Source organism: Arthrobacter sp. 01N442, from assembly GCF_056399345.1.
Window position 1 is genome coordinate 621,626 of sequence record NZ_JBFTRD010000004.1, and the last position, 57,160, is coordinate 678,785.

A 57,160-nucleotide genomic window follows, 5' to 3' on the forward strand; every position below is an offset into this window, starting at 1 on the left:
CGACCACATTTCGGGGATGGCGAATGACCGCTGGAACTGGACAATGGTGAAGCCCAGCCCGGAGGACGAGGCGAACATTTCGGAGATGACCATCAGGATCAGCCCCAGGGACAGCGACTGGCGGACGCCGGCGAGGATCTGCGGGCTGGCCGAGGGCAGCACGAGGTAACGGACCCGGGCCCAGCCGTCGATCCCGTAGGTGTGGGCCGAGTCCGAGAGGACCCCGTCCACGGCACGGACGCCTTCGATGGTGTTCAGCAGCACCGGCCAGACGCAGCCGGAGATGATGACAGCAATCTTCATGGAGTCGGTGGTGCCCATCAGCAGGATCAGCACCGGGACCAGGACGGGCGGAGGGATGGCGCGGAAGAACTCCAGCGTGGGTTCCAGCAGGGCGCGAAGCCACTTGATCGAGCCGATCAGCACCCCGCCCACGACGCCGATCAGGATCGCCACGACGACGCCGATCAGCAGCCGGGCGACGCTGGGCAGCACGTCCGAGAAGAAGCGCGGGCCGAACCAGACCTCGCCGAACTTGGCGAACAGGGCGGCCGGGGTGGGGACGAAGAAGTTGACCGAGCCGAGGGTCGACGCCCACCAGGTAAGGACCAGTAGTGCCGGCAGCGACAGCACGTAGCCCAAAGTTTTCAGCGCTTTCATACGACCACCTCGGAGCGGACAGAGGAATGCCAGGACAGAGTCTTCTTTTCGATCAACCGCATCAACGCGTTGATCAGCACACCGATCAGGCCGGTCGCGAGCACCAGTGCGTACATCCCGGAGATGGCGCCGCCGGATTGGGCGAGGGCGATCTCGCGGCCCAGCCCCGGCGAACCGATCACGAGTTCCGCCGTGATGGCCAAAACCAGTGCCACCGTGGCTGCGAGCCGGACGCCGGTCATGAGGTACGGCAAGGCCGTGGGGAAGACGACATAGCGGATCCGCGCCAGCATGCCCAGCCCGTAGGTTTTAGCGGTGTTGTTTGCGACCATATCGACGTCGGCCACCCCGTAGAGGACCTGGATCAGGACCTGCCAGAAGGAGGCGTACACGATCAGCAACAACGAGGATTCGATCTTTACGCCGAAGAGCAGCACGGCCAGCGGGATCAGCGCCACGGAAGGAATGGGGCGCAGGAACTCGATGGTCGAGTTGGTGGCCTTTCGCAGGAGGCTGCTGGATCCAATGATGAAGCCCAGCAGCACGGCGAGGGCAACGGCAATGAGGAGCCCGAAGAACCAGGCCTTCATGGTCTCGCCGACCGAGGCCCAGAAGGCCGCAAGACCGAAGTCGCGGACCAGGGCGGCGATGACCTCGCTGGCCGGCGGAAGGTATCGGGCGTTGACGATGCCCAGTCGGGGAATGAGTTCCCAGGTGGCCAGGAACCCCAGAATGCCTGCGGCCCCGAGCAGCTGTTTGGCCGGCAGCTTGCGGACCTGCCGGTTCCGCCCCGCGGTGGGGGCGGAACCGGCGGAGAGTGGAGCGGCTGAACTCACGGGAGGAGGTCGTCTGCGTTCGGGGCCTTGGAGAGCGTGCCGTACTTGGCGGCGGCGTCACCGAGAGTCTTGAAGGCGTCCTTGTTGAACTCCACCCGGTAGCGCGGCAGGATCATCTTGGCCCGGGTGGCCTCGTCGATCTTGGTGTAGGTGCCCACGATGTCGCGGACTTCCTGCGGGTGCGCCTGGGCATATTCAAGGGACTTGTTCATGGCCCGGGTGAACTTCTGGGTGAGGTCCGCCTTGCCCGTGATGGTGTCCGCCTTGGTGAAGTAGCCGGCGATGTCCAGCTCGGGGCTCATGTCCGCGAAGTTCGAGGAGATGATCTTGCCGCCGTCGGCGACGGCCTTGGACAGGAAGGGCTCCAGGATCCAGGCGGCGTCAACCTGCTTGTTGGCCAGCGCGGCCGGGGCATCGGGGAACGCCACCTCAACGAATTTCACGCTTGACGGGTCGCCACCGTCCTTTTCGATGACGGACTTGATGGTGGTGTCGCCGATGTTGGAGAGGTTGTTCACCGACACGGTCTTGCCCGCCAGGTCCTTCGGGGACTTGATGCTGGAACCGGCCGGGACGACGACGCCGCCGATGTCCTTGCCCTTCTCGCCGGTGGTGGAGGCGCCGTTGGCGACGAACTTGAGGTCCAGGCCCTTGTCCTTCGCGACCATCACCGAGATCAGGTTGGAGAAGGCAAAATCGAAGCTTCCGCTGACGACGCCGGGGACGATCGCGGCGCCGCCGGTGGCCGTCTGGATGTCCAGCTGGATTCCTTCGTCCTTGAAGAAACCCTGCTTGTCGCCCAGGTAGATGGGGGCACAGTCGACGATCGGGATCACGCCGACGCTAACCTTCGTGAGGTCCCCTCCGCCCGTGGTACCGCCGGAGGCGCTGCCGCCGGTGGAACTCGGCGACCCGCTGCCGCAGGCCGAGAGTGCAAGGACCGAGACGGCCGCCAGCACGCTGATAATACGACGTTTCATGTTCACTCCTATGTGCGCATTGGCGTGGGAGTGACAAGCCCCCAAGCCCCAAGTGTTCGCTCTTCGAACAAGCGTTCAAAATCAAGTCTGACCCAAGGCTACTGTGAGGTCAACCACAATAGGGGCATTGTTACAGCTCCGAGACGAGTGCGGAAGGACCGTCGGCTTCCCCCTGCGACACAGCAAAGCGGGGCCCCTTCGGCCCGTCCAGACGAACCGGACGGGCCGCGAGGGCCCCGCGATAGTGAACCACGTTACAGCGGCGGTGCGGCTACGAGCGGTTGAGTGCCTCCGCGTCGTCGCCGTCCGCAGCCGGCTTGGCAGCGGGCGCGGTGGCCGGAGCGGCGGCGGGAGCCGCGGCCGGGCCGTTGACGGCGGCCCGCGCCTCGGCGAACTTCTCGTTGAGCCGGGAGTGGCGCTGGCCGTAGGCGAAGTAGATCACGATGCCGATAACCAGCCAGAGGGCGAAGAAGATCCAGGTCTCCACGGCGAGGTTGGTCATCAGGTAGAGGCAGAGCACGGCGGACACCACCGGGACCACCTTGCCGAACGGCACCCGGAAGGAGGGCTTGAGGTCCGGGCGCTTCTTGCGCAGGACCAGGATGCCGAGGCTGACCATCACGAAGGCGGACAGCGTGCCGATGTTAATCATTTCCTCCAGCAGGTCCACCTTGGTCAGGCCGGCCACCACCGCCACGGCGGCGCCGCAGATGATCTGCAGCCGGGCCGGAGTGGCGCGGATGGTGCTGGTCTTGGACAGGGAGCGCGGCAGCAAGCCGTCGCGGCTCATGGCCAGGACCACGCGGGAGAGGCCCATCAGCAGCACCATGATCACGGTGGTCAGGCCCACCAGCGAGCCAAAGGCGATCACCTTGGCGGCGTCGTTGTTGCCCACGGCCTCGAAGGCGGTGGTGAGCGTGGGGCTCTCCGCCTCCGCGAGCTTGGTGTAGGAGACCATGCCGGTCAGCGCGAGCGAGACCAGGATGTAGAGCACGGTGACGATCGCCAGGCCGCCGAAGATGCCACGCGGCAGGGTCTTCTGCGGATTCTTGACCTCCTCGGCGGAGGTGGCGACGACGTCGAAGCCGATGAAGGCGAAGAAGACCAGCGCTGCCCCGGCGAAGATGCCGAGGGTGCCGTACTGGGCGGGGGCCGCGCCGGTGAGGAAGCCGAAGAAGGACTGCTTGAGCACGTCGGTGGCGCCGGTGCCGCCGGTGGGCTGTGATGTCGGGACGAACGGGGTGTAATTCTCGAACTTCACGTAGGTGAAGCCCACGATGATGACGAAGAGGACGACGGCGATCTTGATCAGCGTGAAGACGTTGCCGACGCGGGCGGACAGCTTTGTCCCCAGCACCAGCAGCACGGTGAAGACGGCCACGATCAGGAAGGCGCCCCAGTAAAGGTCAACCCCGCCGAGGGAGATTGCCGGCGGGACGTCCAGCCCCATCAGCGCGAAGACCTTGCTGAGGTAGATGCCCCAGTACTTGGCGATCACGGCGCCGGCGGTGAACAGTTCCAGGATCAGGTTCCAGCCGATGATCCAGGCGAGCACCTCGCCCATGGTGGCGTAGGTGAAGACGTAGGCGGAGCCGGCCACGGGAATGGCGGTGGCGAACTCGGCGTAGCACATGATCGCCAGCGCGCAGGTGACGGCGGCGATGGCGAAGGAGATGGTGACGGCGGGGCCGGCGAAGTTGGCGGCGGCCTTGGCGCCGACCGAGAAGATCCCGGCGCCGACGGCAACGGCGACGCCCATGATCATCAGGTCCCAGGTGCTGAGCGAGCGCTTGAGCTTGCGGCCGGGCTCATCGGCGTCGGCCATCGACTGCTCGACGGACTTGGTCCGGAAAAGGTTCATTGGAAGGTCCAGGGTCTCTGTAGCAGGGGAAAACGGACCTATTAATAGTAGTGTCCATCCACTGGACGGCCGCTTTAATCCCAAATGGTGAGACGACGGGGGCTTCTTAGACCGGCCAATCCATCAGCGTCGAGCGGATCAGGAAGCGCTTTCCCTCGGGCGCCTCGACCGAGAAGCCGCTCCCCCGGCCGGTCACGACGTCGACCGTCAGGTGGGTGTGGCTCCAGTAGTTGAACTGTTCTTTGGACATCCAGAACTCCAGCGGCTGCGGCTGCGTGCCGTCCGAGATGTCGAACCGGCCCAGCAGCACGTCCGAGTCACCGGTAAGGAACTCCCCCGCCGGGTAGCACATGGGCGAGGAACCGTCGCAGCAGCCGCCGGACTGGTGGAACATGAGCGGACCGTGCTGGAGCCAGAGCTTGCGCAGGAGCTCAACGGCTTCGGTGGTGAGCGCCACCCTGGAAAAGTCCTCGCCGGCCAGCGTTACGGCGGCGTCGAGCCTGGTCTGGGTCATGGGGGCTTCTCCTCTAGCTGGGGATGACGGTTATGGACGAAACGCAAAAGGCGGGGCGGACCAGGTCCGCCCCGCCACGCCGGCTTAGAAGAAGCCGAGCTTGTTCTCGTTGTAGCTGACCAGCAGGTTCTTGGTCTGCTGGTAGTGGTCCAGCATCATGGCGTGGTTCTCACGGCCGATGCCCGAGGACTTGTAGCCACCGAACGCGGCACCGGCCGGGTAGGCGTGGTAGTTGTTGACCCACACCCGGCCCGCCTGGATCTCGCGGCCGGCACGGTAGGCGACGTTGCCGTTGCGGGACCAGACGCCGGCGCCGAGGCCGTACAGGGTGTCGTTGGCGATGCCCATGGCGTCGTTGTAGTCGCTGAACCGGGTCACGGACACCACCGGGCCGAAGATCTCCTCCTGGAAGATGCGCATCTTGTTGTGGCCTTCGAAGATGGTGGGCTGGACGTAGTAGCCGCCCGCGAGGTCGCCGGAGAGTTCGGCCCGGGCGCCGCCGGTGAGCGCCTTGGCCCCCTCCTGCTTTCCAATGTCGATGTAGGAGAGGATCTTCTCCAGCTGGTCGTTGGAGGCCTGGGCGCCGAGCTGGGTGTCGGTGTCCAGCGGGTTGCCCTGGATGATCTTCTGGGTGCGGGCCAGCGCGTCGGCCATGAAGGAGTCGTAGATGCCTTCCTGGACCAGGGCGCGGGACGGGCAGGTGCAGACTTCGCCCTGGTTGAAGGCGAAGAGCGTGAAGCCCTCGAGTGCCTTGTCGTAGAACGCGTCGTTCTTGTCCGCGACGTCGTTGAAGAAGATGTTGGGGCTCTTGCCGCCCAGTTCCAGGGTGACCGGGATCAGGTTCTGGGAAGCGTACTGGCTGATCAGCCGGCCCGTGGTGGTTTCGCCGGTAAAGGCGATCTTGCGGATCCGCGGGCTGGAGGCGAGCGGTTTGCCGGCCTCTACGCCGAAGCCGTTGACGACGTTGATGACGCCCGCCGGCAGCAGGTCGCTGATGAGTTCCATCAGCACCATGATCGAGGACGGCGTCTGTTCGGCCGGCTTGAGGACGACGGCGTTGCCCGCGGCGAGCGCGGGGGCGAGCTTCCAGACGGCCATCAGGATGGGGAAGTTCCATGGGATGATCTGGCCGACGACGCCGAGCGGCTCGTGGTAGTGGTAGGCGGTGGTGTCGTCGTCGAGCTGGGAGAGCCGGCCTTCCTGGGCGCGGACGGCGGAGGCGAAGTAGCGGAAGTGGTCGGCGGCGAGCGGGATGTCGGCGTTGAGGGTCTCACGGATCGGCTTGCCGTTGTCCCAGGACTCAGCCACGGCGAGCATCTCGGTGTTCTCATCGATCCGGTCGGCGATCTTGTTCAGGATGGCCGCACGCTCGGCCACCGAGGTCTTGCCCCAGGAGGGGGCGACCTTATGGGCGGCGTCCAGGGCCAGCTCAATGTCCTCTGCGGTGCCGCGGGCCACCTCGCAGAAGGCCTTGCCCGTCACCGGCGTGATGTTTTCGAAGTACTGGCCCTTGACCGGGGCGACCCATTCGCCGCCGATCCAGTTCTCGTAGCGGTCCTTGAAGGTGACCTTCGAGCCCTCGGTTCCGGGCTGTGCGTAGACAGTCATTGCTAGCTCCTTTGCTGTGCAAGATGGGTGGCGGGAGCGGCCAGGATCTCTGCGGCCGCCGCTGGCACCAGCCTAGGAGCGGGCAGGTTGCAAGCAGGTTGCAACCTTGTGAGCCGGATCACTCCTTCGTCGGTGCGGGTCACCGCGTCAGGCGCTGAGCTCCGCTTCCAGCCGTTCCAGGTCAGCGACGACGGCGGCCCGCTTGGGCGAGCGCGGCGGCAGCAGCTTCAGCGCGGCGGCGCGGACCTCGACGTCGTCGCGCGCTTCCGGCAGCTCCGCATACTTCAGCAGCGATTCGGCGCTCCCGTCGGTCAGCACGGCTTCGCGCAGCAGGGACGCAACCCGGCCGCGGAGCTCTGTGATCCCCGGTGCCTCGGACCGCGGAAGGACCGCACCGCGGTAGATTTCCAGCGCGATCCGGTGGGCTCCGCGCTGCAGGCAGCTGAGCACCTGGCCGGAATCCGGCATCAGGTCCATCGGCAGGCGGTAGGGCCGGGACTCCGGAACGGCGGCCGGGTTGAGCTGCTGCAGGACCTTGCGCAGGCGCACCATTTCGGCGCGCAGCGTCATGGTGGCGCCGTCATGCGGGTAGAGCAGGGCGGCGAGCTCCTCCGCGGTGAGGCCCGCCGGGTGCGTGCTGAGCAGGGCAAGAATCTCGCTGTGCCGGGCGGAGAGGGTGACGGTGCGGCCGTCGATGCTGAGCACCGCCTGGTCCCGGCCGAGCAGCTGCAGGCTGTTGCGGTAGAGGCTGCCCGAGGCCCAGGCGCGCGTTCCCGCGGCACTGGGTCCGGCCTTCGGAGCGCTGCTGCCGCCGTTGGTGGACACGGCAGCCGACCGGCGTCGAGCAGGTGCGGCCTGCCGGGCGGCGGCAAGCTGGAGCCGTTCCACCCGCAGGTGCGCCTGGGCGGCGGCGACTGTCGCCTCGACGAGGGACAGGGTGTGAGGCGCGACGGCGGATTCGGTGCCGGTGATGTCGACTACGCCCAGCAGCGCACCGGAATCCGGATCGTGGAACGGCACGGCCGTGCAGCTCCAGGGGTGGACCGAGCGCTTGTAGTGTTCTGCGCCGGCGATCTGGATGCCGCGGCCCAGGGCCAGCGCCGTGCCGGGGGCGCTGGTGCCCACGGTGGCCTCGGACCAGTCCGCGCCCGGGACGAACATCATTCCCTCGGCGCGGCGCTGCATGGCGGGGTCCCCTTCGACCCAGAGCAGCCGGCCCACTTCGTCTCCGACGGCCACCAGCATGCCGCTGTCGTGGCTGGGCAGGACGAGGAGTTTGTGGATCACAGGCATGATTGCGGCCAGCGGGTGCTGCCGGCGGTATTCCTCGAGTTCCTCCCGGTCCATGGCCAGCGGAGCTTCGGGGTTGTCCGGGTTGGCGTGCAGTTGCGCGGACCGCTGCCAGGACTCCCGGATCAGGCTGCGGAGCCCGGGCAGCTGCTCGCCCTTCAGGCCGAGGGAGTCCAGCTGTTCATGGCCTGCGAAGGCGTACTGCTGGCGCAACTCCGGGCTCAGGCCCCGGCCGGAGCCGTGCGGGGCCGTCTGCTCGACCGGATTCCTCATTGAACTCCCACCTGGCGGACACCTTCTTCGGCGCGCGACGGCATGCCGGAGGCAGCGTCGTTTCATCGAGTGTACGGGGCGTACGGGAGCCCCGCCAGAGGGGTAACGCGCGGCTTAGCCGCGGGAAATCTCGATCATCTCTTCCCGCGGGACCACCTTGATCCGTTCGCGCACCACACCGCCGTCGGCGTGGTCAGCGGACCACGCCGCGCCCAGGGCGAGTTCGTGGGCGTCCAGCTTGTTCCAGCCTTCCCAGGTGGTGTACTCGATGCCGCGTTCCTCGAGCAGGTCGATGATGGCCTGCGGATCGGGGTTCTGCGCCGGCGGGAGGGTGAGCCGGTCTTCGAGCAGGAACCCGATGGTCTCGAGCGCATCTCCCTTGGTGTGGCCGATCAGGCCCACGGGCCCGCGCTTGATCCAGCCCGTGGCATAGATCCCGGGCACGGGGCTGCCGTCCGCGCCCAGAACGCGTCCGCCCTCATTGGGGATGACGCCGCGGCGCTCGTCGTATTCCAGCTCATCCAGGGCCGAGCCGTGGTAGCCGATCGCCCGGTAGACGGCCTGGACCGGGTAGTCGACGAACTCCCCGGTGCCTTTGACGTTGCCGGTGCCGTCCAGCTGCATCCGCTCAAACTTGATCCCGGCGACCTTGCCGGGGTGCGCGGCGTCGCCTGTTTCTTCACCGAGAATCTCGACGGGGTTGTGCAGGAAGTGCAGGTGCAGGCGTCGGGAGGACGGCTCCTCGGCTCCGGCGTGCTCCTCGACGAGCCAGTTGCCGAGGGTGTTCACCATGGTCTTGATCTGGTTGTTCGTGCGGATGGCCTCGTCGGAGGCTTCGTCGAATTCGAAGTCCTCCGGGTAGAGGACGATGTCCACATCGTTGGCGTGGGACAGTTCGCGCAGTTCCAGCGGGGTGAACTTCACCTGGGCCGGGCCGCGGCGGCCGAAGACGTGCACATCGGTCACCGGCGAGTTCTTCAGCGCCTGGTACACGTTGTCCGGGATCTCGGTGACCAGCAGGTCATCGGCGTGCTTCACCAGCATCCGGGCCACGTCCAGGGCCACGTTGCCGTTGCCGATCACGGCAATCTCCTTGGCCTCCAGCGGCCAGTCGCGGGGCACGTCCGGGTGCCCGTCGTACCAGGAGACGAAGTCGGCGCCGCCGAACGATCCCTCAAGCTCGATGCCGGGGATGTCCAGGTCCGCGTCCTTGATGGCACCGGTCGCAAAGATGACGGCGTCGTAGAACGCCCGGAAGTCGTGCAGGGTGAGGTCCCGGCCGTAGCTGACGTTGCCGAGGAAGCGGATGTCGCCGCGGTCCAGCACCTTGTGCAGGGCGTTGACGATCCCCTTGATGCGCGGGTGGTCAGGGGCCACGCCGTAGCGGATCAGGCCATAGGGCGCCGGGTAGGCCTCGAACAGGTCGATGCTGACCTCGAAGTCGCCGTCCTTGACCTCGTTGGACTTGGTCAGGATGTCCGCGGCGTAGACGCCGGCCGGTCCGGCGCCGACAATCGCAACGCGGAGGGGACGTTTGGACGGACTTTTAGGCGAGGTTTCGGCCGAGTTGGACACCGGGAGCCCTTCTGAGTCTTGGCGAATGCGCCGGCAGATACGGCGCACAGTTCCCCAATTCTAAATGTCCGCGCCACGGCGTGGGTCCAAGTGAGGAAGATCGCAGGTTCCGGGGCCGTCCTGCAGCGCCAGGCGGCAGGAATAGGGCCACCGGGGGTGGTGTTATTGATCTTGTGCCTATCTCCGACGGATCCCGTCCCCCCGCAACCCTGACTTCCCCGGGCGGCGCTGCCCCCGCTGCCGGAGCCGCCGGCCACGGGCCCGGCGGTGTCGCGGCCAGCGGTCCCGCCGCCAACGCCCCCGCACTCAAGGCAGTGGACAAGGACACGACGGCGGGGATCCTGTTCGGCATCGGCGCCTACGGTTTGTGGGGGCTGCTTCCGTTGTACTTCTTCGTGCTGCACCCGGCCAGCGCCGTCGAAATCGTCGCCAACCGGGTGGTGTGGTCGCTGCTGTTCTGCATCCTGCTGATCACCGTCACCCGCTCCTGGCGGGTGATCGGCGCCGCGTTCCGGAACCGCACCGTCATGGGCCCGCTGGCCCTCGCGGCCGGCCTGATCGCAATCAACTGGCTGACCTACACCTACGGCGTGACCACCGGCCAGGCCGTGGAAACATCGCTGGGCTACTTCATCAACCCGCTCGTCTCGGTGCTGCTGGGCGTTTTCGTCCTGAAGGAGAAGCTCCGGCCGCTGCAGTGGACCGCCGTCGGCGTCGGGTTCATTGCGGTGGGCGTGCTGACGTATTCCTACGGCAAACTGCCCTGGATCGCCCTGACCCTGGCCTTCAGTTTTGGCCTCTACGGCTTCGTCAAGAAACGGGTGGGTCCGCGGGCCGACGCCCTCACCAGCCTCTCCGTCGAGACGATCGTGCTGGCACCCATCGCCGGGGCGGCCATGGTCGTACTGGCCGTGACCGGGGCCGCCACGCTGACCAACAACGGCGCCGGGCACTTCTGGCTGCTCGCCGCGTCCGGCGTCATTACGGCCGTCCCGCTGCTTTTCTTCGGCGCTTCCGCCCGGCGGCTGCCGATGACCACGATCGGGCTGCTCCAGTACTTCGCCCCGGTGCTGCAGTTCATCGTCGCGCTGGTGGTCTTCAGGGAGGCCATGACCCCGGAGCGCTGGGTGGGCTTCGGCGTCGTCTGGCTCGCGCTGGCGCTGCTGACCGTGGACATGCTGCGCACGGCCCGGAGGAACTCCGTGACCCGCAGGCTGGCCCGCGCCGCCGCCTGACCGGCCCCGGAGAACTCCCCTCTTTCGGCTGCGGGTGGGCCTAGTCCTCCGGGCTGGTGTCGATGCGGACGTAGTCGCGCGGCACCACGACCATGGGGACCGGCAGGGCGCGGAGCACCTTGTTGGCCGTGCTGCCGATGAAGAGCTTGTTCTTCTCGGCCAGGCGGGAGGAGCCCACGATCATGATCTCGGCGTCGTCCCATTCGAGGTCATCGATAGCCTCCTCGATGGTCCGTCCGTGCGCGACCTCCACGCTCACGTGGTGGCCTTCGGGCAGGCGAGCGGCCGCGGCTTTGAGGACCGTGTTCGCGTGGACATGCGCGGCGTTGACGTTTTCGCCGCCGTCGCCCTCGGCGTCCAGCTCGACCAGGGAGACAAGCCGCAGCGGCACCCCGCGGCGGGCGGCCGACTCGATCGCGACGTCGATTGCGGCTTCGGCGCCGGTGCGCTGGCCGACGGCGAGGGTCAGCCGGGTGATCGGATCCGTGTGCCGGTACCCGCGGGGGGCCAGGGCAACCGGGACCGGGGAGGCATGCAGGAGTGCGTTGGCCACGCTGCCGACGCTGTACCGCTTGAACAGGCCGCTGTTGGCGGCACCCACCACGATCAGGCCGGCGCGGTACTCCTTGGCTGCGTCGATCAGGCCGGCGGCGAACGAGTCCGCCTGGCGCACGTGGAACCTGGCCTCCAGGCCCTCCGGAACGAGGGCAAGGCCCTGCCGCTCGGCCGTGAGCACAGACTGCTCTGCGGCGCTGACGCGGTTGCCCTGCGGGTTCAGCGCGACATAGGGGGTGTTCCGGTCCACTACATGGACCAGGTCCAGGTGGGCGCCCTGGGCGCGGGCCATGGCGGAGGCGAGGGCGACGGCGTCGGCGCCGCGGTCGTTGGGTGTGTAGCCAACTACGTATCGCATGTAAGAACCCCTTATGGGTCTGGGGCAGAATCCAGCTTGGCTCCGGGGGTTCCGGGCGACGTCGGCCGGTCTGCGTTCCTGCAGTGGTAGGAAAGACTCTAGCCCAGCGCCGCGCCGAAATGTGGGTGACTTTTGGCCCTGCGCCGCCGAAGTTTCCGAGGCCTACGCTGAACGCGTCGAGGGGAGCTCACCATGAGTCTGATCAGGAACCACGGGTTCGCGGCACGAAATAGCGGACTGGGGCTGTTGATTTTCCTGCTCGCGCTGACCGGTTGCACCCCGTCCCCGCCCCAGCCGTCCGGAACCAGCGCCGCGCCGGCGACCTCGACGGCATCCGGGACGCCGACCTCCACCGCTTCCGCCACCTCGGTTGCCCCGTCCAGCAGTTCGACGCCGTCGACTTCGGCCACCGCCACGCTGCCGCCGGATTCCGATGAGACCAAGGCACCGCAGGACGGCGACCGCGTGATCTCCTCGACCGTCACCCATGACTGGGCATGGCCTGGAGCGAAGACGCCGTTCAAGACCACGCACAGCAACCCCGTACCGTTGGCTCCGCCGCCGGCGGAACCCCTGCCCACGCTGTACGCGATCGGTGCCGGCCAGCACCCCTCCGACACCCCGCCCTATGACCAGCTGAGCTTCCGCTTCAACGGCGCCTTCCCCAGCTACGACATTTCGTTCGTCCCCGAACTGCTCGCCGACGGCAGCGGCCTGCCCGTGCCGATGCCCGGCTCGGGCGCCATCCTGAAAGTAGTGTTCCACGGCGCCCAGGCACATACCGCGGACGGGAAGGCCAGCACCATCAAGAGCAGCCCTGCACCCTCGATCGGCTACCGGGCGCTTACCCGCTACGCCCCGGCCGGCGATTTTGAGGGGGTCCTCAGTTACGGGATCGGCGTCGGCCGGCCGGGCACGGCGGCGCCGCAGACCAAGGTGCGGGTCTATGAGGTCGAGAAGATCGAGCAGGGCCGCCACCTTTACGTTGTCGCGATCCAGCTTGACGCCAGCTCCTGGCGGTAGGCGCCGGAGCAACAGCACCCGAACGTGAACGAGCCGCGGACTTCCCAGTCCGCGGCTCGTCCACGTTGCTTCTGTGCGTTGCTTCTGTGCGTTCCTTCGGGGTCTCCCCCTGCTGGGCCGTGCCTAGGCGTTGGCGCGGACCGCCGCGGCCAGGACCTCGAGTCCGTCGAGCAGCAGCTCGTCGCTGATCACCAGCGGGGGGAGCAGACGGATCACGTTGCCGTAGGTGCCGCAGGTGAGGATGATGACGCCTTCCTTGAGGCAGGCGGCGGCAACGGCCTTGGTCAGCTCCGGGTTCGGCTCCTTGGAACCGGCCTGGACCAGTTCGATCGCCAGCATCGCGCCGCGGCCGCGGACGTCGCCGACCACCGTGAGCTCGGACGCGAGCTCGCGCAGCTTGCCCAGGGCGAGTTCCTCGATGTGGCGGGCCCGGGCGTTGAGGTCGTACTGCTCCATGGAGCCGATGGAGGCCAACGCCGCGGCGCAGGCCACCGGGTTGCCGCCGTAGGTGCCGCCGAGGCCGCCCGGGTGGACGGCGTCGAGCAGCTCGGCGCGGCCGGTGATGGCGGAGAGCGGCATGCCGCCGGCAATGCCCTTGGCCATGGTGATGATGTCCGGAACAACACCTTCGTGGTTCACGGCGAACCATTCGCCGGTCCGGCAGAAGCCGGACTGGACCTCGTCGGCGATGAAGACGATGCCCTTGTCCTTCGCCCAGGCCGCGAGTGCCGGCAGGAAGCCCTCGGCCGGGACAATGAAGCCGCCCTCGCCCTGGATGGGCTCGATGATGATCGCGGCAACCTGCTCGCCGCCGATCTGCTTCTCGATCATGGTGATGGCGCGCTTGGCGGCCTCGGCACCGGTGATCTCCGGGTTTTCCTCGCGGTACGGGTAGCTCATCGGCATGCGGTAGACCTCGGGCGCGAACGGGCCGAAGTTGGTCTTGTACGGCATGGCCTTGGCGGTCAGCGCCATGGTCAGGTTGGTGCGGCCGTGGTAGGCGTGGTCGAAGGCGACGACGGCGTCCCGGCCGGTGGCGAGGCGGGCCACCTTGACGGCGTTTTCCACGGCTTCGGCACCGGAGTTGAACAGCACGGTGCGCTTCTCGTGGTCGCCCGGGGTCAGGCGGTTCAGCTGTTCCGCGACGGCGACATAGCCCTCGTAGGGGGTGACCATGAAGCAGGTGTGGGTGAAGTGCTCCACGGCTTCCTTCACTGCGCCCACGACGGCGGGGTCCGAGGCGCCGACGCTGGTCACGGCGATGCCGGAACCGAGGTCGATGAAGGAGTTGCCGTCGACGTCCTGGATGATGCCGCCGTCGGCGTCGGCGACGTAGACCGGGACGCTGGACGCGACGCCGGAAGCGACGACGGACTTGCGGCGCTCGGTGAGGGCCACGGACTTGGGTCCCGGGAAGTCGGCCTGGACGCGGCGCTTCTGCTCAAGACGGTAGGTGATGTCGTTTGCTGTGGTGGTCATGGGGAAGCCTTTCTAAACGTGGGAGGGGCGGCGAAGCCGGATCAGTTACGCGACAGCGTTATGCATCCAATGCGCTCATGACGTGCTTGATGCGGGTGTAGTCCTCGACGCCGTACATCGAGAGGTCCTTGCCGTAGCCGGACTGCTTGAACCCGCCGTGCGGCATTTCGGCGGTGAGCAGGATGTGGGTGTTGATCCAGACGGCGCCGAAGTCCAGGTCCCGGCTGAGCCGCATGGCGGTGCCGTGGTCCGTGGTCCAGACGCTGGAGGCCAGGGCGTAGTCGACATCGTTGGCCAGCTCAACGGCCTCGGCCTCGGTGCTGAACTTCTGCACGGTGATGACGGGGCCGAAGGTTTCCTTCTGCACGATGTCATCGCTCTGCTTGGCGCCGGTGATGATGGTGGGCTCGAAGAAGAATCCCTTCTCCCCCGCGCGGTGGCCGCCGGTCTCGATCTTGCAGTTCTCCGGCAGATGCTCGACGACGGAGGTGACCGCGTTGAAGTGGTTGACGTTGTTCAGCGGGCCGAAGTAGTTGTCTTCATCGTTCTGCGAGCCCGTGTGCAGTGTCTTGGTGTGCTCCACCATGGCGGCCACGACGTCGTCGTGCACGGAGTCCTCGACGAGGACCCGGGTGATTGCCGTGCAGTCCTGGCCGGCGTTGAAGAAGGCGAAGTCGGCGATGGCCGCGGCGCTCTTCTTGATGTCCGCATCCTTGAACACGATCGCGGGTGCCTTGCCGCCGAGTTCAAGGTGTGCACGCTTCAGGCCTTTGGCGGCGCCGGAGGCGACAGCGATGCCGGCCCGGACCGAGCCGGTGATGGACACGAGGCCGGGGACCTTGTGCTCCACCATCAGCGCGCCGGTTTCACCGGTGCCGAGGACCACGTTGAGCACGCCTGCCGGGAAAATCTCGCCGGCCAGGCGGGCCAGGACCAGGGTCGATTCCGGTGTGGTGTCCGAAGGCTTGAGCACCACGGTGTTGCCGGCCGCGAGGGCGGGGCCGATCTTCCAGATGGCCATCAGGAAGGGGTAGTTCCACGGGGCGACCTGGGCGACGACGCCGATCGGTTCGCGGCGCACGTAGGAGGTGTGGCCCTCGAAGTACTCGCCGGCGGACTTGCCTTCCAGGATCCGGGCGGCTCCGGCGAAAAAGCGCAGCTGGTCGGCTCCGGCGGCGACTTCCTCGGAGGCGATCAGGGAGCGGACCTGCCCGGTGTTGCGGTGCTGGGCCTCGACGAGTTCGTCGCTGTTGGCCTCGACGGCGTCGGCGAGCTTGAGCAGCATCAGCTGGCGCTGGCCGGGGGTGACGTGCTTCCAGCTGGCGAAGGCGTCCTTCGCGGCGGCCATGGCGGCGTCGACGTCGGCCTGCACCGAAACCGGCGACTTGGCCACGACTTCCCCGTTGGTCGGGTTGACGACGTCCAGCAGGGCGGTGCCGGCGGGGGTGACGAACTCGCCGTTAATGAAGTTCTGCAAGGTTTGAACCACGGTGTACAACCTCTTTCGTGCTGGCCTCGGAAAGGCAGGGATGAGGGGATCTGCGACTGCTCCGAGCCTATGCCAGGCGCGCAAGGCAGGGAATAGGCAGCTGCACACCGAAGTCGAAGCACTTTAGTGCGGTTGACCAGCCCCCGGCTATCCTGATTCCATGGCAATTTCACTGGCGGCCCTGCTGGGGGTTCCGTCCCTCAAGCTGACGAAATCGGGCCTCGCCGAGACCACCTGGCACCAGGATATCCACTGGGTGGCAGTGACGGAGCAGGAGGACCCGCAGCGCTTCCTGAACGGCGGAGAACTGGTCCTGACCACGGGGATGCGGCTGCGGACCGCCCCCGATCAGCGCCGCTTTGTCCGCCAGGTCCAGCGCGCCGGGGCGGTCGGCATTGGTTTCGGGGTGGGACTGAGCCACGAGTCGGTGCCGCCGGCCCTGATCGCCGAGGCCAACCGCTGGGGCCTGCCGGTGGTGGAGGTGCCCTACGAGACGCCTTTCATCGCGATTGGCAAGCTTGTGGCCGACGCCCAGTCCGCGGACCACTACGCCAAACTGGAGCGCCTGATCGCTGGCCACCAGGTCCTCGCCCGCGCCCTGCTGACCGGCGGCGGCCTCGCCGAGCTGCTCAAGCACCTCGGCTCGATGCTGCGCACCGAGATTGTCCTGACGCAGTTCACCGCGCAGCTCTACAACAGCGCCGCGGGCAGCCCCTCCCCCACGGCGGACGGCTGGGCCTCCTACCCGATCCCCACCGGCCGGCGGGACGCGTGCACGCTCTGGGTGCGGCACCCGTTCGAGGATTCGGGCATCGTCGGCTATGCGCAGAACCTGATCAGCGTGGAACTCAACAACATGGTCAAGCAGCGCCAGGCCCAGCGCGCCCTGGCCGGGCAGGTGCTTGAGGACGTAATCCACGGGACGCTCGAAACCACCGAGGCCACCCGGCGTCTCGCCGGCATCGGCGTCAACAGCACCCGCAAGAACGTCGTCCTACTCGCGGAGTCGGCGGCCCACGCGAAGCAGTTGGGCAGTTCCTCGCTGCCGCAGCCGCTGGCGGCGGCGGTGACCGCCGTCGTCGGCAAGGATCTGGTGGTGCTGGTCCACGACGACGGCAGCGGCGCCAGCGCCCTGGCGCGCAGCCTCAGCGACCACCTCGCCGAGGCGGGGATCCACGCGACGATCGGCATCGGCGGGGCGTATACGAAACCGAACGGCCTGCGCTGGAGCTACTTCGAGGCCCGCGACGCGGCGAGCCACGGCCTGCCCGTCAACGAGCCGGAACGGCTGAGCCTGACCTCGCTGCTGCTGGCCAGCGAGGACGTTCCGCTGGCGGATATGGCGAACGAGTCGCTGAACCCGCTTCGCAACTTCGACGCCGCCCACGGCGCCGAACTGATGACCACGCTGGAGAGCTACCTGAGCAACAACGGCTCGGTCGCCGCCGTCGCCGAAGAGCTCACCCTGCACCGCAACACGGTGCGCTACCGCCTGGCCCAAATCACCGAGCTGACCGGCTACGACCCGGCCCAGACCGCGGACCGGGTGCAGCTCTGGCTGGCGCTGGCCGTGCAGCGGCTCAGCGCCCGGCACCCGCGCTGACGCAGCCCCGCCGGCCCTGGGAACGCGTTGGCGAATCGCGACAATAGGCGCCCGAACAACAGGAAGGCCACATCGCGCCCATCCGGGGATGGTCGCGATGTGGCCAGTAGTGCCCCGGACTAGCGGGAGAGGCCCTTGAAGACGTTCTTCGGGCGCTGCATCTCGCCGTGCTTGGCGCCGAGGACGATAACCCAGCCGGCGAAGACCGGGATGGCCCACTGCAGGACCTTCAGCTGCTGCTGCGCCGAGCGGAGTTCCTCCGAGGCGCCGGGCTTGGGCTCGGTGGCACCCTCGGCTCCTTCAGCGGCGAGCTTGTCCACCTTTGCGCCCTGCAGGCCGGCGTACAGCGTCACGGCGGCACCGGCCAGGGTGACGACGGACTTGTAGATGCTCAGCCGGGTAACCCCGTCCTGCTTGGCCATCCGGCCCTTGTTCTCCCACATGATGGCGAGGCCGGAAAGGAAGTGCGCGCCGAAGGCGGCGGTCTGGTAGGGGGCCCATTTCTTCCAGCCGAGGCTGGACAAGCGGGTGCGCTCGGCGGGATCCTTGGCCTCCGCCGTCGCGCCGTTCAGCCCGATGGCGCCCATCAGCGAACCGCCGAACCAGGCGCCGGCGGTCAGGTCGTGGATGGATCGGGCAACAAGATTACCTGCCATGGTGAGCTTCCTATCGTGTGAATTCGAATCCGAAATGATGCGGCCACATGCGACGCCGCACCCCCGATATAGTAAGCACACTTACCAACAACTTGGTAGCCCCCGGTTTCGGGCCGGCGCACGCCGGACCGAACTTCCGGACCAGCGGCCCGTTACGCGTAAGCTCGAAGCAATGGAAGAAGTCAGCGGGGAGCTCCCCCAAAGGCAGCTTGGGCCGCCGCCGGAGGCCGTCATCGGCGATGCGGCGGATGCCGCCGAGGCCGCCTCCAACAGCAGGCTGCTCGACGTCGTCGCGCGCTGGGGATTCGCTGTGATGGCCGTGCTCCACATCCTGATCGGCGCAATCGCCGTCGCACTGGTTCTGGGCGCGCCGGGCCAGGCCGAGCCCACCGGCGCGATCGAGCAGCTCGCGGCCAACCCCTGGGGTCCGGCCGTGCTCTGGGCCTGCTGCGTTGGCTGCGCCGGGCTGGCCCTCTGGCAGCTGAGTGAAGCGACCCTGCGGGCGCGGCACCTGCCGCGCGGCGAACGGCTGGGCAAGCTGGTCTCCTCGGGCTTCCTGGCCATCGCCTACGGCAGTATCGGCTTCACCTTCGCCAGCTTCGCGCTGGGCTTCCGGAGTGACTCCGGCGATTCCACCGCCGCGTTCAGCGAGGCCCTGATGAACCGCCCGCTCGGCGGGCCGCTGCTGATCGGGCTGGGCCTCACCGTGGGCGGAATCGGCGTGTACTTTGTGGTCAAAGGCCTCGGAAAGAAGTTCAAGGAAGAACTGGCGCACTTCGAAGGCACGCACCGGGGCCACCTGGTCAGCGTCCTGGGGGTTGCCGGCCATGTGGCCAAGGGCCTGGCGCTGGTGCTGACCGGCCTGCTGTTCGTCATCGCCGCAGCCACCGACGACCCGCGTTCGTCCACCGGGCTGGACGGCAGCCTCAAGGCGCTTCAGCACCACCCCTTCGGGCCGTACCTGCTGTTGGCCATCGGAGCCGGCTTCATCGCGTACGGCGTCTTTGCGTTGCTCCGTGCGCGGTTCGGGCGCATGTAGGGTCCCTTTCCGTCCTTGTTGCCGGGAGGGACCGGGGATATCGTTTTAGCTAGGCCCGGAACCGCGTTTCCTGCCCTTCCGGGCGGCGCCGTCCGCGAGCGGCGGATCGGCTTGTCGAGGTCAGGCCATGAGCTACGTCCCAGTCAGCAGGCGCACCATCCGGCGCCATCGTGAATCCGAGCGGTCCACCCGCCGCCTGGTGGTCGTGTGGTCAACGGTGGCGGCTGCCGCGTGGCTGCTGTCGGTCACGATGTCCACTGCGGTCCGGGTCGGCGGCTACGAACACGACATCGCCGTCGTCCTGCACGTCCTGTCCCTTGTGGTGTCCTTCGGCGCCATCCTCCTGCTCGACTGGCACGGGTTCCTGTGGCTCCTTGGCCGCCGCAAGCTGGCCGAAACCATCCGGCTCGACGGCGCGGCCACCCCGCTGATCTGGGCGGGCCTCGCCAGCCTGCTGGCGACCGGGGTGTTCCTGAACCCGCATCTGAACAACCTGATGACGGACGTCAAACTCGCCGCCGTGCTGGTGCTCAGCCTGAACGGCATCATGCTCATTCCGCTGATGCGACGGCTGGTCCATCTGCCGCCGGACACCCCCTTCCAGGGACTGACCGTAGGCCAGCGCGTCCACCTGCTGGTGTGCCTGGTCATCTCGCAGGCGTGCTGGTGGACGGCGATCATCATCGGATTCATCAACGCCGAGTTCTGACCGGCGGGCGGCGGGCAGACCCTCAGCGCAGCGGGACGACAGCGCCCTCCTGGTAGAGCAGTGCGCGGATTTCCGATTCGGCGGAATCCAGCCGCTTCGGGTCGATCGTTTCCCCGGCCGCGAAGTGATCCAGCAGGCGCGGATCCACGTAGCTCTTCCGGGCGATCGACGGCGTGTTGCCGAGCACCGCGGCGGCGTCGACCATGGCTCGACTGACGGCGCGTTTCCGGGCGGAGACCTTGGTCTGGGGTCCGCTGCGGGCCAGGCTCACGGCCGCTGCGACGGTGCCGCGCAGGGTCCGGAAGTCCTTCGCGGTGAAGTCCCCGCCGGTGCGTTCCTTGACGTAGTCATTGATCTCGGAACTGGTGACCGGGTGCCAGCTGCGGCCGTTCTTGTAGGCCAGCAGGCGGGCGTTGCCGCCGCGGCGCTTGAGCGAACGGACGACGTCGGCCAGGTCGGCGTCGTCGATCCTTGACTCCCAGTTCTTGCCGCTCTTGGCCGGAAAGCTGAGCCGGAGTTCGTCCTTGCGCACCTTCACATGGGCGCAGAGCAGGGTGGCCAGGCCGTGGCTGCCGTTTTCGTTGGTGTACCGTTCGGAGCCCACGCGCAGGGAGCCGCTGTCGAGCATCCGGAAGGCGGCGGCGAGGACCCGCTCCCGGGTGAGCCCCTCGGAGCGCAGGTCCAGGGTCACGAGCCGGCGCGCGCTCGGCAGGGTTTCCGCGAGCTGGAGGGAGCGGTCAAACTTCAGCCGGTCCTTCCGCTCCCGCCAGCTGGGGTGGTAGATGTATTGGCGGCGGCCGACGGCGTCGACCCCGGTGGCCTGGATGTGGCCGTTCTCGTAGGGCGCGATCCAGACGTCGGTCCAGGCCGGCGGGATGCCGATACTTTCCAGCCGCTCCCGCACCGGCCCGGCCGGCAGGGTGGAGCCGTCAAGGTCTTTGTAGCTGAACCCTGTCCCGGCGGGAACCCGGCGGTACCCGCGGCCGGACGCGTTGCTGTGACGGAGCCTCATCGGCGGGATCCTGGGTGGCTGGCGGTGTCCATAACGGTAAGCCTACTGACTACCCGCCGGGAATGCCGCCTATCGGGAACAACGCGGGGCGCTCAGACCTCCGCTGCGACGCCGCCGCGGGAGATTTCCACCATGTCCTCGCGCGGGACCACCTTGATGCGTTCACGCTGGACGCTGCCCGGAGCCGCGCTCGCCTGGGCGCCGAGGGACCGTTCGTGTGCGTCCAGGGCGAGCCAGCCTTCCCAGCTGGTGTACTGCACGTCGCGGTCTTCCAGCAGTCCGACGATCGCCTCCGGCGCGGGCGCCGCGGCCAACGGAAGGGATTCGCGGTCCTCCAGCAGGTAGGTCACGGTCTCCAGCGCGTCGCCCTTGGTGTGGCCGATCAGGCCGACCGGGCCGCGCTTGATCCAGCCGGTGGCGTAGATGCCGGGCACGTGGGCGCCGGACGCGTCCAGGACACGGCCGCCGTCGTTCGGAACAACGCCCTTGCTGTGGTCGAACTCGACCTCGGGGAGGGCGGAGCCGAAGTAGCCGATGGCACGGTAGACGGCCTGGACCGGGTAGTCGATGAACTCGCCGGTGCCGCGGGCGTTGCCGGTGCCGTCCAGTTCGGTGCGCTCGAACTTGATGCCGGCGACTTTGCCCGGCGTCGCGGCGCCGTCGTACACCTCCACCGGGCTGTGCAGGAAGTGCAGGTGCAGGCGGCGGGACGCGGTGAGTTCGGAGAGGTCCTCGGGCTGCTCGGCGATCCAGTTGGTGAGCGTGCCGACCATGGTCTTGGTCTGGTTGTTGCTCTGGATCTGGCGGTCGGATTCGGCGTCGAACTCGAAGTCCTCGGGGTAGAGGATGATGTCGACGTCCTTGGAGTGGGACAGTTCGCGCAGTTCCAGCGGGGTGAACTTCACCTGGGCGGGGCCGCGGCGGCCGAAGACGTGGACGTCGGTGACCGGCGAGTTCTTCAGCGCTTGGTACACGTTGTCCGGGATTTCGGAGACCAGCAGGTCGTCGGCATGCTTGGAGAGCATCCGGGCCACGTCCAGGGCCACGTTGCCGTTGCCGATCACGGCGATCTCCTTGGCCTCCAGCGGCCATTCACGGGACACGTCGGGGTGGCCGTCGTACCAGGAGACGAAGTCGGCGCCGCCGTAGGATCCCTCGAGTTCGATGCCGGGGATGTTCAGGTCGGCGTCCTTGATGGCGCCGGTGGCGAAGATGACGGCGTCGTAGTGGGTGCGGAGGTCCTCCAGCGTGAGGTCCGTGCCGTAGTCCACGTTGCCGAAGAAGCGGATGTCGCCGCGGTCCAGGACCTTGTGCAGGGCGTCGACGATGCCCTTGATGCGCGGGTGGTCGGGGGCCACGCCGTAGCGGATCAGTCCGTAGGGTGCCGGGTAGCGGTCGAAGAGGTCGATGCTGACGGTGAGCTCGCCGCTCTTGACGGCCTCGCTCTTGGTCAGGATGTCCGCGGCGTAGACGCCGGCAGGTCCGGAACCGACGACGGCGACGCGCAGCGGGCGGGCGGCGGTTCCTACGGTGGTGTTCGTTGACACGGCTGTGTTCCTTTGGGTCGTTCCGGCCCAACTGACTCGCAGTAGTTGTCGTTTTGAGGGCTCATAACGACAACTATTGCGAGCTAGTTGGGTGGTGCGGATGGTGCTATCGGGCGGGGACGCGCGGAGCGTTCGGGGACGTGGTGCTGTAGTCCGCGGTCTTGAAGTGCGACGGCGCGAACGGGCTGACCCGGACCACGTCGCCGATCACGATCACGGCAGGGTTCGCCACGCCTGCGGCCTCCGCTTGGTCCGCGATGGTTTCGAGCGTTCCGATGGTCACCCGCTGGTTAGGCAGGTATCCATTCTCTACGATGCCAACAGGTGTCCCGGCTGGCAAACCGGCGCGTCCCAGCGAGGCCGCGGATTCGCGCAGCTGCCCCACGCCCATGAGCAGGATCACAGTGTGGTCGGCTCGGGCGGGCACTTCGCTGAGCTCCTCGTGGCCGGTGACCACGCTGAAACCCTTGGCGAGGCCGCGGTGCGTGACCGGGATGCCGGCGGCGGCGGGGACGGAGATTGCCGAGGTCACGCCGGGAACGACTTCCACCTCGACGCCGTGCTGGCGGCAGAACTCGGCTTCTTCACCGCCGCGGCCAAGAACGTACGGGTCGCCGCCCTTGAGCCGGACCACACGGTGGCCGGCGAGGGCCTCGTCCACGAGGATCCGGTTGATGTCGGACTGCGGGACCGGGTGGTGGCCGGGCGCCTTGCCGACCTCGATCACACGGACATCCGGGGCAAGTTCACCGAGCAGTTCACGCGGGCCGAGCCGGTCCGCAACGACGACGTCGGCCTGGCCCAGGAGCCGCCGGCCGCGGACGGTGATCAGCCCGGCATCGCCCGGCCCGCCGCCCACGAGGGCCACCATGCCGGCGCCCGTGACTGAGTCTCTTCCCGGAACCCGGTGCCGGCGCAGCGGCAGGTCCCCGGCAGCGAGGGCGGTGGCGACGGCGTCACGCAGCGCCATGGCCCGGCGCGGGTCTCCCCCGGCGTTGACGGCGATCTTGACGTCGTCAACGACCGCGACGGCGGGCGTCCAGGCGGCGGACGCCTCGTGGTCGGAGGCGTTGACGCACCAGATCCGCTGTGCCTCGGCGTCGGCGGCGACCTGCGCGTCCACGGAAGCGTCGCCGGTGGCGGTCTGGACGAACCAAGCCCCCTCGACGTCGGAGCTGCGGTAGGGCCGGGGCTGCCAACTCAGCAGCCCTGCGTCGGCCAGGCCGTTCAACGCGGGGCAGGCTAGCGGCGCCACTACGGTGACTCGGGCGCCGGCGTCGAGCAGTCCCCGGGCGCGGCGTGCTGCGACGGGGCCGCCGCCGACCACCAGCACGGGCCGGCCGAGCAGGCGCAGGGCCGCGGGGTAGATGTCCTGGATTGCCATGCATCGACAGTAGGGTGGCGTCCAAGAGGGGAACAACGGTGCGGAAACACCAGTTCACGCAGGGTCACGGGGCGTAACCTGGTGGCCGACGTTCCGGGGCACTTTTACGGCCGCGGCAGCCCTGCCGGCTACTTCACGGCGATGACTTCGACCAGTTTGATGTCGGGGTCCTTTGACAGCAGGGTGGGGCCGTGTTCGCCGAGGGCCGCGGGGATGGCACCGTTTAGATGCGCCTGGCGGGCTTCCTCCGTGTCAAAGGTGTCGAAGATGCCGAAGGTGTACTCGTTGACCCGGAAGGCATACCAGGTCCGTGTGCCGGGTTCCTTGAGCACAGCGTCGCGGGCTCCATTGAGGAAGTCCCAGACCTCTTGTTCTTTCCCCAGCTTTGCCTCGACCAGTGCCAGCACTCCAAATTTTGGCGCCACGGCTGCCTCCTTGGATTCGGGATGGATCGGCCGCAAACCGGCCTATAGCCGTGAGTGTAGGGACGGCGCCCCGGCGGAGCAAGGGGCTTGTGGCGCCAAGGCGATATGGCGGTTTTGGGCCGGCTGCGAAGTGACACCCGAAAGCCCGACGGCGATTTTCGCCGTCGGGCTTTCCCGTTCTGTAGGGCCGGGGATCTACCGGGTGCTGCCGGTGAGGAGTCCCCGGCGGCGGAGCAGACGCTTTTCGACCGGGCCGAAGACCAGCAGTTCCACCAGGATGCCGACGGCAAGGATCAGCAGGATCGCGGCCAGCACAATGGTCATGTCCGCTAGGTCGCGGCCCTGGTTCAGCATCGACCCGAGGCCGAAGCCCATGCTGCCGCCCACTGTGATGATTTCCGCGGCCATGAGCGAGCGCCAGGAGAAGGCCCAGCCCTGCTTGAGGCCGCCGAGGTAGCCCGGCAGTGCGGCCGGGAGGACGATCTGCAGCGCAAGCTGGAGGCGGGAGGCACCCAGGACCGCTCCGACCCGGCGGTACTGCGGCGGAATCTGGTCGACGCCGGAGATCAGGCCATTGATGATCGACGGGATGGCACCCATCAGCACGACGAAGTACACGGTGGCATCACTCAGGCCGAACCAGATGATGGCGGCCGGCACCCACGCCACCGACGGCAGCACCTGCAGCCCCGAAATCAGCGGCCCGAAAGCACGCCGGAGCGGGGCGACCTGGGCCAGCAGCAGCCCCACCGGCGTCGCGATGACCACACTGATCAGGAAGCCCGCGACGCCGCGCTGCAGCGAAGTCCAGACCGCTTCCTGCAGCTTGCCTTCTCCCCCGAGGGTCCCGAGCTGGCCGATCACGTCCAGTGGTCCGGGCACCAGGTCGCGGCGTTTGATGCCCAGGGAGACGTACACCTGCCACGCCACGATGAGCACGGCGAGCGCTGCGACCGGCAACAGGATCCGGCTCCAGTCGATGCGGGTCCTGCGGACGGCGTCGGACTGGAGCGAGTCAAGCCCGGCTTCGAGTTCGCGCAGATCGGCCGGGCTCGTCGAGGTCCGGGTCAGGGCGGCATGCACCTTGTGCGTCTCGGCCGGGGCTTCCGCGACGGGGGCTTGGCTATTTGGCATGACGGCGGATCTCCTCGCGTAGCCGGGCGGTGATGATGCCGGTCAGCTGGCCTGCCAGGCCGGCGTCGGTGCGGTGTTCCTCGGAGACCTGCCATTCCTGGACCACGCGGCCGGGCCGCGAGGAGAGCAGCAGCACGCGCTGGCCGAGCCGGACGGCCTCCCGGACGTTGTGCGTGACAAAGACGATCGTGCGGCCGGTTTCCTTCCAGATCCGTTCCAGCTCGTCGTGCAGCAGGTCGCGGGTGATCGCGTCCAGCGCGGCGAACGGTTCGTCCATGAGGAGCAGCTGCCGGTCCTGGGCCAGGGAACGGGCCAGGGACACGCGCTGGCGCATGCCGCCGGAAAGTTCGTGCGGGCGCTTCTCCCCCGCCCCGCCCAGGTGCACCAGGTCCAGCAGCCCCTCGGCCTGCACCCGGCGTTCGGCTTTGCCGACCCCACGCAGTTTGAGGGCGAGCTCCACGTTTTCCCGGGCGGTGAGCCAGGGGAAGAGGGCCGCGTCCTGGAACATGTTGGCCGCGCCGTCGCTGGGCACTTCCAGGGCGCCCGACGTCGGGGCTTCCAGCCCGGCGATGATGTTCAGCAGGGTGGACTTGCCGCAGCCGGACGCACCGAGCAGGGCGACAAACTCGCCCTGCCCGATGCTGGCGTTGACGCCGTCCAGCACCGGGGCGCCGGCGCCGAAGCGTTTCCCCAGGTTTTCCAGTACGACTGGCATGGTCACGTCCTAACTAGTGGTGGCAGAGCGGGCGGGAGTCAATCCTTGCCGAGCCCCCGCGCGGAGGTCTTCGTTCCGGACACCGAGTTGAGCGTGCTCAGGTCGAAGATGCCGTTGATATCCGCTTGTTTGGTGGTGCCGGCATCGACGCCGTCCTGGAGCAGTTTCTTGTATGTCCCGGCGAGCGGGTCGACGGTGAAGACGATGTTTTTCAGCGAGCGGGCGACGACGTCGTCCGGGAGCGCCGCACCGCCGGACTCCTTTAGCGCGGCGTTGAGGACCCCGGCCTTCTCGGTTGCGGAGGCGGCGGTCAGCCATTGCACGGACTCCGCATGACCCTTCAGCAGGGCCTTCACCGTGGCCGGATGTTGGGCGGCGAACTTCTTGTTGACGATCAGCACGGTGGTGGGGAACTCGCCGGGCTTGCCTGTGAGCGAACCATCCCAGAGGTCCTTCTCGTCCACCAGTACCTTCGCGCCGGCCTGGAGCACCAGCCGCGAGGCCCACGGCTCCGGAAGCCAGGCGCCGTCGAGCTTGCCGTCCTGAAACAGCTTCAGCGTCTGGGCGTTCTCGGTGGGGTTGATGGTCACGTCCCCACCGCCGCCAGGGGATGTGTTGAAGCCCTGCTTTCCGAGCCACGCGCGCAGTGCCACGTCTTGGGTACCGCCGAGCTGCGGGCTGGCGAGCGTCTTGCCCCTGAGTTCCGCCGGCAAGGTGATGTCCGGCCTAACCACCAGCTGAGCACCGCCCGCGGCTGCCCCGGCGATGATGTTGATCGATTCGCCTTTGCTCTTCACGAAGGAATTGATCGCCGGGTTCGGGCCGATGTAGCTCGCATCGATGGCGCCGGCGTTCAGCGCCTCGATCGCGGCGGGGCCGGCGTTGAAGACCTCGGTGGTGAGCTTGGTCTGGCCCAGCTCCTTGGCGATGAACCCTTTGCTTACCCCCACCAAGGCCGGGGCGTGGGTGATGTTGCCGAAGTAGCCGAGTTTGAGCTGCGCAGCGGCTGCGGTGGTGCCGGCGGCCGGTGCTGCCTCGGCGTCGTTGGCGCGGGGCACCGTCGAGGCGACGGCGGCGCCGGCTCCGATCAGCAGGGCCAGGGCGGCGGCGACGCTGATCTCGAGCGTGCGCTTGCGTTTCGGCTTGGCCGTTTCGCCGGCGACGATCCGGGTGGTGCCGGGGGTGGGCTTGTCGGGGGTGGATGACATGGAAGGATCCTGTTCGTGGAGGGTGCGGGTGGGCCGGGCGGTGGTCAGCGCCGGCGACATCGCCCCTGAAGCGCCCCGCGGGAGGGGCCGGTGAACCGTTCCGAAGTGGTCATGGACTCACCCTAGGGACGGCTGGGAACCGGGTTCAATGGTGCGGAAACCCGGGGTCACGCGGGTTCATGCAGCGTCACATGCGGGCCCTGGATTCGCTCCCCGCGGCGGGTCAGTCGCCTTTGACGTTGACGAGCTGCCGGAGCTTGTGCCGCACCCTGACGAGGTCCGCGGAGTCGCGCATCACCAGGTCGATCGGCTTGTACGCGGCGGGGATCTCGTCGATGAAGGCCTCCCTGGGCCGGAATTCGATGCCCTGCATGGCGGTCTTCAGCTGGGCGAGCGAAAACGCCTTCCGGGCCGCGGTGCGGGAGAACTCCCGGCCGGCGCCGTGCGGTGCGGAATTCAGCGACGCCGGGTTCCCCCGCCCGACGACGATGTAGGACGCCGTGCCCATGGACCCGGGAATCAGACCGGGATCGCCGGCCTGTGCCCTGATGGCGCCCTTGCGCGAGACCCAGACGGACTTGCCGTAGTGCGTTTCCTGCGCGGTGAAGTTGTGGTGGCAGTTGATCCGTTCGAGTTCCCGGACCGGCCCGCCGATCCAGGACTCGAACTGCTGCACCACCCGGTCCATCATTTCCTCGCGGTTCAACAAGGCGAACTGCTGCGCCCAGCGCAGTTCCCTGATGTAGCGCAGGAATTCGGGGGTGCCTTCCTCGAGGTAGGCGAGGTCCCGGTCCGGCAGGGCGATGTGCCGGCGCAGGGCGACGCTCCGGGCCTCCGCGATGTGGTGCTGGGCGATCTTGTTGCCCACCCCACGGGAGCCCGAATGCAGGAACAGCCAGACCGCGGCGTTCTCATCCACGCACACCTCGATGAAGTGGTTGCCCGAGCCCAGCGAGCCCAGCTGCAGCTCCCAGTTCGCCGCGTACCGTGCGGGGTCGAAGCCCGCCTTCGCCGCCAGCCGCCGCAGCTCTGCGAGCCGGGGGCCGGCCGTGGCGGAGATCCTGCGGTTGAAGTGGCCGGCGGACAAGGGTATGGCCCGCTCGATTGCCTGGCGCAGCCGCTGGAGGCCTTTGGGCAGGTCCTTGAACACGTACTGGGTGCGGACGGCGATCATGCCGCAGCCGATGTCCACTCCCACCGCGGCCGGGATGATGGCTCCCACCGTGGGGATTACGGAGCCCACTGTGGCGCCCTTGCCCAAGTGGGCGTCCGGCATCAGGGCAAGGTGAGGGTAGATGATGGGCAATTGGGACGTGGCGACGGCCTGCCTGCGGGTCTCTTCGTCCAGGATGGAGGCCCAGCTGAGGAGACGCCGGTTGATGGCTTCCAACGGTTCAGTCCTGCATCCGCTCCAGCCGGAAGGTCAGCTTCGCCTCCCGTTTGGGATCGCCGCCCAGGGACTTGGTCCGTGCGATGTAGTCCATGCCCCAGGTTTTCAGCAGGAAGTCGTCGGCAATCCGCACATGGCCGGCGGGGAACTTGTAGTCCATTCGCTTCGCCACACCGGACCAGTCGGCGGCACCGAACAACTGCTCGGCGTCGGCCACGGTCCGCACACCGTTGCTTGCCAGTACGTCGCCCAGCCAGCCGTACTGCCGGGCCTGGCTTCTGGGGTGTTCGGGCAGCAGGCGGGCCAGCATGTCGTGCAGGATCTCCCCGGTCAGCTCGGTCGCCGGGTTGGCGGCGAACTCGGCCGTGCTTTCGGCTTGGCGGCGTTTGACGATGTCGTTGATTGCCGAAAACTGGGCGTCGGCGAGTTCGATCAAGGTCGACGCCATGGTGAACGCCCGGTCCACTTCCGCGTTGGCCTCGGCGAGCCCCTTGTAGCGGATGTCATGCTCAAAGGCGGCCCATGCGTGCTGGAGCACCGTCCGGATCTGGACTTCGAAGCGGTCCCCGACGAACGGGTGGCAGCCCACGGGAACGTTCCCGGCAGGGACTTCGAGGATGAGGTGCCGGCCGGCATAGCCGATCTGGCCGTTCCGCCGCTGCGTGCTGGTCTTGTCGTCGTCCTCGCGGCAGTTGAACTGCCCCTTCAGGGCCGTGGCGACGTCCGCAATGTCCGGTTCCAGGAACATGATGATCCGGACGCCAACGAGGTCGTCCAGCTGTTCAAGGCCGCGTTCGTACTTGAATCTGCCGTCGGTAGTCAGACGGCCCAGTTTCTCCTTGACCGAGTCCGAGTCCTTGACCCGGGCCTGCACGGTGTGGTGGTTGAGGCCGTCGTCGCGGAGCCGGGCGCGGATGGCGTTCCCGATCGCCTCGGAGGCCGCATTCAGCCGGGGCAACAGGGCACCGTATTGCTCCAGGGACCTGGCTACAACGGAATCATGATCTTCCAACGGGTCCCCCTCGGATCCTCGCGCAGCGCCTCTCAACAGCAGGGTATCCAAGGCCGCCGGTTTCAGCTATCGCGGGGCGGAAAGCCGTAACGCGGCGGCCCGGATCAGCCAGCCTCAGATCGAGTAGCGCTCGTCCTCGTGGTCGCCGGGGTGGTCCTTGACGAGCCCGGCGGCGAGGGTGTTGCCGTCCTGCGGATCGATCAGCAGGACCGCTCCGGTCCTCCGGTGGTGCAGGTAGTTCTCCAGCGGCAGCGGGGCCGCGAGCCGCAGCTGGGCATGGCCGATGTCGTTGAGCCCAAGCGTGGACGCGCCTTCCAGATGGAAGGTGGCCAGGTCCAGTTTGCCGCTGACGTTGCGGACCAGCGCCTGGACGGTGCTGGTGCCATGTTTCACCAGCACCTTCGCGCCCTCGCGGAGGGGTTTGGGCGAGAGCCAGCACAGCGCCGCATAGAGGTCGGCGGTGGACTCCGGTATTTTGCCACCGTCGGGCCCCGCCGCTGCGATCGTGTCGCCGCGGGCCACGTCGACCTCATCGGCAAGCCGCAGCGCAACCGACTGCGGTGCCACGGCTTCGGCCAGTTCACGGCCGGCAAAGTCGATCCCGGTGACGGTGGTGGTGCGGGGCGCCTGTCCCGGAGTCAGGATGCTGACCTTGTCCCCCAGCCGCACCGTGCCCTCGGTGATCTGCCCGGCGTAGGCGCGGTAGTCACGGTAACTCTCGACGTCGAGTCCGCCTGCGACGGCGTCGGGCGCCAGCGCACCCTGCGGGCGGATGACCAGCTGGACCGGGAAGCGGAAACTCTCCAGGTGGCTCTCGAGTTCGTCGGCGGCCGGCAGCGTCTCCAGGACCTCCAACAGTGCCGGGCCCTGGTACCAGGGCGTGCGGCCGGAGCGGTCCACGACGTTGTCGCCGTCGAGCGCCGAAACCGGGATTACCAGCAGGTCACTGATGCCATCCGAACCGAGCCCGAGCTCGCGCCCCACCTGCTGGACGTCGGCCTCGATGGCGCGGAACACGTCCTCGCTGAAGTCCACGAGGTCGATCTTGTTCACCGCGACAATCACGTGGGCCACCCGCAGCAGCTGCAGCACGGACAGGTGCCGGCGGGTCTGCTCCAGGACACCCTTGCGGGCGTCGATCAGCACGACGACGGCGTCCGCGGTGGACGCGCCGGTGACGGTGTTCTTGGTGTACTGCACGTGCCCGGGGCAGTCCGCGAGGATGAAGCTGCGCCGGTCCGTGGCGAAGTAGCGGTAGGCGACGTCGATGGTGATGCCCTGCTCCCGTTCGGCACGAAGCCCGTCCGTCAGCAGGGCGAGGTCGATCCGCTGTTTCCCGTTGGGGTCCGTGGCTCCGGATCCGCCGAAGCCGCGGTCCGCGGAGGTGCGGGCGACGGCGTCGAGCTGGTCGGCGAGGATCGCCTTCGAATCGTGCAGGAGCCGGCCCACCAGGGTGGACTTGCCGTCGTCGACGGAGCCTGCGGTGGCGAAGCGGAACAGCGTGGCGGGCAGCGCGTCCAGCCCGGCGTCGGGGAGGAAAGTGTCCGTGCTCATTAGAAATAGCCGTCCTTCTTGCGGTCTTCCATGGCGGCCTCGGAGATGCGGTCATCGGCCCGGGTGGCGCCACGTTCGGTGATGGTGGAGGCGGCGACCTCGACCACGACGTCGCGCACGGTGGCGGCCGCCGATTCGACGGCGCCGGTGCAGGACATGTCGCCGACGGTCCGGTAACGGACGGTCTTGGTGATGACCTGCTCGTCCTCGCGGGGCTGCGAGACCTCGCCGACCGCGCGCCACATGCCGTCGCGGGCGAAGACCTCCCGCTCGTGGGCGTAGTACAGGCCGGGCAGCTCAATGTTCTCGCGCTCGATGTAGCGCCACACGTCCAGCTCGGTCCAGTTGCTGATCGGGAAGGCCCGGACGTGCTGGCCCACGGTGTGCCGGCCGTTGTAGAGGTTCCACAGTTCGGGGCGCTGGTTCCGCGGGTCCCACTGGCCGAATTCATCGCGCAGGCTCAGGATGCGCTCCTTGGCCCGCGCCTTGTCCTCGTCCCGGCGGCCGCCGCCGAAGACGGCGTCGAACTTGTTGCGCTGGATCGCGTCCAGCAGCGGGACGGTCTGCAGCGGGTTCCGGGTACCGTCCGCGCGCTCGGCCAGCTCACCGGAATCGATGAACGCCTGCACGCTGCCGACGACGAGCCGGAGCCCCAGCCGTTCCACGGTCCGGTCCCGGAACTCGATCACCTCCGGAAAGTTGTGCCCGGTGTCCACATGCAGCACCGGGAACGGCACCTTCCCGGGCCAGAACGCCTTGGTGGCCAAGTGCAGCATCACCACAGAATCCTTGCCCCCGGAGAACAGCAACGCGGGCTTCTCAAACTCGGCAACAACTTCGCGGATGATATGGATCGCTTCCGATTCCAGAGTGTCCAGGGCTGAGAGGCGGGCCGCGCGAGTAGCCCCAGAACTAAGGTGACTCGACAAGAGAGCCGCAGCGGCAGATGCCGCCCCGGGAGTGGCATCGGGCCTGTCGGAGCCGCGCGCATCGTCCGAAGGACGGATGCCGCGCGGCGCAGGGGCGGGGGCGGCATCTGCCGCGGAGGCGGAGGTGACGGGGGCGGCATCTGCTGTGGATGCGTAGCCTGCCACGGGGTCGGGGGCGGTGGTGGGGAAAGTGTCCACGGAAGTCAGGAAGTTGCTCATACGTGTAGTCCGCATTCTGTCTTGTCGGTTCCTGCCCAGCGTCCGGCGCGGGGGTCGTCGCCGGGCGCCACCTTGCGAGTGCAGGGCTGGCAGCCAATGGACGGGTAGCCCTGTGAAAGCAGCGGGTTGACGGGGAGGAGGTGGTCCCCGGAGTACTGGACCAGCTGGTCGAAGGTCCAGGCGGCGACCGGGTTCACCTTCACCAAGCCGTTGGCTTCGTCCCAGCTGACCAGCGGCGTGTTGGTGCGGGTGGGGGCCTCGTCGCGGCGGACACCGGTGAACCACAGCTCGTAGCCGGCGAGGGTGCGGCGCAGCGGGGCCACCTTGCGCAGCGCGCAGCACTGGGCGGCGTCGCGGGCGAAGAGGTCCTTGCCCAGCAGCCGGTCCTGCTGCTCCACGGTGTTCTCCGGCAGCACGTTGACGACGTTGACGCGCAGGTTCGCGGCCACCTCGTCGCGCGTCGCGTAGGTTTCCGGGAAGTGGTAACCGGTCTCAAGGAACAGCACGTCGACGCCGGGAAGCTGGTCCGCGACGAGCGCGGGCAGCACGGCATCGGCCATGGAGCAGGCGACGGCGACGGCTGGGAGTTCGAAGTTGCGCGCCGCCCAGCCGATCACCTCGCGGGCCGGGGCGTCCCAGCCGAGCTCGGCGGCGCCGGCGTCGGCGAGAGCCCGGAGTTCGTCGTGGGAGCGGAGTGCCACGGGCTGCATTCCCAGTGCGTGCTTGCTCACTGAAGGTCACCCTCTTCCGCGGCGAAGGCCCACTCGGCGAAGGTCTGGTCTTCGGCGCGGTTGGCGACGAATTTCCGGACCACCCACTCCACATAGTCCGGCAGCTCCCCGGCCGTGACCTTGAGGCCGCGGACGGTGCGTCCCAGCCCAGCTTCCTCGCGGCTGTCGGACGCCAGTCCGCCGCCCAGGTGGACCTGGAAACCCGGGGTGGGGTCGCCGTCGGGCGTGGGAAGCATCATGCCCTTGAGGCCGATGTCCGCGGTCTGGATCCGGGCGCAGGAGTTGGGGCAGCCGTTGATGTGCAGCGACAGCGCCTGCGGGAGCTGCCTGGCCTCGACCAGGTCGGCGAGGCGGCGCTCCAGTTCGGCGACGGCGGTGGCGGCCGTGACCTTCGTTTCGACGATCGCGAGTTTGCAGAATTCGATCCCGGTGCAGGCGATGGTGCCGCGGCGGAACACGGACGGCCGCGCGGAGAGGCCCAGGGCGTCGAGCTCGGCCACGAGGGGTTCCACCTCGTCCGCAGGCACGTCGAGGACCACGAGCTTCTGGTGCGGCGTGGTGCGCAGCCGCCGGGAGCCGCGGGCTTCTAGGGTGTCCGCGAGTCGCACGAGCTGACTGCCGGAGAGCCGTCCGGCCAGCGGGGTGGCGCCGATGAAGAACCTGCCGTCCTTTTGTTCGTGCACGCCGATGTGGTCACCGGGCGTGGCCGGTTTCGGGGCGGCCGGGCCGTCGCTGAGCTTGTAGCCGAGGTATTCGTCCTCGAGGACCTGTCGGAACTTCTCCGCCCCCCAGTCGGCCAGCAGGAACTTCAGCCGGGCCTTGGTGCGCATCCGCCGGTAGCCGTAGTCACGGAAGATGCTGGTGACGCCGAGCCAGACGTCGGCGGCCTGCTCGGGGCGGACGAACGCACCGAGGCGCTTGCCCAGCATCGGGTTGGTGGAGAGCGCGCCGCCCACCCAGAGGTCGTAGCCGGGCCCGTGCTCGGGGTGGACCAGGCCCACCAGGGCGACGTCGTTGATCTCGTGCACCACGTCCTGGCTGGGGTGGCCGGTGATGGCGGTCTTGAATTTGCGCGGCAGGTTGGCCAGCTCCGGGTCCCCGATGAACCGCTCGGCGAGTTCCTGGATCAGCGGCGTGGGGTCGATGATCTCGTCCTTGGCGATCCCGGCCACCGGGGAACCGAGGATCACGCGGGGCACGTCGCCGCAGGCCTCGGTGGTGGACAGTCCCACCGCCTCGAGCCGGCGCCAGATTTCAGGGACGTCCTCCACGCGGATCCAGTGCAGCTGGATGTTCTGCCGGTCGGTGAGGTCGGCAGAGCCGCGGGCGAAGTCCACGGAGATCCGGCCGATGACGCGCAGCTGTTCGGTGGTGAGGGCTCCGCCGTCGATCCTGACCCGGAGCATGAAGTACTTGTCTTCGAGTTCGTGCGGCTCCAGCGTGGCGGTCTTACCGCCGTCGATCCCTGGCTTGCGCTGGGTGTAGAGGCCCCACCAGCGGAAGCGGCCGTGCAGGTCCGTGCCGTCGATCGAGTCGAAGCCGTGCTTGGCGTAGACCGACTCGATACGCTCGCGCACGTTCAGGCCATTGTCCTCCTGCTTCCAGGTTTCGTTGGCGTTCAGCGGGGCGGTGCCGTCCACTTTCCACTGCCCGTGCGGCTTGGCGGCGGGGCGGGCGGGTCGTTTGGCGCGGCCTGCGGCAGCCTGGTCCGAGGACGCTCCGGCTAGAGCTGTATCAGTCATGGATCGACTGTAGGGCGGCCGGAATGGCCTCACAAAGGGTCAGAAACGCGGGGTCACCTGGGGCAATATTTCGTCATGAAGCGCTGCCGGCGACGGCCGCGTCGTAACGGGCCAGTGCGATCTCGGCGAGCACCGGGGAGGGCAGCAGCGGCGCGGTGACCAGGTCCGCGCCGGCCTTGGCGAGCTGGTCGTGGAAGAAGCCGGGCGCCAGCAGATAGGACGCGATGACCACGCGACCGCCCAGGTCCACCGCCCCAGCCGAGAGCCCCGCACCGGCACCGCCCGCCGCCTCCTCGCGGAGCATGGCCACGGCCTCGGGCACCGACGGGGTCGCCGAGGCGCCGTAGGCTGCCACGATCCGGTTGGAACGGAGGGCCCGCAACTGTCCGGCGAGCTCCTCGACGTTTTCCGCGGCGGTGGCGTCGGAGGAGCCCGCGGCGGCGAGGACCACGGCGTCGTTGTCGGTCACGCCGGCCTCGCGCAACCGCTGGTCCAGCAAGGCCGCGAGGCGCGGGTCCGGTCCCAGCGGCGCCGCGGCCAGGGTGCCCGGCCGGCTCTTCACGGCCCGGGCGATGTCCACCTTCACGTGGTACCCGACGCTGAGCAGCAGCGGCACGACGACGGCGGCCTCCCCCGCCGGGAGCCCCGCCACCACGGCCGGCAGCTCCGGGTCCTGAACGTCGACGTAGGCTTCGCGGACGTCGAGCCCGGGACGCAGCGCCGCGATTCCGGCCCGCAGGGCGTTGACTTCCGCGGCCCCCTGTGGGCTGGAGGTGCCGTGGGCGCAGGCGATCAGGATGGGGCTATTCATAGGCGTTAGCGTAACCTTGGAGCCGCCCTATCCGCCCCCCTGCAACCGACCGGGACGCCCCATGACTTTCTCCTTCAGCCTCGTTCTGGTCTGGCTGGACCTCGCCGGCGTGTTCTTCTTCGCGGTCTCCGGTTCGCTGCTCGCGGCGCGGAAGCAGTTCGACATTGTGGGGTCCCTGCTGCTGGCCTCGGTGGTGAGCCTGGGCGGCGGCGTCATCCGCGACATCATCATCCACTCGGGACCACCGGCGGCCTTCACCAACCCGGCGTACCTCGTTCCACCGCTGCTCGCCACGGTGCTGGTGTATTTCCTCTTCTCGAGTGTCCAGCGCTTCACCTCGCTGCTGGTCCTCTTCGACGCCGGCGGCCTCGCCCTGTTCTGCATCACGGGCAGCCTGAAGGCCCTCGCCGCCGGGATGCATCCGGTGGCGGCGGTTCTTCTGGGCGTCACGACGGCGGTGGGCGGCGGCCTGCTGCGGGACATCACCGCCAATGAGGTGCCGCAGCTCTTCAACCCCAAGGACATCTACGCCCTGCCCGCGTTCGCGGGGGCAACGTTGACGGTGGTGCTGTCCGTCACCGGGGTGTTCACGGCACTGACGGCCAGCGCCGTGGCGGCCATAGTCTTCGCGTTCCGCGTCACCGCCTGGCGGCGCCATTGGTACGCGCCGCTGGCGGTCCGCGGCTGGCACCGGCGGGGCGCGGACGCGGCCGAAACCGGCCCCTCGGATTAGCTAGGATAAGAGCATGACTGACATGTTCCTCGAGAAGTTCCGTGCGCTTGTTCCGAAGTATCTCGAAGACGAATGGCAGGAAGAGGACGGGTTGCCGGCGGAGGAGCTGGATGCAGCCCTGGCCGAGCATCAATTCCAGGTCCCGCTGGTCCTGCGGGAGTTCTATCTGGCCCTTGGCGGCTGCGAGGACCTCATGGAGGCCTACCACTACTTCTGGGACCCCGAGGAGCTTGAGGTCGACGACGAAGGCTTCCTGATGTTCCTCGAGGACGAGGAAGAGCAGTTCACCTGGGGCTTCCGCGTGGGCGACCTCAGCATCCCGGACCCGATCGTGTACCGCCGCAACAACGCCCGCGGCCAATGGAAGAGCGAGGAAGGCACGTTCTCCGAGTTCGTCTTCGACATGTTCGAGTGGGCCTTCAACGACGAGGACGAAGACTAGGCAACCTGGGCCGGGGTTGCCGGGCCCCGTGGCTGCGGAGTTTCCCCAGCTTTGGGCCGGTCTGCCGGCGTGTTGTGCAGAACCGACGGTCCAGTCCGGGCCCGGCTGCCCAAACATGGGGAGATTCAGCGGACGACCCTGCCCCGCAGCACCTGCCAGACCTCCGCGACGATCTTTTCCGGGTTGAAAACGACGTCCTGGTAGCCGTAGCGCAGCACCGCGTACCCGGTCAGGGTGCTGGCGTTGTTCCGTCGGCGGTCTTTCTTTACCTGCGCGGGCTCCAAGTGTGTGCCGCCGTCGATCTCCACGATGAGGAAACCCTCCAGCAGGAAATCCACGATCCCGATACCGGGCAGGTCCACCTGGGTCTGCGTGAAGATCCCCTCGCTCCGGAACAAGATCCTGGCTACCACCTCGATCGCGGATCCTGCCGAACCGTCCACCAGGTCCAGCACCGCCCGGGCTGAGCCGTTGCGGTTGCCGGGAAGACGCCGCCGCGTGGTGCGTCCCTGCAGCAGCGCGCTTTCCACCATGACGGCGGATTCCACGGGCGGCCGGCATCGGAGGGCGTGCAGCAGCGTATCCGTCAGCCCCGCCACGGGCTTCGGGAATTCCGGCGGGACCAGGCTCCCCCTGTGGGTGACCACACCCGACGCCGATCCGTGGCGGCACAGGAGGTGCAGCCGCTCCGGTTCGTGGAGTCTCCAAAGCCGGTGGTGGCCGGCCGCCGAGACACAGGTGAGCACCCCGTTGTTCAAAACCGCGGCCACCAGGTCCGGCGCCGCACCCGGCAACGCAACGACACCGTGCCGCAGCCGCATGAGCTCCCCCGAGGCAAGCGAGTTGCGGATGGCCCGTTCCCGGAATCCTGCCTGAAGCAACGTTCCGGTCCGCGCAACGGAGCCGGCAAATTTCATGTACGTCGTGACATCCACGCCTCAAGTGGACCCGCCCGCGCCCATTGCACGGCGGCCTTCCGGGTCCTATGTGGACAAGTCCGGGGCGGATTCTCCCCGGGTTCGGAGGTGCCCGACGGCGGGTCGGCACGACTCGCCGGTCGTCCGACGCCCCCGGCGACGATAAGCGGGGAAAGTCCGCCGCCCACCAACCGCAAAACCCGTGACAATCAATTTACAGATCCACTAGACAATGTGACACACCTGTCATATTGTTGTTCATGGGTTCACCAAATGCCTCCGGTGGATCTGATGCGAACGGAGAAATGGCCCCGGTTCCGCACAACGGACGACTCGTAACGTTGTGAGGAACCGGGGCCATTCCGTTTAAGTCCAGGCGCCGGGCCAAAGCGGCAGATTCCGCCGGCGGACCCTAGCTGCTGCGGTCCACCACGGCGTGCGCGAAGCTGGTCAGCGAATCCTTGACCACGCCTTCGGGCAGCGGCGCCAGGGCGGCAATGGCCTCGTCGGCCCAGGCGCGCGCCACGGTCCACGATTCGGCGGTGACAGGGTGTTCGCGCAGGCCGGCGACGGCGGCGGCGAGGGCTTCATCGGAGCTCAGGTCGCCGTCGATGAGCTGCAACAGCTCGACGGCGGAGTGGTCGCCGTCGTCCGCTGCCTTGCGCAACAGCAGCACCGGCAGCGTGGGCACGCCTTCGCGCAGGTCGGTGCCGGGCGACTTGCCGGACTTGACCTTGACGCCCGTGACGTCGATGACGTCGTCGGCGAGCTGGAACGCGACGCCCACCTTCTCGCCGTACTCGACCAGCAGCGACTCGTAAGCCGGGGCGGCGTTGGCGAAGATGGCGCCGAGCTGGCCGGAAGCTGCCACCAGGGAGCCGGTCTTGTCCGCGATGACGGAGAGGTAGTGCGCCACCGGATCCTCGTCCGGCCGCGGGCCGACGGTCTCGTGCAGCTGGCCCAGGCAGAGCCGTTCAAAGGTCCGGGCTTGGATGCCGAGCGCGCGGGAACCGAGCTCGGAGACCAGGATCGAGGCGCGGGCGAAGATGAGGTCACCGGTCAGGACTGCCACGGAGTTGCCCCAGACCTCGTGCGCGGTGGGGGCGCCGCGACGGAGCGGGGCCGAGTCCATCACGTCGTCGTGGTACAGCGTGGCCAGATGCGTCAGTTCAACGACGACGGCGGCCTGCACGACGGCCGGCAACGAGGCGTCGCCGAGGTGGGCGCAGAGCAGGGTCAGCAGCGGCCGAATGCGCTTGCCGCCGGCCTCCACGAGGTGGCGGGAGGTCGCGTCCGCCAGCGGATCCGAGTTGGCGATGGCCTCGCGCAGCTTCTTTTCCACGCGCGCGAGGTTCGTGGTGATGGCCGGGCCGAGTTCCGGGTCGCCGGCAATCGCAGCGAAGCCCGCCGGCAGCTGCAGGCCGGTGGCGATGGCGGTGGTGTTGAGACTGGGTTCGGCGCTCGGCAGGCCGTGTCCGGCGTGCGTCCAGCTTTGGTCTGCAGAGTTGGTCACGGGTTAACCCTAACTTTTTGTTGCGGAATCCGCGGATTTGAGTCTGTAACGGGCCGGTTGTTGGAAGTCGCCGGGACCAGGGCCTCGAGGACGCGGATCATCCGGTCTTCGATCCCCTTGGCTGAAGGGTCGGTCAGGTTCGCCAGCAGCCGGACGACGAACTTCATCAGCACTGGGATGGGCATGCCCGTACGCAGAGCCAGCTTCATCACGGCCGGCTTGCCGATCAGCGCCGCGAAGGCCCGGCCCAGCGTGAAGTGCGAACCCCACTGGTCCCGCACATAGTCCGCATAGCCGGCCAGGTGGGCGTCGGCGTCGGCACCGCTCCAGCCGGCCGAGGCCGAACGCGCCGCGGTGTCGATGATGAACTCGGCGGCGAAGCGCGCGGATTCCATGGCGTAGGAGATGCCCTCGCCGTTGAACGGGGAAACCATCCCCCCGGCGTCGCCGAGCAGGAGCACGCCCGGCGAGTAGTGCGGGGTGCGGTTGAAGCCCATCGGCAGCGCGGCGCCGCGGATCTCGCCAACCTGGTTTTCCGGCGCGAAGCCCCACTCGGCGGGCATCCCGGCGGTCCATTCGCGCAGGACCTGTTTGTAGTCGAGCTTGCCGAACTCCGTGGAGGAGTTCAGGATGCCCAGGCCCACGTTGGAGGTGCCGTCGCCGACACCGAACACCCAGCCATAGCCGGGCAGCAGCCTGCCGTCCTTACCGGGGAGCTCCAGCCAGCCTTCCATCCAGTCGTCGTCGTGCCGCGGGCTGGTGAAGTAGGTGCGCACGGCCACACCCAGCGGCCGGTCGTCGCGCTTCTGGATGCCGAGCGACACGGCGGTGCGGGTGGAGTTCCCGTCGGCGGCGAGGACGACGTCGGCGTCGAAGTCCCGCGTTTCGCCGGTCTTGCGGCCGGTGTCGTCCAGCAGCGCGGCCCGGACGCCGGTGACGCGGCCGTCCTCTGAGCGGAGCGCCTCGGTGACGCTGTGGCGTTCCAGGACGACGGCGCCCGCGGACTGGGCATGCCGGGCCAGTTCCTCGTCGAAGCCGAGGCGGGTGCGGATCAGGCCGTACTGCGGGAAGTCGGAGACCTCGGGCCAGGGCAGTTCAATGGTGCGGCCCCCGGCGATGAGCCGCAGGCCCTTGTTCCGCCGCCACCCCTCGGATTCCGGGTGCGGCAGGCCGAGCGTCTGGATCTCGCGGACCGCGCGCGGGGTGAGTCCGTCGCCGCAGACTTTTTCACGCGGAAAGCTCGTCTTCTCCAGGACCGTGACATCGAGGCCGGCCTGGGCAAGGTAGAACGCGGCGGTGGATCCTGCCGGACCAGCCCCGACGATCAGTACTTTCACGGCAGCTGTCAGCTAACGTTCGGGCCGGGTGATGTTGCGGCGCAGCTTGGCCACGGGTCCGGTGTGGTTTGCCAGCGCCTTCGCACCCGCGGCCGGGTCGGTTCCGGGGCCGGCAGGCTTCTGGGCGCGGTGGACGGCAACAATTCCGCCGCTGAGGTTGCGGTACGTCACGGACTCCCAGCCGGCTTCCTGCAGCCAGGCGGCAAGGTGGTCCTGGTCCGGCCAGGCGCGGATGGACTCGGCGAGGTAGACGTAGGCGTCCGGGTTGGAGGAGACCTTGACGGCGATCGCGGGCAGCGCGCGCATCAGGTACTCGGTGTACATGGTGCGCCAGAGCGGCACCACGGGCTGGGAGAACTCGGCGATGACCAGCCGGCCGCCGGGCTTGGTGACCCGGAGCATCTCGGCGAGGGCCTTCTTCGGCTCGTTGACGTTGCGCAGGCCAAAGGAGATCGTGCTGGCGTCGAAGCTGTTGTCCGCGAAGGGCAGGCGGGTGGCATCCCCGGCGATGAAATCGATGTCCGGGCGGCGGCGCTTGCCGACCTTGAGCATGCCGAGGGAGAAGTCGCAGGCGATGACGTCGATGCCGGCGTCGGCATAGGGCTCGCTGGACGTGCCGGTCCCGGCGGCCAGGTCCAGCACGCGCTGGCCGGCCTTCACATCCATGGCCTCGACCACGATCCGGCGCCAGCGGCGCGTCTGTCCCATCGACAGGACGTCATTGACGACGTCGTATTTGGGGGCGACGTCGTCAAACATCGTGGCCACTTCGTCCGGACGCTTATCCAAGGATGCTCGGTTCACCCCGTTATTGTCTCAAATCTTCGACGCACCCCCTAACCACCGGCCCGGCCGGGGCGCGGCGCGCGGCGGGAGTAGTGTTGTCTCATCATGACGAGCGCGCCCCTTAGCAGAATTATCAGGACTCTGACAGTCCCCCTCGATGCAGATTCATTCCCCGGGGGGCTGCCATCGTTTCTGGTCCGTGACGACGTGCTCTGCTGGACGCGGCGGGAGGCCGGGCTGGTCGGTTTCGGCGAGGTGGCAAGGTTCACCGCCACCGGCCCCGAACGGTTCCTCGAGGCGGACATCTGGTGGCGGCACCTGGTGCTGGAAGCGGAGATCGACGACGCCGTCGGCGGCCCGGGCACGGGACCGGTGGCCTTTGGCTCCTTCGCCTTCTCCAAGGTTTCCGAGCACTCCTCCCGGCTGATCGTCCCCGAAATCGTGGTGGGCCTGCGCGACGGCAACGCCTGGCTCACCCAGCTCACGTTCGACGACGGCGAGCTCACCGAGGCGGGCGCCCGCGCCGCCCTGCGCCGCTGGCTGGACGCGCCCGGTGCACCGGCACGGCCGTCCGCGCGGGAAGCCAAACTGAGCACCGGCTCGCTCAGCGAGGCGGAGTGGATGGCGGCAGTCGCTGAGGGCGTCGCCGAGATCCGCACCGGGGCGCTGGAAAAGCTCGTATTGGCCCGCGACATTGTCGCCACCCTCCCCGACGGCGTGAACGCCGCCGAAATCCTCCGCCAGCTCGCCGTCCGGTACCGCGAGTGCTGGACCTACGGCGTCGACGGGCTGGTGGGCTCCACCCCGGAAATGCTGATCCAGGTGGAGGGCCGCACGGCGCAGGCCCGCGTCCTGGCCGGCACCCTGGACCGCCGCGACGCCGAGGGAATGGCCGGCTCGCCGCTGGAGTTCGCCGAGCGCGTACTGGCCGGCTCCGAGAAGCAGCGGCATGAGCATGACATCGCCATCGCATCCCTCACCACCCAGCTGGCGCCCTTCTCCGAGGCCATGAACGCCCACAGCGAGCCGTTCATCCTGGAACTGCCGAACGTCTGGCACCTGGCCTCCGACGTCAAAGCCGAACTGACCGAGGTGGAGGGGCACGTCCCCACCTGCCTGGCGCTGATCAACGCCCTGCACCCCACGGCGGCGGTCTGCGGCACCCCCACCACCGTGGCCGGCGCCCTCATCCGCAAGCTCGAGCACCTGGACCGCGGCCCGTACGCGGGGCCGGTCGGCTGGCTCGACGCCGCCGGCAACGGTGAGTGGGGCATCGCCCTGCGCGGGGCGGTCATCGAGGGCCCGGACAACGTCCGGCTCTACGCCGGCTGCGGCGTCGTCGAGGGTTCCGTGCCCGAGGCCGAACTGGCGGAAACCTGGGCCAAGTTCCGCCCCATGCTGGAATCCCTCGGGATCAGCAGCTAACTCCCGGTCACGACCGGCTGACTCCCCGGCTAACGACAGGCTTTGCAGGCGTCTGTGGCGTCTGTGGCGCGTCCGCCAAATCCGGGATTACAGACAAGCACGCCGCCGGTAACCTTGCATTTCGACGCACTTTAGTTATCCAATAGTGAAACTAAGTTTTCTGTGACGTACATCTCTTGTTCGGCGATACACTATAAATCGACTTAGTTTTCGCATCCCCTGCAACAAAAGGTAAGAAAAATGCAGATTTCCCGTTCGCTCTTGAGTGGCCCTAAGCTCACAGCCGCTACCGTCCTTGCCATCGGCGCCCTGGCCCTTTCGGGCTGCACCAACGCCTCCGAGACGGGTACCGGCGGCGCGCCCGCGCCTTCCGGCGCCGCGTCCGCGAGCTTCGACCCCGCGACGGTGCAGAAGGACGACTCCCTGGCGGCCATGGTCCCGGCGGCCATCAAGTCCAAGGGAACCCTGACTGTCGGCTCGGACACCAGCTACGCCCCGGCTGAGTCCCTCGGCACCGACGGCCAGACCCCGGTGGGCTACGACGTCGACATCGCCAAGGCGATCGGTGCGACCCTCGGGCTGAAGGTCCAGGTCCAGACAGCGGAATTCACCGGCATCCTCCCGGCGCTTGGCCCGAAGTACGACCTCGGCATCTCCTCCTTCACCATCAACAAAGAGCGCCTGGGTGCAGTCAACCTGGTCAGCTACTACCAGGCCGGCACCGCGTGGGCAGTCCAGAAGGGCAACCCGAAGAAGGTCTCCCTCGATGACCTGTGCGGTAAGTCCGTCGGCGTGCAGACCGGCACCATCCAGGAGGATCCGGACGTCTCGGGCCGCAACAAGAAGTGCACGGCCGCCGGCAAAAAGCCGATCGACGTCGTAACGCTCAAGAACCAGACCGACATCACCACCCGCCTGGTCAACGGAAGCATCGACGCCATGGCGGCGGATTCCCCGATCACCGGTTACGCCATCACCCAGACCAACGGTCAGTTGGAAAAGCTGGGCGACGTCTACGATGCCGCACCCCAGGGCATCGCCGTGGCCAAGTCCGACACCGCGCTGGCCGAGCTGATCCAGAAGACCATGACCAAGCTGATGGCTGACGGCTCCTACAAGAAGATTCTTGAGAGCTGGGGCGCCGCTGACGGTGCCATCAGCAAGTCCGAGGTCAACCCGGCGGCCGGCTCTTGAGTCTGCCCGACACCGACCACTCGTCAAGCGCAGCGATGAAATCCCAGCAGGACAGCACCGCACCGGTCCTGAATAAGGCCGTCCCGGTGCGGCACCCCGGCCGCTGGATCAGCGCCGTGATCATCGGCGGCGCCCTGCTGCTTCTGGTGCAGAGCGCCTTCACGAACCCCAACTTCCGCTGGGACGTCGTCGCAACCTACATCCTGGACGTGAAAGTGGTCCAAGGCGTTGGCTGGACCCTGCTCCTGACGGTCACGTCCATGGTCCTGGCCATTGTCCTGGCCATCCTGCTGGCTGTCATGCGGCAGTCGGACAACCCGGTCCTGCGCTACACCGCCTGGCTCTGGGTCTGGTTCTTCCGCGGCACCCCGGTGTACACCCAGCTGCTGTTCTGGGGGCTCGTAACAGTGCTCTACCCGGCCATCACGCTGGGCATCCCGTTCGGGCCGGAGCTGTTCAGGTATGCGTTGTCGGATCCCAGCAAGGGGCTGATCCCGGCAATCCTCGGCCTCGGCCTGAACGAGTCAGCCTACCTGGCAGAGATCTTCCGGGCCGGCCTGAAGTCCGTGGACAAGGGCCAGACGGAGGCGGCCGAGGCACTCGGAATGTCCAAGGCCAAAATCATGTGGCGGATCATCCTGCCACAGGCCATGCGGATTATCGTGCCTCCCACAGGCAACGAAACCATCGGCATGCTCAAGACCACCTCACTGGTCCTGGCTGTGCCGTTCACCCTGGACCTGACCTTCGCCACCAACGCCCTAGCAAACCGGATCTACCTCCCCATCCCGCTCTTGATCGTGGCCGCTTTCTGGTACCTGCTGGTCACTAGCATCCTGATGGTCGGCCAGCACTACGTCGAGGCGTACTACGGCAAGGGCGTGGACAACCTGGCTCCGGCAACGGTAAACCCCGGCGCTGTCAAGGCCGCTGGCGGCGGCGCCGATGTCAAGCGCTCGATTGAGACGGACTTCCCCGAGGAGAGTGCACGATGACGATCACCGCAGAAAAGCCGCTGGTCAAGATCGAAGGCCTGCACAAGTTCTACGGCCAGCACCACGTGCTGCGCGGCATCGACCTGACGGTCAACCAGGGCGAAGTCTCCGTCGTGATCGGACCGTCCGGGTCCGGCAAATCAACCATGCTGCGCTGCGTCAACCTGCTGGAAACCATTAGCGCCGGCCGGATCTCCGTGGGCGGCGACCTGATCGGCTATCGAGAGGTCAACGGCCGGTTGCACGACTTGAAGACCAAGGAAATCGCTGCCCAGCGCCGCGAAATCGGCATGGTCTTCCAGCGCTTCAACCTGTTCCCGCACAAGACCGCGCTGCAGAACATCATGGAAGCACCGGTCCAGGTCAAGGGCCAGTCGAAGGAAGCTGCCCGGAAGCGGGCATACGAGCTGCTGGAGCGGGTGGGTCTCGCGGACCGGGCCGGCCACTACCCCTCGCAGTTGTCCGGCGGACAGCAGCAGCGGGTGGCGATCGCGCGCGCCCTGGCCATGGAGCCCGAACTGATGCTCTTCGACGAGCCCACCTCTGCCTTGGATCCGGAGCTGGTGGGCGACGTCCTGAACGTCATGAAGGACCTTGCGAAATCCGGCATGACCATGATCGTGGTGACCCACGAAATTGGTTTCGCCCGCGAGGTCGGCGACCGGCTGACGTTCATGGACGGCGGCGTCGTCGTCGAATCAGGCGACCCGCGCGAGGTGCTGTCCAACCCGCAGCACGCCCGCACCAAGGAGTTCCTGAGCCGGGTGCTGTAGCCGGGTTCAATTCCTGCGCCGATTTTGGACAGCCGCTACGTGGTCCCACGTAGCGGCTGTCCTTCTTCGTGGCGGCAAACTACGCGCCCAGGACCCCGGTTACCGCGGCGTTCACGGCCGTACGGATGCGCCCATGCAGCTCGCGGAGGCCGCGGCGATCGGTGCGCACTTCAATGATGCTGCGGCCCGCCACGGGCTCGGCCAGCACCGCGGCGAGGTCAGCCGTCGTGCTCACCGCGCGATGTGCGACCCCGTACGCGGCGGCGAGGGCGGCAATGTCCACCGTGTGCGGGGTGCCGAAGAGGCGCTCGACGGCGGTGCCGTAGCGGCCCGACTGCTCGACGGCGCCGTGCTCAAGGAGCCCGAAGATGGCCCCGCCGGCGTCGTTCAGGACCACGATCCGCAGGTCCGGCACGGTCTCCCCCGCGCCCAGCAGCAGGCCGCCGGCGTCGTGCAGGAAGGTCACATCGCCCAGCAGCACGGTGGTTTCCTGCCGGCCGCCGGCCGCGATGCCGGTGGCCGTGGCGAGGGTGCCGTCGATCCCAGCCAGGCCGCGGTTGGCGAAGACGGTGGCCTGTGGCTCCTGCTGTGGAGCTCCGGCAAGGTCGACGTCGCGGATCCCGTTGGAGGAACCTAGGACGAGCTGACCGCGGACGTGTTCCCAGACCAGTGCGCCGACGGCGGGACCGGTTGCGGCGGATCCGGCAAGCACCAGGTCCAGGGCGTGCTGCGCGGCGGCGCCGGCCAGCAGCCACGCGTCGAGCCAGGCGGCCGGGCCCCGGCCGGCGAAGTCGGCCAAGTCAGCGAGGGTCTCAAGCGGCAACTCCGTGCGGCGGCCGGGCTCGTACCAGGCCACCGGAACCGGCTGGTAGAGCGCGGACGGGACGTCGGCGCGGGCCAGCAGGGCGGACACCGGCCGGGACAGCGTCGGGCGGCCGAACAGCACCACGCGTTCGATCGGCTGGCTGGATTCCGGGCCGAAGTGCTCCAGCAGCAGCCGGTAGGGACCCACCGCGTTCGGGCCGAACCTGGCGTTGGACGAAGGCTCGGCGAGCAGCGGCAGGCCGTGCGCGCGGGCGAATGCCTCGGCGACCGGGCCGGCGTCGTGCCCGGCCAGGACCACGGTGCGCCGCTCCGGCAGCGCCGCGGACGCTGCCGGGAAGTCCAGGGCGAGCGGATGCCGCGCGGCCTGGTAAACCCGGTGGCCGGAGGTTTCGCCCAGTCCGTCGCCCGGGGCCGGGACGAGCGGGTCGCGGAACGCGAGGTTGAGCTGCACCGGCCCGGGCGGGATGTCCGCGAAGGCGCCGGTGGCGGCGCTCAGGGCGGTCTCGACGGCGCGGAGCGGGTTGTCGCCCGCAGGCACGTCGGCGGCGAAGCGGACATGCTCGCCGAAGAGGTCCGGCTGCACGGTGGTCTGGTTGGCCCCGGTGCCGCGGAGTTCCTCGGGCCGGTCGGCCGAAAGGACCACGAGCGGCACGGCGGCGTGGTTGGCCTCCATCACGGCCGGCATCAGGTTCCCGACGGCGGTGCCCGAGGTGGTCAGCACGGCCGCGGGGGCGCCGGTGGCCAGGGCCAGGCCCAGCGCGGTGAACCCGGCGTCGCGTTCGTCGATCCGGACCAGCAACTCCACCCGGCCGGCGGCGTCGGCCTCGGCAAGGGCGTAGGCCATCGGCGCCGAACGGGACCCCGGGGCCACCACGACGTGGCGTACGCCGGAGCCGATCAGGGCCGCGACGGCCACCCGTGCGGCCTCCACGGCGCCAAGCCCGCCGTGGGCAGGAACGTCCGGGTCCCCGGCCGGGCTCACATGTTCTCCGGTGTCTCGATACCCAGCAGGTCCAGGCCGCTGGAGAGGCGCCGCAGGACCAGCCCGCACAGGGCGAGCCGCGATTCCCGGACCGTCTCGTCGGCCTTGAGCACGGGGCACTGGTCGTAGAAGGAAGTGAACAGCTGCGCGAGCTCGAACAGGTAGGCGCACAGCCGGTGCGGTTCGAGCAGTTCGCCGACTTTCTGCAGCGTGGCGTCGTATTCGAGCAGGTGCAGGGCCAGAGCGCGCTCGGCGGGCTCGACGACTGCGACGGTCGCCGCGGGCGAGCTAGCGCCAGTGGGAGCGCTGGCGCCGCCCGTGCCCGTCAGGTGCTGCTCCAGCACCCCAGCCTTCCGCAGGATCGAGCGGATCCGGGCGGCGGCGTACTGGACATACGGGCCGGTGTTGCCGGTCAGCGCGAGCATCCGGTCGAAGTCGAAGACGTACTCGGTGTCATGTCCGGTGGAGAGGTCGGCGTACTTGACGGCGCCGATGCCCACCTGCCGGGCCGTGACCGCCCGCTCGGCCTCGCTGAGCTCGGGACGGCTGGCGTCAATGACGGCGCGGGCCCGGTCCACGGCCTCCTGCAGCAACGCCATCAGCTTGACCGGGTTGCCGGCGCGGGACTTGAGGATCTTGCCGTCCTCGCCGAGCACATTGCCGATCTGGACGTGGGTCGCCTCGACCGTGTCAGGCAGCCAGCCGGCGTCGCGGGCCGTCGCCATCACCATGCGCAGGTGCACATTCTGCGGGGCGCCCACGACGTACAGCACCCGGTCCGCCTCGAGTTCGCGGACCCGGTAGCGGATGGTCGCAAGATCGGTGGTGCCGTAGCCGTAGCCGCCGTCGGACTTCCGGATGATCAGCGGCAACGGGTCGCCGTCGCGCCCGGTGAAGCCGGCGGGGAAGGTGCAGAGCGCGCCCTCGCTGATCCGGGCGATGCCGCGCTCTTCGAGTTCCTGGCACAGCTGTGCCAGATGCGCGTCGTAGGAGCTCTCGCCGGCGATGTGGTCGTCGGTGAGGCTGATGCCGAGCATCGCGTAGATCGCGTTGAAGTAGCGCTTCGACTGCGCCACGAGCCGCTGCCAGACGGCGAATGTTTCCGGGTCCCCGCCCTGCAGGGCCACCACGCGGAGCCGCGCGCGGGTGGCGAAGCCGTCCGGGTCGGCGGCTGAGGCGTCGAACTTGGCCCGCGCGGCCTGGTAGAACGCGCTCGGGTCATCGACCAGCAGGGCGGCCTCGGGTGAGTCTTCCCCCACCTCGAGCCAGTGTTCGATCAGCATGCCGAACGGGGTGCCCCAGTCGCCGATGTGGTTCTGCCGGATCACGGTGTGGCCGAGCGCCTCGAGCACGCGCACGATGCTGTCCCCCACCACGGTGGTGCGCAGGTGCCCGACGTGCATTTCCTTGGCCACGTTCGGGGAGGAATAGTCGACGACGACGCGGTGCAGCGGCGTCGGCCGCTCGCTTCCGCCGGCGGGCACCGGAGCGTTGAGCAGTTCCTCAATCCAGGTGCCGTCGAAGGTGAGGTTGATGAAGCCGGGGCCGGAGATCTCCACGAGGCTGCAGACGCCGTCGAGGTCCAGGGCCTCCACGATCCGGGCGGCGGCGTCGCGCGGCGGCAGGCCGACCTTCCTGGCGAGGGCCATCGCGGCGTTGATCTGGATGTCCGCGAATTGGGAGGGCCGGATCACCGGATCCGTCTCGCGGAACTCCTCGCCGAACGCGTGGGCAATAGCTGCCTGGACTCTGGGGACAACCAATTCGGCCGGATTATTCACACTGTTCAAATTATCAGTTCCCCCGCACCCCCCGGACGCTCCCTCACATCCGGCCACCCCACCACCGACGCTCCCTCACATCCGGACGCCCCACCACCGACGCTCCCTCATATCCGGCCACCGAAGAGCCAGACGTGAGGGAGCGTCACCCAAAAACCCGCCAGACGTGAGGGAGCGTCACCCAAAAACCCGCCAAACGTGAGGGAGCGTCACCCCGGAACCCGCCGGACCTGAGGGAGCGTCGGGAGAGAGGGAGGGGGTGCGTCAGGCGTCGGCGCGGAAGACCTGGACCACGGACGGACGCGGAACGCGGGCCTGGCCGGGCTTGGGCGCAGCGCCGGCGGCGACGTAGTCCGGGAAGGCCGAGTGCTGGGCCTCGAACGAGCCCTCCTCACCGGGGTGCTGCACGGCGACGAAAACGTGCCGTTCCTCGTCGTGGACGATAGGGCCGCAGGTCTCGGCGTCGCGCGGCACGGCAAGGAACTGCTCCACGCGGCCTCGCTCCGGTCCGGCCAGCGTGACCTTGAAGAGCCCGTCGGCGTACCCGGTGGTCGAGGGCGCGCCGTCGGTGGAGATCCACAGGTTGCCCACCGAGTCGAAGGCCAGGTTGTCCGGGCAGGAGATCGGCGAGACCTGACTGGCCGGGAAGCCGGCGAAGTACGCGGAGGTGTTCTTGGCCGGATCGCCGCAGACCATCAGCAGGTTCCAGTTGAACTTCGTGGAGGTCTGGTCCCCGGTCTCGGTGATTTCCACGATGTGCCCGTCACGGTTCAGCGTGCGCGGGTTGACCTCGATGGCGCCCTCCTTGCCGGTCTTGCCGCGGTCTGTGTTGTTGGTGCAGGCCACGTAGACCTTGCCGGTGTGCAGGCTCGGCTGGACGTCCTCGCAGCGGTCCATCTTGGTGGGGCCGACCTTGTCCGCGGCGAGGCGGGTGTAGACCAGGACTTCCTCGACCGACATGCCGGGCACCATGGACTTGCCGCTCACCACCAGCGGGAGCCATTCGCCGGCCCCGTCGAAGGCGCCGTCGGACGGCAGCTTTCCGGAGCCGTCGATCTCGGCCTCCGGGGAGTCGCCGCTGAACTTGGCCACGAAGAGGTCTCCCGCGGAGAGCAGCGACATGTTGTGCCGGCGGTCGGCCGCCGTCGTCCCGGGCCGGTACTTGTCCTTGGAGACGAACTTGTAGAGGTAGTCGAAGCGCTCGTCGTCCCCCATGTAGGCGACAACGTGCCCGGAGGCGGCGACGATGACGTTGGCGCCCTCGTGCTTGAAGCGGCCCATCGCGGAGTGCTTCTTCGGCGTCGACGTCGGATCCTGCGGGTCCACTTCCACGATCCAGCCGAACCGGTTGCTCTCGTTGGCATAGCCCGGGTTGCGGGTATCGAAGCGGGGTTCGTCGAGCTCCCACTGGCGGGCAGTGGGCTTGCTGGTGAGGCCGTAGCGCTTGTCCTCCGCGGACGTTCCGGCGGACACGAAGTAGCCGTTGAAGTTCTCCTCGCCGGAGAGGATGGTGCCCCAGGGGGTGGTGCCGCCGGAGCAGTTGCCCAGGGTGCCCTTGATGGTCCGTCCGGCAGGGTCGGCAATGGTGCTGACCAGGGCCGACCCGGCGGCGGGGCCGGTGAGTTCGTAGCTGGTGTCGCTCAGGAAGCGGCGGTTCAGCGGCGCGCCCTTGACGTAGCGCCAGGGCTGGTTCTTGTTCGTGCGCTCCAGCTCCACGACGGTGAGACCGTGGGCGGCACGGCCGATGGCGCGGGTCTCCGCGGCATCGAAGCCGGCCGGCAGCATGATGTTCTCGTTGGTGTACTCGTGGTTGGTGAAGAGCACGGCACGGCGGCCCTTGGCGTCGAGCGGCAGGATGTCCGTGTAGTCATTGTTGTAGCCGAACTGCCGGGCCTGCGCCGCGGCGCTCTGGCGGTCCACGTCGAAGGCGGGCGAGTCGTTGAAGAGCGGGTCGCCCCAGCGGATGATCGGCTGCCAGCTGAAGCCGGCCGGGACCGTGAACGCGTCGACGGCGGCGTCGACCGGGGCAATTGCGGTGAACTGCAGCTTGGACTTTCCGAAGCCCTTCTTCGCCGCGGCGGCCAGGCCGGGGCCAGCGGCGGCGGCCGGTTCCGCGGAGGTGACCGCGTTGCCGAAGACGACGGCGAGCGCGCCGGCGGCGCCGAAGCCGAGGGCGGAGCGGCGGGACATCGTGGCGGAGGCGATGTCGCGGAAGTAGTCGTTGGAGCTGCTGTTGCAGACCTCGCCTGAGCAGGCGTTGTCGCACTTGAGGGCGCACGTTACGGGGCTGCGCTTGCCCTTGGTGTGGCCCAGCATGGGCAGCAGGGCGAACTTGCGTCCGGAGGAGACAGACATGGGTGGGACCTTCCAGGGCAGAGGGATGCGTCCCCGCCACCCTGCCAGCGGCGGACAACGGGGAGCGGTCCCCCAGATGAAAATCGGGTGAACGCTCTCACTTGCCGCCGAACATTTCCCGCTGAAACCCACATCCGTTGCTCCGCAAACGCCGTTTTCAGCGTTCAAAAGGGCCGTTACGGAGCAGTCGACGCTGCCAGGACGGCGTACACACGCCGGAGCCGGTCCAGCCACCAGTCCCTGCGCTCCGGGGGCGCGGCATATTCCGCTAGCAGGTCCGGATCCACCGCGACGTCGCGCAGCCGGATGGCGCCGTCGTCGGGAACGAGCGCGTCACGGGTGACATCGGCGGCGAGCAGCGACACCGTCCCGAGCCCGCATGCGTAGGGCAGCTCGGGCAGGGCGGCGGCGAGCGCCAGCCCGGCGCGGATCCCCACGGAGGTGTCCAGCGCGGAGCTGACGACGGCGGGCAGCCCGGCCCGGGCCACGATGTCGAGGGCGCGCCGCACTCCCCCGAGTGGCGCGACCTTCACCACAACCAGGTCCGCGGCGCCGGCACGCGCCACCTTGAGCGGGTCCTCTTCCTTGCGCACGCTCTCGTCCGCGGCGATCAGCACCGGAACGCCGGCGGCCCGGAGCCGGCGGCGTACCTCCGCCAGACCGGCGATATCCGGCACCGGCTGTTCGGCGTATTCCAGTCCGACGGCGGCCAGCCGCGTCAGGGCTTCGACGGCCGCCGGCACATCCCAGCCGCCGTTCGCGTCGACCCGGATCGCGGCGTCCGGCAGTGCGGCGCGGACCGCGGCCACCCGGGCGGCGTCGTCGTCGAGCGTCTGTCCGGGCTCGGCCACCTTGACCTTGACGGCGTCCACCCGGCCGAAGCGGGCCAGGATCTCCGGTACCCGGCCCGGGCCAACCGCGGGAACGGTGGCGTTGACCGGGATGCTTTCCCTCAGGGGGTCCGGGAAGCCGTGCCAGCCGGCTTCTAGGGCGGCATGGAGCCAGCGGGAGGCCTCGGCGTCGCCGTACTCGGGGAACGGGCAGAACTCCCCCCACCCGAGCGGGCCGCGCAGCAGCAGGGCCTCGCGCTGCGTGATGCCGCGGAATTTCACCCGCATGGGCAGGCTCACCAGCCGGGCAAGATCCAGGAGCTCTTCGACGCCGCCGGGATTCAGGCCGGAAGCGGCGGGGAGATCGGGAGAGGTGGGCATGGCTGTACTCTACCCGCGGCACTCTACCCGCGGCCCGACGGCAGCTTGCTACGTGGCCCGGGGCTGCTCCAGGTCCCAGACGTCCGCGGACGCTCCATGCGGCAGCTCGAGCCGCCATTCCTCGCCCAGCGCGGGATAGGCACGCACCGTGGCCGGAACGGAACCGTGGCGGTAGACCTCCACGATCGAACCGTCCACGAAGATCCGCAGCTCGTCCCCGCCGGCCACAGTGTCCGAGAATATCGTCCGGGTTCCGGCCTCCGAGGCCAGAAGAAGACGGATCCGGCCCTCCCCGCCCGTGACCACTGCCTCGGCCTGCGCGGACAGGTGCACGGTCCCCCCGGCGCCGCTGGCGCGTTGCCGCCCGCGGTAGCCGCGCAGCTCCGGTGCCGGTTCGACGGCGAGGATTCCGCCGTGCACGGCAAGTTGCCGCGGAAAGGTCAGCACCCCGGCCCAGCCCGCGGCGTCCGTGGCCGCCTCGTCGCGGCCGGCGCTGCCGTCCCGGTCCGGAACCTCGTTTGCCCAGCCCCAGAGCAAGGCTCGGTCCGGCAGGGACAGGATCTGAGGGGCGTAGAAGTCCGGGCCCAGGTCGGCTTTGCCGCCTGCCTCCGGGGTGAACACGGGCAGGCCGGTGGTGGCGTCCTCGGCAAGCGAGCCCAGTAGGTAGCCCACGCCGTTGGGGTGGTGGTGATAGTCGGACGAGAGCCAGTGGGAGGCCATCAGCAGCCACGTCTCTGCCCCGGAGGAGTCCGGCACCCGGACCAGTTGCGGGCACTCCCAGATTTCTGCCGGCAGGTGCCTGGCCGCCAGGGCATCCTCGCTCGTGAACCAAATGCCCTCGTAGCGCCAGTGGCTCAGCTGGTCCGCGCGGTAGAGCAGCACGGCCGCGTGCCCCGATGCCAGCCCCGCCCCCTGGAGGGCATACCGCTGTCCGCGGAAGGTGAAGAGGTACGGGTCGCGGACGGCGGTGACGCTGGGGTCCGCAGGCACCGGCGCCGCCACCAGCCCTTCCTGCTGCCACTCGGTCAGCCCGCGGGATCCCGTCGCCAACACCACTTGGGACTGTCCGTCCGGGGCGGAGACGCCGGAGTAGGCAGCGGTGGGGACACCGCCGTCGACCGTGACGACGCCGCTCCAGCAGCCCAGCGCATCCGGTCCCCCGGGCTGGGGCCGCAGCGCCACGGAATGCAGTTCCCAGTGGAGCAGGTCCGGGGAGCTCATATGCCCCCAGCAGATCCGGTGGTGCCGCGCCGACTCGGGGTTGTACTGGAAGGACACGTGGAAGTGCCCGTCGAAGTAGCACAGTCCGTTCGGGTCGTTGATCCAGCCACGCGCCGGCCTCGGATGGAAAAGGGGAAAGGCGGGATCAGGGTGCCCCGCCGCCGCGTCCGCTCCGGGCTCTGCGCGGGCCTCCTGGTTGTCCATGGGATGACTCTTGTACCGTTCGCGTTCCGGGTCAATCCTCCCCGTCCCGGCGCCGCGGCTCAGCGCGGGAGGGCGGTCCGGCAGGGCGCGCGCACACCCCCTCAGGCGGCTCGCAGCGTTCTGGCTCGCAGTGTTCTATGGGAACCTGTTACACGATGAGTTTTCGACCGACCAGCAGCAACGGCTCCACGGCAGCGGACGGCCCCTGGCCGGACCGCGCCTCGGAGCGCGCCCTGGACCGCGCTTCGGGGCGCCCGGCGCGCTCCCCTGAACCCAGCGTTCCGGGCCACGCCACAGGGCTGCTCTTCCTGCTCGGCACCCTTGGCTGCGTGGCCGCCCTCGCTGCCACGTACTACTTCTTCGTCCGCACCACCACCGGCCAGTTCATCGACGAGTCCGCCTTGGTCGAGGCAGTGGAGATCCATGGCGCGGCCGGCCGGGCGAGCAACAAGCTCCTGGACTGGCTGCCTGCGCTCTGCGTGCTGATCGGGTCCGTGGTGGTCCTCTTCGTGACCGTCGCCCGGCGCCGCTGGGCGGCCGCGGGAATCTCCGTCGCAGCGGCCGCGGGCGCCAACGTCGCCACCCAGATCTTGAAGGACCTCGTCCCGGTGCGGCCGTTCCGCGGGATCGAAACCCTGGACTTCAATTCACTCCCCTCCGGACACACCACCCTGGCGGCCTCGGCCGCCGCCGCGGTCTTCCTGATGGTCTCGCCGCGTTGGCGGCCGCTGGCCGGGTTCCTGGGCGGCAGCTTCGCCGTCGCCACCGGCGTCTCCACGCTCATCAACCAGTGGCACCGGCCAGCGGACGTGGTGGCCGCGTTCCTGATGGTCGGGGCGTTCACCCTGCCGGCGGGCTGGCTGATCATGCGCAGGGGACCCAGGTGGAACGTATGGGACGGCTACAACGCCCACTGGGCCTCAGCCCGGTTCTGGGTCGCCATCCCGGTACTGGCAGGGCTCGCTTCCGCCGCCGTGGCCACGTACTCGCTGCTGAAGATCGCCCCCGGGCCGGGCCAGGAAGGCAGCACTACCAACTACTTCTGGGCCGGCACCTCGCTGATCGTCATCACCGGCTACCTCGCCACCGTCGCCGGCGTGTGGCTTTTCGGCCACGCCGCAGGACGGCGGGCCCCAGCCCCTCAGTAGTTGCGCCGGTGCTTGAGCCGCGGAATGGTGATGGCGAAGACGGCGGCAGCGGCAAACCCGAGCACGCCCGTGGCGCCCACCCCCGCACCCAGCGACGCCGCGGCAGTGACGCCGGAGAGCAGCACCGGGCCGCCGGTGGCGCCGGCGTCGGCCATGAACCGCCAAATGCCGAGGAACTGTCCGCGGCCGTTGTCCGGCGAGAAGTCGGCTCCAAGGGTCATGTTCAACCCGGAGCTGATGCCGTTGCCGAACCCGATCAGGAGCGCGGCGAGCAGCAGGCCCGCGAACCCTGTGCTGAGCGGGATCAGCAACATGGCCGTGCCCATGATCAGCGTGGACGGCACGGCAACCCATTGGCGGCCTTTGCGGTCCATGAGCTTTCCGGCGGGGTAGAAGACGAGCATGTCTATGGCACCGGAGATGCCGTAGATCAGTGAGGCCTGGGTGGCGTCCATGCCCAGGTGTTCGGCCCACAGCGGGATCACTACCTGGCGGGACGCGCGCAGCGCGCTGAGCAACAGCACCCCGATGCCCACGCTCAGGAACACCCCGGCGTGCGAGGCCGCGACGCTGCGCAGCGTCGGTTGCGGGGCCCGGGGGCCGTCCGTTGGGGCCGCCGCCACGACGAGGTCCGGGATGGTGACGGACAAGCCGGCCGCCGCGGCCATGGCCACCACTCCGGCCCAGTAGGCCGCGGTGATGCCGCCGAACTGCATCACGGCGGCGCCGATGAAGGGCCCAATGAAGATGCCGATCCGGTTAACGCCGCCCAGGGTGGAGAGTGCCCGGGCACGCAGGATGACGGGGACAGCCTCAGTCAGGTACTTCTGCCGTGCCAGGCTGAACACGCTGGCGGCCATGCCGACCACCACCATGGCCGCTGCCAGCAGCCAGATACCGTCCGGCAGCAGCGGGGAAAGGGCGGCGGCGGCGAGGGCGACGGCGCTCGCGGCTGCCGCCCCGACAATCGCCCAGCGCTCGCCGAACTTCAGGGTGATCAGGGAGGCCGGCAGGTTGAAGAACCAGGAGCCGAGCCCGATCAGGGTGACGATCAGGGCCGCGACGGCCACCGAGGCGCCGAGGTCGCGGGCGGACAGTGCCACCACGGGAAGTATCGCGCCTTCGCCGATGCTGAACAGCAGTGCCGGTCCGAAGGCGGGGACGGCGATGCTGCGGAGGCTGAAGTCGGCAGGGCGTGTCGTTGTCATCACCTTCATCCTAGGCCCGGTGGTGCCACCGCTCCTGAAGGTTCACGCCCTCCGGGGTTCAGCCGTCGAAGTGGGTGTGGATTTCGTCGCCCGTGACGTTTTTCAGCACGTCCGCTGCGACGTCGCGCAGTTTCTGGTTCCGGTTGCTGGAAACCCGCGTGAGGATGGCCATGGCCTCCTCCTGCGAGCAGCGGTTCTGCGCCATCACGACGCCGCAGGCCAGGTCGATCGAAGTGCGGTGCTCCATGGCTGCCTGCAGGTCCTCGGCCCGCGTCTGGGCCGTGCCGATCCGTACGGCCAGGCGCAGCGCGCGGCCGGCCAGGTCCGCGAATCCCGAGGCCTCGGCGACGATTGCCGCGGTGAAGACGCCGGTCGAGGAGGCGAAGAAGTTCAGCGCGGCCGAGGAGTCCTCACCGATTTCCAGGGGTACGCCGAGGGTGCTGCGGCAACCGTGCGCGGCGAGCTGCAGCTGGTATTCGGGCCAGCGCGGGTCCGTGTCGACATTGGCCAAGAGCACGATCCCCCGGGTCCGCAGCGCCTCGATGCAGGGCCCC

General features: G+C 68.4%; 49 protein-coding genes (2 of these 49 cut by a window edge). 12 read left to right on the top strand and 37 right to left on the bottom strand.

The features are described 5' to 3' along the window. From AC1DNC_RS10360 to AC1DNC_RS10395, 8 genes are all read right to left on the bottom strand, one after another. Positions 1-660, bottom strand: partial view of an ABC transporter permease gene (locus AC1DNC_RS10360; protein ID WP_476862449.1) — the 5' portion only. The gene continues 114 nt to the left of window position 1, outside the view; 660 of the gene's 774 nt are visible here — the first part of the coding sequence; it begins with the start codon at positions 658-660; its stop codon lies beyond the left edge, outside the window. Then, positions 657-1,496 (bottom strand): ABC transporter permease, encoded by an 840-nt coding sequence (locus AC1DNC_RS10365; protein ID WP_476862450.1) that lies wholly within the window; start codon positions 1,494-1,496, stop codon positions 657-659. Before AC1DNC_RS10365 ends, AC1DNC_RS10360 begins: the two co-directional genes overlap by 4 nt. Beyond that, the gene (locus AC1DNC_RS10370; RefSeq protein ID WP_476862451.1) at positions 1,493-2,476 is read right to left on the bottom strand and encodes an ABC transporter substrate-binding protein; all 984 of its coding nucleotides are present in this window, start codon (positions 2,474-2,476) and stop codon (positions 1,493-1,495) included. The genes AC1DNC_RS10365 and AC1DNC_RS10370 overlap by 4 nt, the downstream gene beginning before the upstream one ends. Before the next feature lie 271 nt (positions 2,477-2,747). Continuing rightward, positions 2,748-4,337, bottom strand: a complete 1,590-nt coding sequence (locus tag AC1DNC_RS10375; protein ID WP_476862452.1) for an amino acid permease — start codon at positions 4,335-4,337, stop codon at positions 2,748-2,750. A gap of 106 nt (positions 4,338-4,443) precedes the next feature. Beyond that, positions 4,444-4,851, bottom strand: a complete 408-nt coding sequence (locus AC1DNC_RS10380) for a DUF779 domain-containing protein (protein ID WP_476862453.1) — start codon at positions 4,849-4,851, stop codon at positions 4,444-4,446. Positions 4,852-4,935: 84 nt separating this feature from the next. Then, on the bottom strand, positions 4,936-6,459 hold the full coding sequence (exaC, locus tag AC1DNC_RS10385) for an acetaldehyde dehydrogenase ExaC (protein WP_476862454.1): 1,524 nt from the start codon (positions 6,457-6,459) through the stop codon (positions 4,936-4,938). A 147-nt stretch (positions 6,460-6,606) separates the two neighbouring features. Next, positions 6,607-8,022, bottom strand: coding sequence for a GAF domain-containing protein (locus AC1DNC_RS10390; protein WP_476862455.1), 1,416 nt, complete (start codon positions 8,020-8,022; stop codon positions 6,607-6,609). Between the two features lie 114 nt (positions 8,023-8,136). Then, entirely contained in the window at positions 8,137-9,597 is a 1,461-nt protein-coding gene (locus AC1DNC_RS10395; protein ID WP_476862456.1) for an FAD-dependent oxidoreductase, read from the bottom strand. 164 nt (positions 9,598-9,761) lie between these two features. On the opposite strand from AC1DNC_RS10395, the gene rarD reads away from it, so the two are divergent. Then, on the top strand, positions 9,762-10,832 hold the full coding sequence (rarD, locus tag AC1DNC_RS10400) for an EamA family transporter RarD (protein ID WP_476862630.1): 1,071 nt from the start codon (positions 9,762-9,764) through the stop codon (positions 10,830-10,832). 40 nt (positions 10,833-10,872) lie between these two features. Here rarD and AC1DNC_RS10405 read toward each other — a convergent pair whose 3' ends face one another. Beyond that, positions 10,873-11,745, bottom strand: a complete 873-nt coding sequence (locus AC1DNC_RS10405; protein WP_476862457.1) for a universal stress protein — start codon at positions 11,743-11,745, stop codon at positions 10,873-10,875. Positions 11,746-11,937: 192 nt separating this feature from the next. Between AC1DNC_RS10405 and AC1DNC_RS10410 the strand changes: the two genes are divergently transcribed. Next, positions 11,938-12,768, top strand: a complete 831-nt coding sequence (locus AC1DNC_RS10410) for an AMIN-like domain-containing (lipo)protein (RefSeq protein WP_476862458.1) — start codon at positions 11,938-11,940, stop codon at positions 12,766-12,768. Between the two features lie 123 nt (positions 12,769-12,891). Here AC1DNC_RS10410 and gabT read toward each other — a convergent pair whose 3' ends face one another. Continuing rightward, positions 12,892-14,247: a 4-aminobutyrate--2-oxoglutarate transaminase gene (gene gabT, locus AC1DNC_RS10415; RefSeq protein WP_476862459.1), complete on the bottom strand. Its 1,356-nt coding sequence runs from the start codon at positions 14,245-14,247 to the stop codon at positions 12,892-12,894. A gap of 58 nt (positions 14,248-14,305) precedes the next feature. Beyond that, on the bottom strand, positions 14,306-15,736 hold the full coding sequence (locus AC1DNC_RS10420) for an aminobutyraldehyde dehydrogenase (protein WP_476862460.1): 1,431 nt from the start codon (positions 15,734-15,736) through the stop codon (positions 14,306-14,308). Between the two features lie 160 nt (positions 15,737-15,896). Here AC1DNC_RS10420 and AC1DNC_RS10425 point away from each other — a divergent pair, with 160 nt between their 5' ends. Beyond that, positions 15,897-17,339, top strand: coding sequence for a PucR family transcriptional regulator (locus AC1DNC_RS10425; RefSeq protein ID WP_476862461.1), 1,443 nt, complete (start codon positions 15,897-15,899; stop codon positions 17,337-17,339). A gap of 119 nt (positions 17,340-17,458) precedes the next feature. Here the strand turns inward: AC1DNC_RS10425 and AC1DNC_RS10430 are convergent, their stop codons facing one another. After that, entirely contained in the window at positions 17,459-17,995 is a 537-nt protein-coding gene (locus AC1DNC_RS10430; protein ID WP_476862462.1) for a hypothetical protein, read from the bottom strand. A gap of 172 nt (positions 17,996-18,167) precedes the next feature. Here AC1DNC_RS10430 and AC1DNC_RS10435 point away from each other — a divergent pair, with 172 nt between their 5' ends. Continuing rightward, a complete protein-coding gene (locus AC1DNC_RS10435) occupies positions 18,168-19,034 on the top strand; it encodes a DUF1206 domain-containing protein (RefSeq protein ID WP_476862463.1) in 867 nt (288 codons plus the stop codon). A 127-nt stretch (positions 19,035-19,161) separates the two neighbouring features. Beyond that, positions 19,162-19,743 carry a hypothetical protein gene (locus AC1DNC_RS10440; RefSeq protein WP_476862464.1) on the top strand — a complete coding sequence of 194 codons (582 nt, stop codon included), beginning with the start codon at positions 19,162-19,164 and terminating at the stop codon, positions 19,741-19,743. A 22-nt stretch (positions 19,744-19,765) separates the two neighbouring features. On the opposite strand, the gene AC1DNC_RS10445 is transcribed toward AC1DNC_RS10440, so the two are convergent. The 14 genes from AC1DNC_RS10445 to AC1DNC_RS10510 all read right to left on the bottom strand — a co-directional run bounded on the left by AC1DNC_RS10445 (position 19,766) and on the right by AC1DNC_RS10510 (position 35,556). After that, entirely contained in the window at positions 19,766-20,755 is a 990-nt protein-coding gene (locus tag AC1DNC_RS10445; RefSeq protein WP_476862465.1) for a DNA topoisomerase IB, read from the bottom strand. Between the two features lie 92 nt (positions 20,756-20,847). Then, a complete protein-coding gene (locus AC1DNC_RS10450; protein ID WP_476862466.1) occupies positions 20,848-22,302 on the bottom strand; it encodes an FAD-dependent oxidoreductase in 1,455 nt (484 codons plus the stop codon). A 106-nt stretch (positions 22,303-22,408) separates the two neighbouring features. Further along, positions 22,409-23,686 (bottom strand): uroporphyrinogen-III C-methyltransferase, encoded by a 1,278-nt coding sequence (gene cobA, locus AC1DNC_RS10455; RefSeq protein WP_476862467.1) that lies wholly within the window; start codon positions 23,684-23,686, stop codon positions 22,409-22,411. A 128-nt stretch (positions 23,687-23,814) separates the two neighbouring features. Then, on the bottom strand, positions 23,815-24,111 hold the full coding sequence (locus AC1DNC_RS10460) for a putative quinol monooxygenase (RefSeq protein ID WP_476862468.1): 297 nt from the start codon (positions 24,109-24,111) through the stop codon (positions 23,815-23,817). A 195-nt stretch (positions 24,112-24,306) separates the two neighbouring features. Then, entirely contained in the window at positions 24,307-25,245 is a 939-nt protein-coding gene (locus AC1DNC_RS10465; RefSeq protein WP_476862469.1) for an ABC transporter permease, read from the bottom strand. Next, complete coding sequence (locus AC1DNC_RS10470) at positions 25,235-25,960, bottom strand: ABC transporter ATP-binding protein (RefSeq protein ID WP_476862470.1); 726 nt, start codon at positions 25,958-25,960, stop codon at positions 25,235-25,237. Before AC1DNC_RS10470 ends, AC1DNC_RS10465 begins: the two co-directional genes overlap by 11 nt. Before the next feature lie 38 nt (positions 25,961-25,998). Continuing rightward, positions 25,999-27,168, bottom strand: coding sequence for an ABC transporter substrate-binding protein (locus tag AC1DNC_RS10475; RefSeq protein ID WP_476862471.1), 1,170 nt, complete (start codon positions 27,166-27,168; stop codon positions 25,999-26,001). Positions 27,169-27,391: 223 nt separating this feature from the next. Continuing rightward, a complete protein-coding gene (locus AC1DNC_RS10480) occupies positions 27,392-28,558 on the bottom strand; it encodes an RtcB family protein (RefSeq protein ID WP_476862472.1) in 1,167 nt (388 codons plus the stop codon). Between the two features lie 4 nt (positions 28,559-28,562). Then, complete coding sequence (locus tag AC1DNC_RS10485) at positions 28,563-29,516, bottom strand: GTP pyrophosphokinase (protein WP_476862473.1); 954 nt, start codon at positions 29,514-29,516, stop codon at positions 28,563-28,565. 168 nt (positions 29,517-29,684) lie between these two features. Continuing rightward, on the bottom strand, positions 29,685-31,124 hold the full coding sequence (locus AC1DNC_RS10490) for a sulfate adenylyltransferase subunit 1 (protein ID WP_476862474.1): 1,440 nt from the start codon (positions 31,122-31,124) through the stop codon (positions 29,685-29,687). Next, positions 31,124-32,272 carry a sulfate adenylyltransferase subunit CysD gene (cysD, locus tag AC1DNC_RS10495; protein ID WP_476862475.1) on the bottom strand — a complete coding sequence of 383 codons (1,149 nt, stop codon included), beginning with the start codon at positions 32,270-32,272 and terminating at the stop codon, positions 31,124-31,126. The genes AC1DNC_RS10490 and cysD overlap by 1 nt, the downstream gene beginning before the upstream one ends. Continuing rightward, positions 32,269-33,003: a phosphoadenylyl-sulfate reductase gene (locus tag AC1DNC_RS10500; RefSeq protein WP_476862476.1), complete on the bottom strand. Its 735-nt coding sequence runs from the start codon at positions 33,001-33,003 to the stop codon at positions 32,269-32,271. The genes cysD and AC1DNC_RS10500 overlap by 4 nt, the downstream gene beginning before the upstream one ends. After that, complete coding sequence (locus AC1DNC_RS10505) at positions 33,000-34,745, bottom strand: nitrite/sulfite reductase (protein WP_476862477.1); 1,746 nt, start codon at positions 34,743-34,745, stop codon at positions 33,000-33,002. The genes AC1DNC_RS10500 and AC1DNC_RS10505 overlap by 4 nt, the downstream gene beginning before the upstream one ends. Positions 34,746-34,818: 73 nt before the next feature. After that, a complete protein-coding gene (locus AC1DNC_RS10510; RefSeq protein WP_476862478.1) occupies positions 34,819-35,556 on the bottom strand; it encodes a sirohydrochlorin chelatase in 738 nt (245 codons plus the stop codon). 61 nt (positions 35,557-35,617) lie between these two features. Here AC1DNC_RS10510 and AC1DNC_RS10515 point away from each other — a divergent pair, with 61 nt between their 5' ends. Both AC1DNC_RS10515 and AC1DNC_RS10520 read left to right on the top strand, forming a co-directional pair. Continuing rightward, on the top strand, positions 35,618-36,289 hold the full coding sequence (locus tag AC1DNC_RS10515) for a trimeric intracellular cation channel family protein (protein WP_476862479.1): 672 nt from the start codon (positions 35,618-35,620) through the stop codon (positions 36,287-36,289). A 13-nt stretch (positions 36,290-36,302) separates the two neighbouring features. Continuing rightward, a complete protein-coding gene (locus AC1DNC_RS10520; protein ID WP_476862480.1) occupies positions 36,303-36,731 on the top strand; it encodes a hypothetical protein in 429 nt (142 codons plus the stop codon). Between the two features lie 125 nt (positions 36,732-36,856). Here the strand turns inward: AC1DNC_RS10520 and AC1DNC_RS10525 are convergent, their stop codons facing one another. The 4 genes from AC1DNC_RS10525 to AC1DNC_RS10540 all read right to left on the bottom strand — a co-directional run bounded on the left by AC1DNC_RS10525 (position 36,857) and on the right by AC1DNC_RS10540 (position 41,302). Next, a complete protein-coding gene (locus AC1DNC_RS10525; RefSeq protein WP_476862481.1) occupies positions 36,857-37,666 on the bottom strand; it encodes an endonuclease domain-containing protein in 810 nt (269 codons plus the stop codon). Between the two features lie 394 nt (positions 37,667-38,060). Continuing rightward, a complete protein-coding gene (locus tag AC1DNC_RS10530) occupies positions 38,061-39,161 on the bottom strand; it encodes a polyprenyl synthetase family protein (protein ID WP_476862482.1) in 1,101 nt (366 codons plus the stop codon). Then, positions 39,158-40,498: a geranylgeranyl reductase family protein gene (locus tag AC1DNC_RS10535; RefSeq protein WP_476862483.1), complete on the bottom strand. Its 1,341-nt coding sequence runs from the start codon at positions 40,496-40,498 to the stop codon at positions 39,158-39,160. The genes AC1DNC_RS10530 and AC1DNC_RS10535 overlap by 4 nt, the downstream gene beginning before the upstream one ends. A 12-nt stretch (positions 40,499-40,510) precedes the next feature. Further along, positions 40,511-41,302 carry a demethylmenaquinone methyltransferase gene (locus AC1DNC_RS10540; protein WP_476862484.1) on the bottom strand — a complete coding sequence of 264 codons (792 nt, stop codon included), beginning with the start codon at positions 41,300-41,302 and terminating at the stop codon, positions 40,511-40,513. Between the two features lie 87 nt (positions 41,303-41,389). On the opposite strand from AC1DNC_RS10540, the gene AC1DNC_RS10545 reads away from it, so the two are divergent. From AC1DNC_RS10545 to AC1DNC_RS10560, 4 genes are all read left to right on the top strand, one after another. Then, positions 41,390-42,709 (top strand): isochorismate synthase, encoded by a 1,320-nt coding sequence (locus AC1DNC_RS10545; protein WP_476862485.1) that lies wholly within the window; start codon positions 41,390-41,392, stop codon positions 42,707-42,709. Between the two features lie 240 nt (positions 42,710-42,949). Further along, positions 42,950-43,903: an ABC transporter substrate-binding protein gene (locus AC1DNC_RS10550; RefSeq protein ID WP_476862486.1), complete on the top strand. Its 954-nt coding sequence runs from the start codon at positions 42,950-42,952 to the stop codon at positions 43,901-43,903. A 35-nt stretch (positions 43,904-43,938) separates the two neighbouring features. Beyond that, a complete protein-coding gene (locus tag AC1DNC_RS10555) occupies positions 43,939-44,898 on the top strand; it encodes an amino acid ABC transporter permease (protein ID WP_476862487.1) in 960 nt (319 codons plus the stop codon). Further along, entirely contained in the window at positions 44,895-45,671 is a 777-nt protein-coding gene (locus AC1DNC_RS10560; RefSeq protein WP_476862488.1) for an amino acid ABC transporter ATP-binding protein, read from the top strand. Before AC1DNC_RS10555 ends, AC1DNC_RS10560 begins: the two co-directional genes overlap by 4 nt. A gap of 79 nt (positions 45,672-45,750) precedes the next feature. On the opposite strand, the gene menD is transcribed toward AC1DNC_RS10560, so the two are convergent. From menD to AC1DNC_RS10585, 5 genes are all read right to left on the bottom strand, one after another. Further along, the gene (menD, locus tag AC1DNC_RS10565) at positions 45,751-47,478 is read right to left on the bottom strand and encodes a 2-succinyl-5-enolpyruvyl-6-hydroxy-3-cyclohexene-1-carboxylic-acid synthase (RefSeq protein ID WP_476862489.1); all 1,728 of its coding nucleotides are present in this window, start codon (positions 47,476-47,478) and stop codon (positions 45,751-45,753) included. Next, the gene (gene argS / locus AC1DNC_RS10570) at positions 47,475-49,241 is read right to left on the bottom strand and encodes an arginine--tRNA ligase (protein WP_476862490.1); all 1,767 of its coding nucleotides are present in this window, start codon (positions 49,239-49,241) and stop codon (positions 47,475-47,477) included. Before argS ends, menD begins: the two co-directional genes overlap by 4 nt. A 282-nt stretch (positions 49,242-49,523) precedes the next feature. Then, the gene (locus AC1DNC_RS10575; RefSeq protein WP_476862491.1) at positions 49,524-51,614 is read right to left on the bottom strand and encodes a PhoX family protein; all 2,091 of its coding nucleotides are present in this window, start codon (positions 51,612-51,614) and stop codon (positions 49,524-49,526) included. Between the two features lie 176 nt (positions 51,615-51,790). Beyond that, entirely contained in the window at positions 51,791-52,825 is a 1,035-nt protein-coding gene (locus AC1DNC_RS10580; RefSeq protein WP_476862492.1) for an o-succinylbenzoate synthase, read from the bottom strand. Positions 52,826-52,873: 48 nt separating this feature from the next. Next, positions 52,874-54,250, bottom strand: a complete 1,377-nt coding sequence (locus AC1DNC_RS10585) for a glycoside hydrolase family 32 protein (RefSeq protein WP_476862493.1) — start codon at positions 54,248-54,250, stop codon at positions 52,874-52,876. A 155-nt stretch (positions 54,251-54,405) separates the two neighbouring features. Between AC1DNC_RS10585 and AC1DNC_RS10590 the strand changes: the two genes are divergently transcribed. Further along, positions 54,406-55,398, top strand: a complete 993-nt coding sequence (locus tag AC1DNC_RS10590) for a phosphatase PAP2 family protein (protein ID WP_476862494.1) — start codon at positions 54,406-54,408, stop codon at positions 55,396-55,398. Here the strand turns inward: AC1DNC_RS10590 and AC1DNC_RS10595 are convergent. Together AC1DNC_RS10595 and AC1DNC_RS10600 are read right to left on the bottom strand one after the other, a co-directional pair. Further along, a complete protein-coding gene (locus AC1DNC_RS10595) occupies positions 55,392-56,606 on the bottom strand; it encodes an MFS transporter (RefSeq protein ID WP_476862495.1) in 1,215 nt (404 codons plus the stop codon). The genes AC1DNC_RS10590 and AC1DNC_RS10595 overlap by 7 nt on opposite strands. A gap of 58 nt (positions 56,607-56,664) precedes the next feature. Further along, positions 56,665-57,160, bottom strand: partial view of a GAF and ANTAR domain-containing protein gene (locus tag AC1DNC_RS10600; RefSeq protein ID WP_476862496.1) — the 3' portion only. Its footprint extends 239 nt past the window's final position; 496 of the gene's 735 nt are visible here — the last part of the coding sequence; its start codon lies beyond the right edge, outside the window; it ends in the stop codon at positions 56,665-56,667.

Coding starts and splice junctions, on each gene's coding strand:
- AC1DNC_RS10370 (WP_476862451.1), bottom strand. CDS start 2,476: ATGAAACGTCGTATTATCAGCGTGCTGGCGGCCGTCTCGGTCCTTGCA.
- AC1DNC_RS10375 (WP_476862452.1), bottom strand. CDS start 4,337: ATGAACCTTTTCCGGACCAAGTCCGTCGAGCAGTCGATGGCCGACGCC.
- AC1DNC_RS10380 (WP_476862453.1), bottom strand. CDS start 4,851: ATGACCCAGACCAGGCTCGACGCCGCCGTAACGCTGGCCGGCGAGGAC.
- exaC (WP_476862454.1), bottom strand. CDS start 6,459: ATGACTGTCTACGCACAGCCCGGAACCGAGGGCTCGAAGGTCACCTTC.
- AC1DNC_RS10390 (WP_476862455.1), bottom strand. CDS start 8,022: ATGAGGAATCCGGTCGAGCAGACGGCCCCGCACGGCTCCGGCCGGGGC.
- AC1DNC_RS10405 (WP_476862457.1), bottom strand. CDS start 11,745: ATGCGATACGTAGTTGGCTACACACCCAACGACCGCGGCGCCGACGCC.
- AC1DNC_RS10410 (WP_476862458.1), top strand. CDS start 11,938: ATGAGTCTGATCAGGAACCACGGGTTCGCGGCACGAAATAGCGGACTG.
- gabT (WP_476862459.1), bottom strand. CDS start 14,247: ATGACCACCACAGCAAACGACATCACCTACCGTCTTGAGCAGAAGCGC.
- AC1DNC_RS10425 (WP_476862461.1), top strand. CDS start 15,897: ATGGCAATTTCACTGGCGGCCCTGCTGGGGGTTCCGTCCCTCAAGCTG.
- AC1DNC_RS10430 (WP_476862462.1), bottom strand. CDS start 17,995: ATGGCAGGTAATCTTGTTGCCCGATCCATCCACGACCTGACCGCCGGC.
- AC1DNC_RS10435 (WP_476862463.1), top strand. CDS start 18,168: ATGGAAGAAGTCAGCGGGGAGCTCCCCCAAAGGCAGCTTGGGCCGCCG.
- AC1DNC_RS10440 (WP_476862464.1), top strand. CDS start 19,162: ATGAGCTACGTCCCAGTCAGCAGGCGCACCATCCGGCGCCATCGTGAA.
- AC1DNC_RS10445 (WP_476862465.1), bottom strand. CDS start 20,755: ATGAGGCTCCGTCACAGCAACGCGTCCGGCCGCGGGTACCGCCGGGTT.
- cobA (WP_476862467.1), bottom strand. CDS start 23,686: ATGGCAATCCAGGACATCTACCCCGCGGCCCTGCGCCTGCTCGGCCGG.
- AC1DNC_RS10465 (WP_476862469.1), bottom strand. CDS start 25,245: ATGCCAAATAGCCAAGCCCCCGTCGCGGAAGCCCCGGCCGAGACGCAC.
- AC1DNC_RS10470 (WP_476862470.1), bottom strand. CDS start 25,960: ATGCCAGTCGTACTGGAAAACCTGGGGAAACGCTTCGGCGCCGGCGCC.
- AC1DNC_RS10475 (WP_476862471.1), bottom strand. CDS start 27,168: ATGTCATCCACCCCCGACAAGCCCACCCCCGGCACCACCCGGATCGTC.
- AC1DNC_RS10490 (WP_476862474.1), bottom strand. CDS start 31,124: ATGAGCACGGACACTTTCCTCCCCGACGCCGGGCTGGACGCGCTGCCC.
- cysD (WP_476862475.1), bottom strand. CDS start 32,272: ATGAGCAACTTCCTGACTTCCGTGGACACTTTCCCCACCACCGCCCCC.
- AC1DNC_RS10505 (WP_476862477.1), bottom strand. CDS start 34,745: ATGACTGATACAGCTCTAGCCGGAGCGTCCTCGGACCAGGCTGCCGCA.
- AC1DNC_RS10510 (WP_476862478.1), bottom strand. CDS start 35,556: ATGAATAGCCCCATCCTGATCGCCTGCGCCCACGGCACCTCCAGCCCA.
- AC1DNC_RS10515 (WP_476862479.1), top strand. CDS start 35,618: ATGACTTTCTCCTTCAGCCTCGTTCTGGTCTGGCTGGACCTCGCCGGC.
- AC1DNC_RS10520 (WP_476862480.1), top strand. CDS start 36,303: ATGACTGACATGTTCCTCGAGAAGTTCCGTGCGCTTGTTCCGAAGTAT.
- AC1DNC_RS10545 (WP_476862485.1), top strand. CDS start 41,390: ATGACGAGCGCGCCCCTTAGCAGAATTATCAGGACTCTGACAGTCCCC.
- AC1DNC_RS10550 (WP_476862486.1), top strand. CDS start 42,950: ATGCAGATTTCCCGTTCGCTCTTGAGTGGCCCTAAGCTCACAGCCGCT.
- AC1DNC_RS10555 (WP_476862487.1), top strand. CDS start 43,939: ATGAAATCCCAGCAGGACAGCACCGCACCGGTCCTGAATAAGGCCGTC.
- AC1DNC_RS10560 (WP_476862488.1), top strand. CDS start 44,895: ATGACGATCACCGCAGAAAAGCCGCTGGTCAAGATCGAAGGCCTGCAC.
- AC1DNC_RS10575 (WP_476862491.1), bottom strand. CDS start 51,614: ATGTCTGTCTCCTCCGGACGCAAGTTCGCCCTGCTGCCCATGCTGGGC.
- AC1DNC_RS10580 (WP_476862492.1), bottom strand. CDS start 52,825: ATGCCCACCTCTCCCGATCTCCCCGCCGCTTCCGGCCTGAATCCCGGC.
- AC1DNC_RS10585 (WP_476862493.1), bottom strand. CDS start 54,250: ATGGACAACCAGGAGGCCCGCGCAGAGCCCGGAGCGGACGCGGCGGCG.
- AC1DNC_RS10590 (WP_476862494.1), top strand. CDS start 54,406: ATGAGTTTTCGACCGACCAGCAGCAACGGCTCCACGGCAGCGGACGGC.
- AC1DNC_RS10595 (WP_476862495.1), bottom strand. CDS start 56,606: ATGACAACGACACGCCCTGCCGACTTCAGCCTCCGCAGCATCGCCGTC.